We start from the raw sequence: 57671 nt of genomic DNA, 5'->3' as shown, positions 1-57671 counted from the left end.
CCAGTCGTCCTCGTCGATGGCCTCTCGCGTCTTGGCCTCATCACACCAGTAGCCGGTCATCACCGAGTAGCCGCGGGTGCAGAACTCGCCCGGCGCACCGCGGTTGAGCGTTGTTCCGGTGTCAGGATCGACGACCTTGATCTCGACGTGCGGGTGCACACGTCCGACGGTGGCGGTGCGCCGGTCCAGATCGTCATCGATCTGGGTCTGGCAGGACACCGGAGAGGTCTCGGTCATGCCGTAGGCGATCCCCACCTCCGCCAGGTGCAACTCGTTGATGCAGCGCTTCATGAGCTCCGCCGGGCAGGTGGCGCCCGCCATGATTCCCGTTCGCAGCGACGACACATCGCGTCGCGCCAGGTCCGGGTGGGCCAACATCGCCACGAACATGGTCGGTACCCCGTAGACCGCGGTGCAGCGTTCGGCCTCGATGGCCGCCAACGTCGCCGCGGGGTCGAAGCCGGGGGCCGGGATCACCATGGTGGCGCCGTGGGCGGTGACGCCCAGGTTGCCCATCACCATGCCGAAACAGTGGTAGAAGGGTACCGGGATGCACAGCCGATCGTTCTCGCGAAGGTTGATCAGCTCGGTGACGAAGAAGCCGTTGTTCAGGATATTGCGATGTGACAGAACCGCGCCCTTCGGGGAACCTGTTGTGCCCGAAGTGTATTGGATGTTGATGGGCTCCGACGGCGTCAGCGCGTTCATCCGGGCGCACAGTTCGTCGACCGCAACGCTGTCGGCACGCCGTCGCAGCTGTTGCCAGTCCTCGGTGCCGACGAACACCACCTCGGTCAGGTCGGCCGCCTTGGGGCGCACCTCGGCGACCATGGCGCGGTAATCGGAGGACTTGAACTCCGTGACAGCCACCAGCATCCGGATTCCCGAGTGCCGCAGCACATATTCGAGCTCATGGGTGCGGTAGGCCGGGTTGACCGTCACCAGGATCGCACCGATTTTCGCGGTCGCGTACTGCAGGATCACCCACTCCGCACAGTTGGGCGACCAGATGCCGACCCGGTCACCCTTCTCGACACCGCTGGCCATCAGACCTCTTGCGATGACGTCGATTTCGGCATTGAGTTCGGTGTAGGTCCAGCGTCGACCCGAAGTCACGTCGACGAGTGCCTCGACGTCGGGATACACCGAGGCCGTACGCTCGAAATTGGCCCCGATGGTTTCCTCGAGCAGGGGCACGTCGGTCGGTCCCGCGGCGTATGCCAGCGGCGCTGCGTAGGTCTCACGCAGCACGTCCTTGCGGACCGTGCCCGTGTCGTTACGGGGCAACTCGTCGGCCAGCGCGATACGCCGGGGCCGTTTGTATGCGGCCAGGTGCGCCCGGCAATGTGACTCGATGTCGGCTACGGTCGGCGGGTCGTTGGGATCGCGCGGCACGATCACCGCCATCGGCGTCTCACCCCATTCCGGATCCGGTACACCGATCACCGCCACCTCGGCGACCTTAGGTGCGGTCGCCACGACGTTCTCCACCTCGATGCTGGAGATGTTCTGCCCGCCCGAGATGATCATGTCCTTCTTCCGTTCCCCCACATCGACGTATCCATCCTCGTCCCGCCGCGCCAGCTCACCGGAGTGGAACCATCCGCCGCGGAAAGCCCCGGCGGTCTGGGCGGGGTTTGTTCCAGTACTCTCTCACCACCAGGGGGCCCAGGTACACGCTCTCGCCGTCGACGATGGTGCGGATCGTTGCGTTTGCATCGAAACCGCCCGACGGTGGGATCACGACCGGGCCCCCGGTCAGATACGTCGGCGACATCCCCGGGAGGGTCCTCGCCGGCACCTGCGATGACGTCCTCGAAGTCCCCACCGGCGACGAGCCGAAAGTTCACCGGCACCGCGATCGCCCCCAGAGGCAGTGCAGCGAACCAACTTTCGATGATCTCGATGCGGTTGCGCACCGGCACCGCGACCCGGTCGCTGCGGCCGAGGCCACGTGCCTGGTGACGACGTCGCTGAGCGTGACACGCGTGGGCGGCGTGCCGGTCATCGATGCCTCCTGCTGGACGCTCGGCTACAAACCGACACGGTCGGCGAGCAGCGCACGGTGGTAGGTACTGCTGCCGAACATCGCCTGCGTGGTCTTGGCCCGGCGGAAGTACAGGTGGATGTCGTGCTCCCAGGTGAACGCAATTCCGCCGTGCACCTGCATCGCCGCACCGGCACACAGCGCGAAGGTGTCGGCGGCCTGGGCCTTGACCAACGGCGCGGTGATCGCCAACTGCTCGGGGTCGGTGGCGCTCATCGCGGCGAACATGACGGCGACCCGGGTGGCGTCGATCTCGATCATCATCTCGGCGCACGCGTGCTTGACCGCCTGGAACGAACCGATCGGCCGGCCGAATTGCACTCTGTTGCGGGCGTAGTCGACCGACAGTCCCAGGCATGCTTCGGCTCCGCCGAGGCTCTCGGCAGCCAACAGCACGCGTGCCACGTCAAGAACCCGTTCCCAGCCGTCGGACGACGCCAGCGCCTCGGCGCGAACCTGCCTCAGCGTGATCCGGGCGACCGGGCGGGTGGTGTCGAACGACGGCAGGGGCACCACGCAGACCCCGGCGGCCTCTGCCGCCACGACGTACCACCGAAGCGCGCCGTCGGTCTCCGCCGGTATCAAGTACAGGTGGGCGACGTGTCCGTGCAACACCGGCGAGCATTCGCCGGACAACACGGTGCGACCGCCGACGTCGTGGGCGCGCACGCCGGTGTCGGCGCCGCCTGGACCTGTGGTTCCCAGCGCCGCGATCTGTTCCCCGCTCAGCAACCCCGGCAGCAGCCGGCGCCGCTGTTCGTCGTCACCCATCCGCAGCAGGGCTTCGGTGACGAAGACGTTGCCCGCCAACGGAACCGGTGCCAGCGCCCGGCCCAGCTCTTCGAACGCGATGGCGGCATCGCTCAGGGTGCCTGCCGCCCCGCCGTGCTCGGAGCTGACGTGCACTCCGGGCAGCTCCATTTCGCTGCACAGCCGCCGCCACAGGTGCTCGTCGTACCCATCCGCAGCCGATACCTCCCGCGCCCGGCTCAGCGGCGCGGCCTCACACAGCAGGCCACGCAGCGAGTTACGGAAGTCAAGCTGTTCGGTGCTGTAACGGAAATCCATGTCAGCGCGGCTCCTTGGGAAGGCCCAACAGTTGCTCCCCGATCACGTTGCGCTGAATCTGTGAGCTGCCCGCGTATATGGTCGCGGCCCGGGCATACAGCAGCTCGTCCATCCAGCAGCTGGGCGAATTCGGGGTGCCCGCTATCGGAACGATCAGCGCGGCACCGTTTCCCGCTCCCTGCGGGCTGAGCGCATCGAGTCCGAGGATCTCGACGGCGAGTTCGGTGTAACGCTGGAAGTACTCGCTCCAGATGACCTTGTGGATCGCAGCGTCGGCGCCGGGACGCTCACCGCGTAACAGCGCCGTCAGGCCTCGGTACCCTTGATAGCGCAGGATGTGCACGCGTGAGTAGCACCACGCCAGCTCGTTTCGGACAGCCGGATCGGTGTGGCGGCCCCGCTGTCGGGCGAGCGCTGTCAGGCGCTTCAGGTCGCGGCCGAATTCCACTGCGGCGGTGGTGATCTGCGATCCCCGCTCGAAACCGAGCAGCGTCATCGCGGTAGACCACCCGCCGCCGACTCCGCCGAGCACGTCGGCGGCGCGGGCACGGGCATCGGTGAAGAACACCTCGCTGAACGAGGTGTGGCCGGCCGCGTTGACGATCGGGCGCACCACAACGCCGGGTTGGTCGATCGGCACCAGAAGCATCGACAGGCCGCGGTGCCTGGCCGCGGCCGGATCGGTGCGGGCAAGCACGAAGATCCAGTTCGCCGTCGGTCCGGCCGAGGTCCAGATCTTCTGCCCGTTGATCAGCCACCCGTCGTCAGCCAGGACGGCCCTGGTCCGGACCGACGCCAGATCAGAACCGGCGTCGGGTTCGGAGAAGCCCTGGCACCAGCGGTCCTCGCCGGACAGGATGCGGGGCAAGAAATGGCTCTTCTGGCTCTCGGTGCCCACCACGATCAGCGTGTTGCCCAGCAGATCGATGCCGGCCAGATCGTTCTCCGAGCGCGCGGGCGCGCCGGCCGACGCGAACTCCTCTGCCAGCACCAGTTGCTCGATCGCCGAAAGCCCACCACCGCCGTACTCCTTGGGCCAGGACACCGCGACGAGGCCGCGGTCGGCGAGGACCTTGCGCCACCGTATGCCGAGCTGTTCGCGCTCCTCGGGTGGCAGCGCACCGGCACCGTCCCATTGGCTGGGTAGGTGTTCGGCCAGAAACGCCCGAACCTGATCGCGAAAGGCGATCGCCTCGGGTGGATAGTCGACGTCCACTTCTCGTCCCCAGTCAGGGCCGGCGCTTGGCCGCGGGCAGGATCTCCGGTGTCAGCCGCCAATCCTCGAGGCCGTGCTCAACGGTGCCGATGCCCAACGGGTTACCCGTCACGTCGGCCCAATGGGCGTGGTTGAGCTGATGCAGCGAGAAGCAGGCGTCGAGCGCGACGCCGAACCCCATGGCATCGACGGTCTGGTTCACCGACTCCTTGATCAGCAGCGCGGTCAGCGTCGGCAGCTTGGCGATCCGGCGGGCGAATTCCACTGTGGCATTGGGCAGGTCGTCGCCGGCGAACACCTTGCTCACCATGCCGAGGGCATGTGCGTCGTCGGCGCTCAAGGCGTCTCCGGTGAGCAATAGTTCCTTGGCCTTGCGGGGGCCGAACTCCCACGGGTGCCCGAAGTACTCCACGCCGCACATGCCAAGGCGAGTGCCGACGACGTCGGCGAAGATCGTGTCGTCGGCGGCGACGATCAAGTCGCAGCACCATGCGAGCATCAGGCCTGCCGACAGGACCATCCCGCGCACCTCGGCGATCGTGATCTTGCGCAGGTTCCGCCAGCGTTTGGTGTTCTGGAAGAAGTAGTGCCATTCCTGGCGATGGCGAGTCTGCACGCCCCCGAAAGTTCCGCCGTTGCAGTGATACGTCGGATGCTGGCCGGGACCCGACGACCGCTCGCGGATGTCGGCGGCCGAACCCAGGTCGTGGCCCGCCGAGAAGCATGGTCCCGCGCCGCGCAGGACCACGACCCGCACGCCGTCGTCCTCCTCGGCGAGTTCGAAGGCCGCGCCGAGTTCGACAAGTAGCCCGCGGTTCTGGGCGTTGCGTTGTTTTGGGCGATCGAGGGTGATCACGGCGATTCGGCCGTCATCGAGCAGTTCGTAATCGAGGTAGTCGAAATGCTGCACGAAGTGCTCCCTTCGGGTCGTCACAGCTCGGCGCGCGGTGACGCTGCTGAGCTGCAGGTTACGCCGCGCAAAACCAAAATGTCCATAGTCAGTACGGCGATAGTGAAATTTTCGACATCACAAATCACCAAGACAGTCGCCTACTTGCGCTCAATGAAGTATCTTGCTAGTACTGTGATGCACATCGCAGCGAGCCGTCGGGCGGGCGGGGCCACTACCGAGAGGGTTGAAGATGGAACTGGGACTTTTCCTGATGCCGGCGCACCCGCCGGAACGCAGTCTGTATGACGCGACCCAGTGGGATCTCGAACTGATCCAACTCGCCGACGAACTGGGCTACGTCGAGGCGTGGGTGGGCGAGCACTTCACCGTGCCCTGGGAGCCGATCTGCGCACCGGATCTGCTGCTGGCTCAGGCGCTGCTGCGGACGAAGTCGATCAAGCTCGCGCCCGGCGCCCATCTGCTTCCGTACCATCATCCGGTGGAGTTGGCGCACCGCGTGGCCTATTTCGACCACCTGGCCCAAGGACGCTTCATGCTCGGGGTGGGTGCCAGCGGAATCCCCGGTGACTGGGCGCTGTTCGACGTCGACGGGCAGAACGGCGAACACCGCGAGATGACCCGGGAAGCACTCGAGATCATGCTCAAGGTATGGACCGAGGACGAGCCGTGGGAGTTCCGCGGAAAGTACTGGAACGCCAACGGGATTGCGCCGATGTTTGACGGGCTGATGAAACGTCACATCAAACCGTTCCAGTCTCCGCATCCGCCGATCGGGGTGACCGGCTTCAGCGCGGGTTCCGAGACGCTCAAGCTGGCGGGCGAACGGGGTTACCTGCCGATGAGCCTCGACCTCAACACCGACTACGTCGCAACCCATTGGGACGCTGTGCTCGAGGGCGCCGCGCGCAGCGGTCGCACACCCGACCGCAGGGACTGGCGGCTGGTACGCGAGGTCGTCGTCGCCGAAACCGACGAGCAGGCGTTCCGGTACGCCGTCGACGGCATCATCGGCCGGAACATGCGCGAGTATGTGCTGCCGACCTTCCGCATGTTCGGCATGACCAAGTACTACAAACACAATCCGGCGGTGCCCGACGACGACGTGACACCGGAATACCTGGCGGAGAAGACCTTTGTGGTGGGGTCCGTCGAGACGGTGGTCGACAAGCTGGAAGCAACCTATGACCAGGTCGGCGGGTTCGGGCACCTGTTGATCCTGGGCTTCGACTACAGCGACAACCCCGGGCCGTGGAAGGAGTCCATGCGACTGCTTGCCCAAGAGGTCTTGCCCAGGCTCAATGCGCGCCTCGCCGAGAAACCCGCGATCGCATTCGTCTAGCGCTCAATCGAAAGGCATTCCGATGACGGCGCACGAGATCACCGTTCGGTATTCGGACGGTGTGCACAAGACGATGTCCGCGACGCCGGACCAGACGATCCTGGAGTCGGCCGAGGAAAACGGCATCGCGATCGTCAACGAGTGCCAGGCCGGGATCTGTGGCACCTGCGTGGCGACGTGCCGCTCGGGTGAGTACGAGATGGGGCGTACCGAAGGGCTTTCCGACGTCGAGCGGGAGGCGCGAAAGGTTCTGACCTGCCAGACGTTCGTCAACTCCGACTGCCTGATCGAACTGCAGTATCCGATGGACGGCAATGCGGCCAGCCTGGTGACCGGGTATGCGACCGTGAGCCAGGTGCGACTGGTCTCAGCGACCACCGCGCTTCTGCGGCTGGACGTTTCGGGTATGGCTCCACTGACGTTCAAGGCCGGTCAGTTCGCGCAGCTGCAGGTCCCCGGCAGCAGCGCTTGGCGCAACTACTCCTACGCGCATCCGGCCGGCGGGCGCGACGAACTCGAGTTCATCATCCGGTTGCTTCCCAGCGGTGTCATGTCGGACTACCTGCGGGACCGCGCGCAGCCGGGCGATCGAATCGCGTTGCGGGGCAGCAAGGGCACCTTTTATCTGCGGCCGCTGCAGCGGCCGGTGGTGCTGGTCGCCGGTGGCACCGGGTTGTCGGCGATCCTGGCGATGGCGCACAGCCTGCCGCCCGATACCGGACAACCCGTCCACCTGTTGTACGGGGTGACCGACGTCGCCGATCTGTGCAAGCTCGACGAACTCGACTGGCTGCAGCGGCGGATCCCCGCGCTACACGTGCACACCGTCGTGGCGCACCCGGACGCCAGTTGGTCCGGGCCGGTGGGGTTGGTGACGGACCTGCTGGATGAAGCCATCCTCGGCGGCGGTGACGCCGACGTCTACCTGTGCGGGCCCGCGGGAATGGTCGAGGCGGCCCGCAACTGGTTGGATCACCGCAATATTCAGCGGGTCGGCCTGTATTACGAGAAGTTCGTGCCCAGCGGCGCCGCACGGCGGCGCACCCCGCTACGCATGGACCACGCCGACGTCGACGTCGCCGACGTACAGCACCGCGGTCGCGGCACCGCCGTAGTCGTCGGCGGCAGCATCGCAGGCATCACCACTGCCAAGATGCTGACCGAGTTCTTCGAGCGGGTGATCGTGCTGGAAAAAGACGACCCGCACCGCCGCCGCGAGGGGCGCCCGGGCGCTGCGCAGGGTTGGCACCTGCACCATCTGCTCACCGCGGGACGCATCGAGTTGGAGCGCATCTTCCCGGGCATCATCGACGACATGGTGCGCGAAGGCGCATTCGACGTCGACATGGCCGCCGAGTACCGCATCCGCCTGGGCGGCGCATGGAAGAAGCCGGGAACCGGCGACATCCAGATCGTCTGCGCCGGTCGTCCGCTACTGGAGTGGTGCGTGCGCCGCCGGTTGGACGACGAACCGCGCGTCGAGTTCCATTACGAGGCAGAGGTCGCCGACCTGGTCTACGACAGCGACGCCAACACCGTGATCGGCGTCGCGGTGGAGCGCAACGGTGAACTGGACGTCGTACCCGCCGAATTCGTCGTGGACGCCTCGGGTAAGAACACCCGTGTTCCGGAGTTCCTCGACCGGGTGGGGATCGGGGCACCCGAGGTCGAACAAGACATCATCAACTGCTTCTATTCGACCATGCACCACCGGGTTCCCCCGGAGCGCCAGTGGCGCGACAAGGTGATGATGATCTGCTACGCCTACCGGCCTTACGAGGACACCTACGCGGCCCAGTACTACACCGACAGCTCACGCACGATCCTGTCCACCACCCTGGTCGCCTACAACTGCTATTCGCCACCGCGGACCGCCGAGGAGTTCCGCCGCTTCGCTGACCTGATGCCCTCACCGGTGGTCGGGGAGAACATCGACGGGCTCGAGCCGGCGTCCACGATCTACAACTTCCGCTACCCGAACATGATGAGGCTGCGTTACGAGAAGAAACGTAACCTGCCGCGCGGACTGTTGGCGGTGGGAGACGCCTACACCAGCGCCGACCCGGTGTCGGGGCTCGGAATGACCCTGGCGCTCAAAGAAGTCCGGGAAATGCAGACGCTGCTGGGCAAACACGGTCCCGGTGGCCGCGAGCTGCCACAACGGTACTACCGGCGCATCGCGAAGCTGGCCGACACGGCCTGGTTCGTGATCAGGGAACAGAACCTCCGGTTCGACTGGGTCAAGGACGTCGACAAGAAACGCCCGTTCTACTTCCGCGCGCTGACCTGGTACATGGACCGGGTGATGGAGCTGGTCCACGACGACCCCGGCACCTATAGCGAATTCCTGGCGGTCGTCCACCTGGTCAAGCCGCCGGCGGCGCTGATGTCGCCGAGGGTCGCCGCGCGGGTACTGGGCAAGTGGGCGCGCACCAGGCTTTCGGGGCAGCAGACGCTGATCGCCCGCAACTACCAGAACCGCACCGTCCCCCCGCCCGACCACCTGGACCAATCCGAGGAACCGACAGCCGGTTTCGCCGCAAGCCACACCCGCTAACGAAGGGGACCCCATGTCGTCGCAAAAGTCGCAGATGGAGCCCACGCACCGGTTGCTCGACTGCCGCGGAACCCGCATCCACGCCGTGGAACAAGGTGAGGGGCCGCTGGTGATCCTGGTGCACGGCTTCCCCGAGTCCTGGTACTCCTGGCGCCATCAGATTCCGGTCCTGGCCGGCGCGGGCTATCGCGTGGTGGCGATCGACCAGCGCGGCTACGGACGCTCGTCGAAGTACCGGGTGCAAAAGGCCTATCGCATCAAGGAATTGGTCGGCGACATCGTCGGGGTCGTCGACGCCTACGGGGAGAAGCAAGCGGTGGTGATCGGTCACGACTGGGGCGCGCCGGTGGCGTGGACGTCGGCCTGGCTGCACCCGGACCGGTTCCGCGGGGTCGTCGGCATCAGCGTGCCGTTCGCGCGACGCGGGGTGATCGGCCTTCCCGGCAGCCCATTTGGTGAACGCAGGCCCAAGGACTACCACCTCGAGTTGGCCGGCCCCGGCAAGCTCTGGTACCAGGACTACTTCTCCGAACAAGACGCCATCATCGCCGAGATCGAAGAGGATCTCCGTGGCTGGCTGCTCGGGCTGACCTACACCGTGTCGGGTCAGGGCATGATCGCGGCCACCCAGGCGGCGGTGGCCGCCGGCGTCGACCTGGGCTCGATGGACCCCGTCGAGGTGATCCGCTCCGGTCCGCTGTGCCTGCCCAAAGGTGCGCGGCTCAAGGACGCGTTCATCTACCCGGAGGCGATGCCGGACTGGTTCACCGACGCCGATCTCGACTTCTATGCCGCGGAGTTCGAACGCTCCGGGTTCGGCGGGCCGCTGAGCTTCTACCACAACATCGACAACGACTGGTGTGACCTCGCCGAGCAGGACGGTACGCCGCTCACCCCGCCCGCGCTGTTCATCGGCGGCGAGCACGACGTCGGAACGACATGGGGCGCCGAGGCGGTCGAACGCGCGCACGAGGTGATGCCCAACTACTGCGGCACCCACATGATCGCCGATGTCGGGCACTGGATCCAACAGGAGCAGCCCAAGGAGACCAACCGGTTGCTGCTCGACTTCCTGGCGGGACTGGGCTAGTGGAACAGCCGGATTTCACCGGAGGACATGCGCGAAACGGCAGGAGCAGATATGAAGACGACCGACACCAGGGTCCGGCGCGCGATCGCTGCGGTGGGCGCCGGGCGGCCCGTCGTCATCACGACGGGGCCGCAGAACAACCACGAGGGATATCTCGCGTTCGCCGCCGAAGCTGCCACGCCGCAGTTGCTCGCCTTCACGGTTCGGCATACCTCGGGATATGTCAGGGTCGGGCTGAGGAGCGCTGAGTGCGAGCGGCTCGACCTGCCGCCGATCTGTCACCGCGGCGACGCGGGCGGTGATGCGGGTGCTCATCGGGTCGCTGTCGACTGGCGCGGTACCGGCACGGGGATATCGGCCACCGACAGGTCGGCGACCATCGCGGCGTTGGCGACGAAAAGCTCCCAGCCGTCGGACTTTCGCAGACCCGGCCACGTGGTCACGGTCGAGGTCGGCACGGCGGGCGTGTTGGGCCGGCCGGGTCCTGCCGAGGCGGCGCTCGACCTCACCCGTCTCGCAGGTCGGCGCGAGGCCGCGGGGTTCTGCGACATCGTGTCGCACCACCGGCCCAGCGCGATGGCTCGAGGCGGCGAACTGCTCGAATTCGCGTTGGAGCATGCATTGGCCGTGGTTTCCGTCGCGGAGCTGGTCAGCTACCGGCGCCGCATCGAACCCCAGGTCGTGCGAATGGCCGAGACCGTGCTGCCGAACCGGGGCAGTGGGTTTCGGGCCATCGGGTTCCGCGACGCCCACGGCGGCGGTGAGCACCTGGCCCTCGTCATCGGTGACGTCGGGGCCGGCGTTCCGGTGCCGCTGCACGTGCATGTCGAGTGCCTGACGTCGGATGTGTTCGGGTCGACCGCCTGCCGATGCGGTGCTGAGCTGGACAGCGCGCTGAGCGACATGAGGGCGGGGGCCGGCGGGGTCGTGATCTACCTGCGCCCGCCAGGCCCGATGCGTGCCTGCGGCCTGACACAGACCGAAGAAGTTGACTCAGAACAGGTTTCGCAGACAGTCGCATGGATCTTGCGGGATCTCGGCGTCTACACGGTCCGGCTGACCGATGACGCACCGGGCTTCGGCCTGGTGATTTTCGGGGCGATTCGCGAGCGCGGCCTACGGGTCGCGGGGTGAGATGACAGGGTAGCGACACGACCCGAGGGAATTCGATGACACATCCAGACCTTGCAGGCAAAGCCGCGATCGTGACGGGCGCCGGCGCCGGCATCGGCTTGGCCATCGCAGAGCGGCTTGCCGCCGAGGGTTGTCGGGTGCTGTGCGCCGACATCGACGGTGGCGCCGCCGAGGCCGCCGCGACGAAGATCGGCCGCGGCGCCGTCGCGTACCGCGTCGACGTCAGCGACGAGCAGCAGGTGATCGGAATGGTCGACGCCTGTACGGCAGCGTTCGGCGGCATCGACAAGTTGGTCGCCAACGCCGGTGTGGTGCATTTCGCGTCCGTACTCGACACCACGGTCGAGGATTTCGATCGTGTGGTGCGGATCAACTTGCGTGGCGCCTGGTTGTGCACCAAACACGCCGGGCCGAAGATGATCGAGCGAGGTGGCGGCGCCATCGTCAACATGTCGTCGCTGGCGGGGCAGGTGGCCGCCGGCGGCACCGCCGCCTACGGCATGTCGAAAGCGGGAATCATCCATCTGAGTCGCATCACCGCGGCTGAATTACGTTCGGCCGGTGTGCGATCCAACGCGGTGCTGCCGGCGTTCGTCGACACCCCGATGCAGCGCACCGCGATGACGACATTCGACGGGGTGCTCGGTGACGGCGGGGCGGACACCATGATCGGCCGGTTGCAGGGCCGGATGGCCGGACCCGAGGAGATGGCCGGTGTGGTCGCGTTCCTGCTGTCCGACGACGCGTCGATGGTCAACGGCACCGCGCAGTACGCCGACGGCGGCACTGCCGCCGCGTTGTGGTGAGGCTTCAGCGCCTGCTGGTCAGAATGGCCAAGGCAAGGGCGGTGATCTCTTCGGCCACACCGGAATAGCCGGTGAGATGCCAGGTGCGGGCGACGTCGTCGACGAAGCTGTCGGCCGCAGCCACCAGCAGGCGCGCCTGAGCAGTGGTGGTTTCGGGTTCGAGCTTGCCGATGAGTTCGGTCCACACCGCCTCGCGGTCGGCCTGGCTCCTGAGGTAACCGTCGCGCACCTCTTGGGAGGCATGGGCCAGTTCGGTGATCGACACCGACACCAGATCTGGATCATCCAGGCTGATCCGCACCCGCCCGGCGACCAGCCGGCGCAGCATCGCGGCCTCGTCTCCGCCGGCCCGCAAGGCGCGGACGTATTCGAGGGTGGACCAATCGTCCAGCCGGCGGATCAAGGTGTCCAGAATCGCCTGCTTCGACGAGAACGACCGGTACAAACCCGGACCCGCGATGCCGACCGATTTTCCGATCTCGCTGGTGCTGACGGCCGGATAACCCTGTGAGCGGAACAACCGCGCCCCGGCGGCCAGAAGCGTCTCGTGTCTGGAGAACAATGCACGTTCGGACTGGGGCGGCGGCTTGGCCGGGGTCAGCTCGCTCACCGGCGCTGTCCGTGCCGCCGCCATACATGCTTGGTAGAGCAGGTCTTTGAGCTCGTCGCGCGGTAGCGAAAGGGAATGGCGGCCGAGGCTGGTCAAGGTGCTCGACACGGCCCAGGCGCGCAGCTCGGACTGTTGCGGGTTTAGCTCCGGCATCTCCAGCCGCACACCGGCGTGCATGCCCCCGACGATCGCGTTGATCCGGCTGCGCACCTGCGCACGGTCGACATCGTTGAGGTAGCGCGCCTCACGTTGCCACAACACCGTGAGCGCCCTGGTGGCGACGGCGGCGGCGATCAGGTCCGGTAGTTCGTCGCGAAGCGGTTGATCCGTCGACTCCGAATCCCTGCCGAGGACGCTCTGGTACTCCTCCTGCGCGGTGATGATCGCCGCGGCGAGCAGCGCCTGTTTGTTCTCGTAGTGCCGGTATAAAGCGCGGGCCGTGACGCCGGCCGCTTCGGCGATCTCCTCCAACCGGACGGAGTGAAAGCCCCGTTCGGTGAAGAGTCGGACCGCCTGGTGCAGGATCTGCTTTTTGCGATCCTTCGGCCGGCGTTTGACGGTGCCGACGACGGGTCCCATATCCGTGCGGCTCCTTCCTCGCTTACCAGCCGACCCCGCAGGCCGAGCCCGAGACCATAGTACTATCAAGTGACTTATAGGGTGACAATTGGCTTTGTTGCACGGAATTCAATTTCCCGGCCAATGACAGACGAGTATCGATAGTAGACATAATGCGTAGATGCCCAGCGCGTGAAATCGATTCGGTGACGCCTGTTGCACCGGCTTGGGGAAAGTGGGCCGGGTCAGCCGACTTCGGGGACGCTGGCCAGACGCACGTACGCCGACGCGGCCTCGGCGCGGTTGGTCGCGTGTAGTTTCCGCAGCACCCGCTTGACGTGGGATTTGACCGTGCCCGCCGAGATCACGAGTTCATCGGCGATCTGCTGGTTGGTGCGACCGGCCGCCATCAGCCGGAGCACCTCGATCTCCCGGCGGGTGAGCATCGTCATCACCCTGGTCTGCACCTCGGCCAACGACTCCGCGGCGGGGCTGCGTTCCAGCGGCTCGATCTTGCGCAGGTCCAGGTCGGCGTCCTGCAGCGCCCGGGCCGCCTGGTCCGCCGAGGCCAGCGCGTTGCGCACCTCGGCGTGCTGACGGCGCATTCGTTCCATCAGCACCGTGCGCTCGTAGGCATACCCGAACCCCTCCGCGAATGCCCAGACCGTGTCGCGGTCGATCTCGTCGACACGGCGGCCCGAGTACAACCGGTCGGCATGTAGGAAGCCGATCACCTTGCCCGTCGGCATCACCGGCGCCGCGACATAGGAATGCGTCATCGAGAAGTCGACGATCGGCCTGTTGACGCGGGGGTCGTTGCGGGCGTCGCGCACAATCGCCGGTGCGTGACGGCGGATCATCTCTGTCTCCAACAGCATGTGGTCCAGCGGCGGCGCCACGGACTGGGCGAAGGCGACCATTTTCTCGGCGCCATCGCGATCGTCGCCGAAGTACGCCGATTCCATGAACATTCGGCCCTCGTGTACGCGGAAGAGCACGGCGCGATCGAATCCGCACGACTCCACCAGCTCACGAGGTGCGCGGTCCACGATCGTCGCGACGTCATCGACAACCCGCAGCTTGCTCAGGGCCTCCTGGACCTGTAACAGCGCGAAAGTGCGCCGCCGTGCGCCGTCCTCGATCAACTCCCGTTCGAGTGAACAGAAGTCGAGCACTGACTCCAGCGCGCTGATCGCCTCTTCGTCGCCGGCCGCCTCCAACGCGTTCCGCACCTCGGTGGCCTTGGTGTCGATCGCTTCGGACACCACAGACATCGGATCGTCGGTGGGGTCGACACCCCAGTCCCGGAAAACCTCTCGGTAGCGGCGGGCAGCCTCGCTTTCCCCGGCCGGACGCGACGCCCAGCCGGGATGGCCCGCCAATGTCTCGCCCGACTCGGGGTCGGGTGCATCGCCGGCGATGATCATGATGTCTACTGTGCTCCGACCGCGTGTCCATTGCGGTCAGATCCGCGAATTGCCCTCGTACGGGGGTAGGAGTGCTCCCCAACGGGGGATCGCTTTGCTGTCGTGGTTGTCACAGGCTGATGGCCATGTCATCGACCACCGTTTCAGCGCTCGAAATGCTCACCACACCGCAGGGCATCGCCAACCCGTATCCGCTGTACGACCAGCTGCGCGCCTCATCGCCGGTGGCGGGCTACCGTGACTGGCCCCCGGGAACCGTGCCGGGAGCCGACGAACCCGTCATCGCGTGGGCGTTGTTCCGGTACGACCAGGTACTCGCGGCTGCGCGCGACAGTGCCACGTTCTCGTCGCGCGACCCGCTGCAAGAGGCTTCTTCTGCGCCCAGCCTGATGCTGGTCAACACGGACCCACCCAAACACGAGGTGGAACGAAAGTTGGTCTCACAAGCGTTCTCTCCGCGTCGGGTGAGGCGGCTGGAACCCTGGCTGGGCGAGTTGGTTCCCCGACTGCTCGATGATCTCGGCGACGGCGAAGTGGATGTGATGACATTCGCTGCCGAGATTCCCACCAGGGCCATGGTGCGGCTGTTGGGCCTACCCGAAGGCGACCACGTCCGCTTCAAGAAATGGGCCAACGCGTTCATGCTGAGCTCGTCGCTGACGCCGCAGGAGCGCATGGCCAGCAACGAGGAAATGGTTGCGACCTTCGCCGCTCGACTTGCCGAGCACACCTCCCGGGTCGCGCAACAGACGACGAGCGAGGATATCGAGGACGCCGAAGACCTGATATCGGCGTTGTTGCGGGCCGAGGTCGACGGCCAACGGCTCACCCCTGAAGAGATCGTCCGCTTTTGTGTGACCCTGGTGGTCGCGGGCAGTGAGACTACGACGTTCTTGATCGGCAACCTGTTGCACGCGCTGGCGCGCGAACCCGAGATCGCCGCGCGAATCCGAGCCGATCGGGCGCTGCTGACGGTGTTCATCGAAGAGACGATGCGGCTCGACGGACCCCCGCAGCGTCTGTTCCGGATCGCCACCCGCGATGTGGAGGTGGGGGGCAAGCTGATCCGTGCCGGTGAGTGGGTGGCGCTGTTCTTCGGCTCGGCCAACCGCGATCCCGCGGTGTTCCCCCACCCGGCACGGCTCGACATCGATCGGCCGAACCTGAGCAAGCAACTCTCCCTTGGTTCTGGGTTGCATTTCTGTCTGGGGTCATCACTGGCCCGACTGGAGGTGAGCGCGATGCTCAACGCGGTACTTGACCGTTATCAGCACATCTCGTTGAGCGACGACCCCGGCACCAAGCAGACCGCCAGCCTGCTCACGCACGCGTATGTCCGGCTACCCCTGCAGCTGTCATGACCACCGTCGGCGCAGAAGCACGCAACATCGAAGCGACGAAGGCGATCTATGCCGCCGTGCCCGCGGGTGACCTGAACACCGCACTGCAGTACATGGATCCGGATGTGCGGATCACGTATTACGGCACCGAGGTGATCCCATACGCCGGTGACTACCACGGCATCGCCGAGGCCGTGACGTTCTTCACCACGGTTGGCCAAAACATCGAAATCACCGAGATGGAACCGTGGAAGTTCATCGCACAGGGAGACGACCTCGCGGTGTGGGGCCGGCAACGGTTCCGCAGGCTTGACACCGGCTACCAGTGGCAGTCGGAATTCGCGCACATCATCACGCTCCGTGACGGGCGGTGGCTGCATTTCCGCGACTTCATGAACTCCGCCCTGACCCAGGAGGCGTTCAGCCGATGAGGGTCGTCGCCGACCGTGACGTCTGCATGTCCGCGGGAATGTGTGTGATGACCGCCGACGGATTCTTCGATCAGGACGACAGCGGGGTGGTCCTGATCGCGTCGGAGGAGGTGCCCGACGAGATGCGGGCGCGGGTGCGGCTTGCCGTCGGGCTGTGCCCGTCGGGCGCACTCCAGACACTGCCATAATCCCGGGATGCACGATATCAACAAGATACTTGAGCAGAGAAAAACACTGCTGAAGAGAATATTAGCGATGGGTTGTAGCGCATAAAAGCGTATTGACTATGGACATAATCCTGACAGGACGCGTACTCTCGCCAGTGTCACCCGTCCACATCGACCTGTCCGGAGGGAGGTGCGAGACGCCATGTTGACGGCCGCGCAGACGGCAACTAAGCCGGTACGTGCGATCGGCAGCGTGTTCGCGATGTCTCTGGACACCTTCGTCCTGATGTTCAAGCGGCCGTTCGCCTGGCGCGAGTACGTCATCCAAACCTGGTTCGTCGCACGGGTTTCGGTGCTACCGGCGCTGATGTTGACGATGCCGTACTCGGTGCTGCTCGTGTTCACCTTCAATATCCTGCTCAATGAGTTTGGCGCAACGGACTTCTCGGGGACCGGCGCGGCCATCGGCACGGTGAACCAGATCGGGCCGATCGTGACGGTGCTGGTGGTCTCAGGAGCCGGCGCGACCGCGATGTGCGCCGATCTGGGCGCCCGCACGATTCGCGACGAACTCGATGCGCTTCGCGTCATGGGGATCAACCCGATTCAGGCCTTGGTGGTGCCCCGTGTGCTCGCCGCGACAACGGTGGCCCTGGCGTTGGCGGCGTCGGTGATCATCGTCGGTCTCGCCGGCGCGTTCGTCTTCTGCGTCTACATCCAGCACGTGTCGGCTGGCGCGTTCATCTCCGGCCTGACCCTGCTGACCGGGGCCGGCGATGTCATCGTGTCGCTGGCCAAGGCAACGCTTTTCGGCCTGGCTGCGGGGCTGATCGCCTGCTACAAAGGCATCTACGTCGACGGCGGTCCTGCCGGAGTGGGCAACGCGGTCAACGAGACAGTGGTCTTCACCTTCATGGTGTTGTTCGCGATCAACGTCATCGTCACCGCGGTCGGAATCCAGTTCACGGTGTCGTGAGGTGACACCATGAGCGTCGGAGTACCCAGCAGGCCCTTCGGACGGCTGGTGCACCTGGCCGACGGATTCGTCGCCGGTTGGAACCGCATCGGTGGCCAGGCCCGGTTCTACGCCAACACGTTGGCCGCCATCCCCGACGCTGTCGCCCATTACCGCACCGAGTTGCTGCGGTTGATCGCGCAGATGGGGCTGGGCAGCGGCGCGCTGGCGGTCGTCGGCGGCACCGTCGCGATCGTCGGCTTTCTGACGATGACGACGGGTGCCCTCGTTGCGGTGCAGGGCTACAACCAGTTGGCATCGGTGGGTTTCGAGGCGCTGACCGGGTTCGCCTCGGCGTTCTTCAACGTCCGGCTGATCGTGCCGGGCACGACGTCCGTGGCGTTGTCGGCCACCATCGGCGCGGGCGCCACCGCCCAATTGGGCGCCATGCGGATCAACGAGGAGATCGACGCGCTCGAAGTCATCGGGATCCGCAGCGTCACCTACCTTGCCGCCACGCGTGTGCTGGCCGGGGTGGTGGTGGTGATCCCGCTGTACTGCGTGGCGGTCATGATGGCATTTCTTGCCGCCCGGTTCGGCACCACCGTGATCTACGGCCAGGGCTCAGGCGTGTACGACCACTACTTCGGCACGTTCCTCAACCCGACGGATCTCATCTGGTCCTTCTTCCAATGCGTGGCAATGACAGTCGTCATCATGCTCGTGCACACCTACTACGGCTTCACCGCGTCGGGTGGACCTGCAGGCGTCGGTGAGGCGGTGGGCCGCGCGGTGCGCACCTCGATGGTCGTCGCCGCCGTCGAAATCGTGATGATCTCACTGGCCGTCTACGGCCAGTCGGGCAATTTTAACCTGGCGGGTTGACATGGGGCCGCGCAAAGGCGAAGCCCGCCTGCACAACGGATGGTGGACCGCGATCCTGCTCGCGGTGATTGCCGGTTTTATTCTGCTCACCGCCAGCGTCTACAATGGCACGTTCCACTCCTATGTGCCAGTCACTTTGACCTCGGACCGGTCCGGGCTGGTGATGGAGACCGGGGCCAAGGTGAAGCTGCGGGGCGTCGAGGTCGGCCGGGTCCGCAACATCAGCGGCGGGAACGGCCGCGCCACCCTGGAGCTGGCCATCGAGCCCAACCAAATCGAGTTCATCCCGGCCAACGTGCAGGCGCAGATCCAGGCCACCACCGCGTTCGGTGCGAAGTTCGTCGACCTGGTGTACCCACCGGATCCCAGCCCGACGCCGCTGGCCGCCGGCGCGACGCTGCAGTCGGCGAACGTCAGCGCCGAGGTCAACACCATCTTCGAGAACCTGTCCGACCTTTTGCAGATGATCGACCCGTCGAAGCTCAACGCGGTGCTCACCGCCGTCGCCGACGGTGTGCGCGGTCAGGGTGAACGGATGGGGCAGGCCACCACGGACCTGAACGTCGTGCTCACCGCGCTCAACGAGCGCAACGAAACGATCCGTCAGGACTGGCGCTCCTTCAGGGACTTCAACGACACGTACGCCGCGGCCGCCTCTGACATTCTGACCATCCTCGACGGGGCCAGTACCACCAGCAAGACAGTGGTCGATCAAGCGTCAGATCTGGATGCCCTGCTGCTGAACACCATTGGGTTGGCGACGGCTGGAACCGAGCTGCTGGCCTCCAGCAAGGACAGCCTGGTGGGTCTGGTCAGCACCCTCGCGCCCACCACCGGGCTGCTGAACAAGTACAGCCCGGTGTACACCTGCTGGTTACAGGGCGCGACGTGGTTCCTCGACAACGGCGGGTACGACGTGTGGGGCGGGGCCAACGGTCGCTCGATCCAACTCGATGTCGGCCTCTTGTTCGGAAACGACCCCTACATGTACCCGGACAACCTGCCCGTCATCGCCGCAAAAGGCGGCCCGGGTGGGAAGCCCGGCTGTGGGTCGCTGCCGGACGCCACCAAGAACTTCCCGGTGCGCCAGCTCATCACCAACACCGGATGGGGGACGGGCGTGGACATCCGACCGAATCCCGGCATCGGCCATCCGTGTTGGGCCAACTACTTTCCGGTGACCCGCGCGAACCCCGAGCCGCCAAGCATCAGACAGTGCCTGCCCGGACCCGCGCCGGGCCCCATCCCGTACCCGGGGGCGCCGCCCTACGGGGCAGCTCTGTACGGACCCGGCGGGGTGCCGCTGTGGCCAGGAATACCACCGGGCCGCTGACCCGATACACGAGATCAGGAGACCAGCCGTGAAGGACGACTTCAAAGGTGCCGCGTGGCGCCTGACGATCTTCCTGACGGTGTGCGCGTTCGGAACCTTCGCGTTGCTCACGGTGTTCGCGGAGTTGCGGTTCGGCGACGGCAAAAGCTACTTCGCCGAGTTCACCAACGTGTCCGGTCTGAAGGACGACGACATGGTGCGCATCGCCGGGGTGGAAGTCGGCACGATCAAAAGCATTTCGTTCAACCGCGACTCGACCGTGCGCGTGGAGTTCGGCATCGACGACACGGTGGTCCTCACCGAGGGTACCCGTGCGGCCGTGCGCTACGACAACGTGATCGGCGGCCGCTATCTGGCCATCGAGGAGGGTGCCGGGGGACTTCGCACCCTGCAACCCGGCGGGACGATCCCGGCCGCGCGCACCCAACCCGCCCTCGATCTGGACTCCGTCATCGGTGGCTTCCGCCCGCTGTTCCGGGCCCTTGATCCCGGCCAGGTGAATACGCTGAGCGAACAGCTGATCTCGGCACTGCAGGGCCAGGGCGCCACCATCGGGTCGTTCCTGCAACAGGCGGCGGTGGTGACCAACACCCTGGCCGACCGTGACGCGCTGATCGGTCAGGTCATCGACAACCTCAACGTCGTGCTCGGATCCCTTGGCAGCCAGACCGAACGCCTCGACACGGCGGTGACGTCGTTGTCAGATTTGGTGACCGGCCTCGCCGAACGCCGTGAAGACATCTCAACGGCGCTGGCGTACACCGACGCCGCTGCCGGCTCGGTCGCCGACCTACTGGCGCGGTCACGACAACCGTTCTCGAAGGTGGTCCGGGAAACCGACCGCGCCGCCGCTATCGCGGCCGCCGATCACGACTATCTGGACACGTTGTTCGACACCCTGCCGGAACGGTATCGGGCGCTGGGTCGACAGGGCATCAGCGGCGATTTCTTCAGCTTCTATCTGTGCGAGATCGTGCTGAAACTCAACGGAAAAGGCGGTCAGCCGGTGTACGTGAAGATTGCCGATCAGGTCTCGGGGCGGTGCGCACCGAAATGAGGTCTTTCACCGAGCGCAGCTCGCTGGCGATCGGAGCCGTCGGCGTCGTCGTCGTGTCCACAGTCGTCATCGGCGCGCTGCAGTACCAGAACCTTCCGGTGGTCAACCAGGCCAAGACCTACTCCGCCCAGTTCGCCGATGCGGGCGGGTTGCTCACCGGTGCCACGGTGGAGGTTTCCGGATACCCGGCCGGCCGGGTGTCGTCCATCGAACTCGACGGAGCCACCGTGCTGGTGCGCTTCAGCGTCGACAAGAACATCCGGATGGGGGAGGCCTCCGAGGCGGCTATCAAGACGAAAAGCCTGCTGGGCACGAAAATGCTTGCGGTGCTCCCCCAGGGCGAAGGCGAGCTGGACGCGCCCATCCCGATGAACCGGACCACGTCGCCCTACCAACTGCCCGACGCGCTCGGCGACCTCGCCGACACGATCAGCGGGCTGGACACCGACCAACTGTCGGAATCGTTGTCGACGCTGTCAGACACCTTCGCCGACACCCCCGATGAGCTTCGCGACGCCGTGCACGGTGTGGCGCGGTTCGCCCAGACCCTCAACACGCGTGACGCGCAGCTACGCGACCTGCTCGACAACGCCGCCAAGGCGACGGGCGTGCTGGCCCACCGCAGCGATCAGATCGCCGGCCTGGTATCGGCCACCAACGCGCTGCTGGCGCAGCTGCGCACCCAGAGCGATGCGGTCAACCAGATCTGGACCAGCATCTCTTCGGCGGCAAGGCAATTGAAGGGGTTCATTGCCGAGAACCGCCAGCAACTGCGGCCGGCACTGGACAAGCTCAACGGCGTCATGACGATCATCGACGACCGCAAGGAGCGGCTGCAGGAAGCGGTCAAACTTCTCAACAAATACGCGATGTCGCTGGGCGAGTCCCTGTCGTCCGGGCCGTTCTTCAAAGCCTATGTGGTCAACTTGTTGCCCGGGCAGTTCGTGCAACCGTTTGTCGACGCCGCGTTCTCCGACCTCGGCCTGGACCCCAACGTGCTGGCACCGTCACAGCTGACAGATCCGCAGACCGGCCAGCCCGGCACACCGGCACTGCCGGTGCCCTATCCGCGGACCGGCCAGGGCGGCGCACCCCATCTGACGCTGCCCGACGCGATTACCGGCAACCCTGCAGACCCCCGTTACCCGTACCGCGAACCCCCGCCCGCGCCGGCCCCCGGCGGCTCTCCGCCCGGCCCGCCCGCGCTGTCGGGCACCGCCACACCGGGACCGGGGCAGCCGTGACGGGCCCGCGGTGGATGCGCATCGTGCTGGCCGGTGTGCTGGCGGTGACGCTCGCGGCCGGGGTCGTCGTGGTGGTGCGGCACGCCGAGCGTGTCGGCAAAGTCTGGGTGACAGCGTATTTCGAGAACACCACCGGGCTGTTCGCCGGTGACGACGTGCGTATCCTCGGCGTGCCGGTCGGACGGGTCGACCGCATCGAACCCCAACCCACCCGCGCGAAGGTCACCTTCTGGGTGGACCGCAAATACCCCGTACCCGCCGACGCCAAGGCGGTGATCCTCTCACCGCAACTGGTGACCGGCAGGACGATACAGCTGACGCCCGCCTACACCGGCGGGCCGACCATGCCCACTGGCACGATCATCCCGCAGGAGCGCACCGCCGTCCCGGTGGAGTGGGACGACGTCCGAATTCAACTGCAGCGCTTGACCACACTGCTGCAACCGACCGAGCCGGGCGGGGTCAGCACGCTGGGTGCGGTGATCAACACCGCTGCCGACAACCTGCGCGGGCAGGGCGCCGACATCCGCGAAACCGTAGTCAGGCTTTCTGCGACGCTGGCGACGCTGGGGGACCACAGCTCCGACATCTTCACCACGTTCACCAACCTGTCGACGCTGGTGTCGGCCCTGCACGACAGCGCCGACCTGCTCGAGCAACTCAACGGCAACATGGCCGCGGTGAGCGCGCTGGTCGTCGACGACCCGCAGAAGGTCGCGCGCACGCTCGAAGATCTCGGGGATGTTATCGGCGACGTCAAAGATTTCGCCGACGACAACCGGGAAGCGATCGGCACCGCCACCGACAAGCTGGCGTCGATCAGCGACGTATTGGTCGCCAGCCTCGATGATCTGGAACAGACCCTGCACATCGCCCCCGGCACGGTGGCCAACTTCTACAACATCTTCGAACCGGCCAATGGGGCGCTGACCGGGGCGCTGGCCGTCAACAACTTCGCCAACCCGATCAGCTTCATCTGCGGGGCGATCCAGGCGGCGTCGCGGCGCGGCGCCGAACAGTCGGCGAAGCTGTGCGCGCAATACCTCGCCCCGATCGTCAAGAACCGGCAGTACAACTTTCCGCCGATCGGAGAGAACCTGTTGGTCGGAGCGCAGGCCCGACCCAACGAGGTCACCTACAGCGAGGACCGCATGCGCCCTGATTACATCCCGCCCGCTGCGGGCCTGCCCGCAATGATGGTCCCCGCCAACGGAGGTCACCCATGACGTGGATGTGGTGGCGCCGCATCGTGGCAACCTGTGCGGCGGCGGCCATGGCGGCTGGGGCGGCCGGCTGCAGCGACTGGCACGGGCTGAATTCGATGTCGATGCCGGGCACCGCCGGCGGTGGTCCGGAATCGTTCGTGATCCAGGCGCAGCTGCCCGACGTCAACAACATCCAGCCGAACTCACGTGTGCGCGTCGGTGATGTCAACGTCGGCACCGTCACCAAGATCGAGCGGCAAGGCTGGCACGCGTTGCTGACGATGCGGCTCGACGGCGACGTCGATCTGCCGGAAAACTCCACCGTCACAATAGGTCTGACCAGCCTGCTGGGTTCGTTGCACATCGAGCTGGCGCCGCCGACGGATGCGGCACCCACAGGCAGGCTGCGCGACGGCTCGCTGATACCGCTGTCCCGCGGTGGCGCGTTCCCGAGCACCGAACAGACCCTGGCGGCGCTGTCGGTGGTGCTCAACGGAGGCGGGCTCGGCCAGGTGCAGGACATCACCACGGCGCTGGCCACCGCGTTCCGCGGCCGCGAACAGGACCTGCGCAGCATGATCGGTGCGCTGGAAACGTTCACCCGCAACGTCAACGACCAGACGGGCGACATCATCGCCGCCACCGAGAGCCTCAACGACCTGGTCGGCCAGTTCGCCGCCCAACGTCCGGTGCTCGACCACGCGCTGCAGACCATTCCCGACGCGCTGGCCGTGCTCAGCGGTCAGCGCAACAACCTCATCGAAACCGCCGACCGGTTCGGTACGTTCAGCGCGTTGACGGTGGACTCCGTCAACAAGATCAGGGACAACCTGGTCACAGAACTCAACGACGTCGGCCCGGTGCTGGAATCGCTCGCCAACGCCGGACCGAGCATGACGCGGGCACTGTCGCTCATCCTGACGTTCCCGTTTCCCAACGAGACGATCGAGAAATGGCAGCGCGGTGACTACGCCAACCTGACCGCGATCGCCGATCTCACCCTCAGCCGCATCGACGCGGGCATGTTCACCGGAACCCGCTGGGAAGGCGATCTCACCGAGTTGGAACTGCAGTGGGGTCGCACCATCGGGCAGTTCCCCAGCCCCTACACCCGGGCCAACCCGCTGACTGTGGCGTATCGAACCGATCAGGGGCCGTAGTGCGACTGGACAGACGGATACAGATCCAACTCGCGGTCTTCACCGTGATCGCGGTGGTGGCAATGGGCCTGATGGGCCTGCACTTCATGAAGCTGCCCGCCAAGCTGTTCGGTGTCGGCCGGTACACGGTCGTCATGGAGTTGTCCCAGACCGGCGGACTGTACAGCGGAGGCAACGTCACCTACCGCGGCACCGAGGTCGGCCGGGTCGAGGACGTGCGGCTCACCCGAACCGGGGTGCAGGCCGTCTTATCGCTCAAGCGCGGCATCGACATTCCGTCCGACCTGCGCGCGGAAGTGCACAGCCAGTCGGCGATCGGCGAACAGTACGTCGCGCTGTTGCCGCGTACGGGCGACGCACCGCCGCTGCGCGACGGTGACGTCATCGCGCTCGCCGACACGTCGGTGCCCCCCGATGTCAACACGCTGCTGGCCGACGCCAACGCCGGCTTGCGGGCCATCCCACGTGACAACCTCAAGACCGTCATCGACGAGTCCTACACGGCCGTCGGCGGGCTCGGCCCCGAGCTGTCTCGGATCGTTTCGGGTTCAACGGATCTCGCGATCGAAGCACGCGAACACCTGGACCCGCTCATCGCGCTGATCGACCGGTCCGGCCCGGTGCTGGATTCGCAAACCCAGACCTCCGGCGCCATCAACGCGTGGGCGGCACAGCTCGCCACCGTCACCACTCAACTTCAGACGCACGACCGCACGGTCGCCCGCGTGATCGGCGACGGGCCTGCGGCGGCCGAAGCCGTGCGTTCGCTCGTCGACCGGGTCAAGCCGACGCTGCCGGTCCTGTTGGCCAACCTGGTCAGCGTCGGGCAGGTGGCCGTGGCCTACCACGACAACATCGAACAGCTGCTGGTGCTGTTTCCTCAGGTGGTGTCGGCGGGCCAGGCCGGGCTGGTGGCCAACCACAACACCAAACAGGACTACAAGGGGCAGTATCTGAGCTTCAACCTCAACATCAACCTGCCGCCGCCATGCACAACGGGTTTTTTGCCTGCACAGCAGCAACGCTCCGCAGTGTTCGAAGACGCTCCCGACCGTCCCGAGGGTGACCTCTATTGCCGGGTGCCACAGGAATCCCCATTCAACGTGCGCGGTGCGCGCAACACCCCGTGTGCCACCGTGCCGGGCAAACGGGCGCCCACCGTCGCGCTGTGCGAGAGCGACCAGCAGTACGTACCGCTCAACGACGGTTTCAACTGGAAGGGCGACCCGAACGCCACGCTGTCAGGTCAGGCCGTCCCGCACGTCTCACCGCCGCCCAGCAGAACACCGGCACTGCCTGTCGCCGAATACGATCCCGCCACAGGCGGTTTCACCGGTCCTGACGGTCGACGCTATACGCAGTCCGACCTGGCGGCGGCGGACCCGGCGGACAAGTCCTGGCAGCGCATGCTGTTGCCGCCCTGACGTCGCGACTGCGCAACCGGTCAGTGGCTGCGTAGATCTTCGACGAACGCCTCAGCCTCAGCCCAGGTGGGCAGCAGCCCGGCGGCCTGGGCCTCGGCGAGGGTGGGCGCTTCGCGGTCACGCTCGGACAAGATCGGCTCGCCGTCGATGGCGGGCCACACGATGCCCAGTGCGGGGTCCAGCGGGTTGACGGTGTGCTCGCGCTGCGGATCGTATTGCGCCGAGCACAGGTACATCACCGTCGAATCGGCTTCGAGGGCAAGGAAGGCATGGCCCAGTCCCTCGGACAGATAGATCGTGCGGCGGGTGCGGTCGTCGAGCTGTACCGCATCCCAGCGCCCGAATGTCGGTGAGCCGATGCGGATGTCGACCGCGACGTCGAAGACCGCGCCGCGCACACAGGTGACGTACTTGGCCTGGCTCGGCGGCACCTGGGCGAAATGCAGCCCGCGCAACACCCCCGCCGCCGACACCGAACAGTTGGCCTGGCGCAGGTCGAACCGATGCCCGCTGAAACCCCGGAACCCCGAATCGGTGAACCATTCGAGGAACGCGCCCCGGTCGTCGGCATGTACCTGGGGTGTGATCTCCCAGGCGCCGGGAACGTCGAGTTCGCGCGCCTTCACTGGCCGCGCCCCTCATAGGTGGCTTCCGTCGCGTCTTTCAATGGACCCCACCATGTCTCGTTATTGCGGTACCAGTCGATGGTGGCGCGCAGACCGTCTTCGAAATCGGTGTGCTTGGGTGCCCAGTCGAGTTCGTCGCACAGCACCGACGGGTCGATCGCATAGCGCAGGTCGTGCCCGGCGCGGTCGGTGACGTGGTCGAAATCATCGGGGTCTCGCCCCATCAGCCGCAGAATGGCCCGCATCACCGAGAGGTTGTTTCTTTCCTCCTCGGCGCCGATGAGATACGTCCGTCCGATCTGCCCGTCGGCCAGGATGCGCCGCACTGCGCTGTTGTGGTCGTCGACGTGGATCCAGTCCCGCACGTTGGCGCCGGTGCCGTACAGCTTGGGCCGACGCCCGGTCAGCACATTGGTGATCTGACGCGGGATGAACTTCTCCACGTGCTGGTAGGGCCCGTAGTTGTTGGAGCAGTTCGAGATCGTGGCGCGTACGCCGTAGGAACGCACCCAGGCGCGCACCAGCATGTCAGCGGCCGCCTTGGTCGACGAGTACGGGCTGGACGGGTTGTACGGCGTCGACGCGGTGAACCGCCGGGTGCTGTCTAGCTCCAGGTCGCCGTACACCTCGTCGGTCGACACATGATGCAGCCGCACGCCGTGGGCGCGCACCGCCTCCAGCACCGCGAACGTGCCGATGACGTTGGCGCGCAGGAACGGCGCCGGGTCGGCCAACGCGTTGTCGACGTGGGTCTCGGCGGCGAAGTGCACGACCGCGTCGCTCTCGGCGACGAGCTTGCCGACCAGTTCTGCATCGGTGATGTCGCCCTGCACCAGCCGGACGTCGTCCTGCACGGCGGCCAGCGACTCACGGCTGCCCGCATAGGTCATCGCGTCCAGCACGGTCACCGAATCCTCGGGATGCGCGCGCACGCTGCTGTGCACGAAGTTGGCGCCGATGAACCCCGCGCCGCCGGTGATCAGCAACCGCATGGGCAAAACCCTAGCCGAGTGCCCAGGTTGGCCCGATGTGGACCGGTTCAGCCCTTCAGACCGAGCGGGCCTGCGAGTTCGGTGAGCGTCGGCAACAACTTGTCCCAACCGCCCAGCACCTGGATCGTGACGTGGTCTGCGCCGGCATCCAGATGCTCGGTCAGCCGGCCGGCGATGTCGTCGGGCGTGCCGTGGGCGACGACTGAGTCGATGAACCGGTCGCTGCCCGGTTTGGCGAGGTCGTCCTCGGTGAACCCGAGCCGCTTCCAGTTGTTCAGGTAGTTGGACAGGTTCAGATAGAAATCGACGGCCTCGCGACCGATCTCGCGCGACGCCTCAGCGTCTCTGGCCAGCACCACTTTGTGTTCGGGCGCCAGAAACACCGTCGGCCCCAGGAGGTTTCGGGCCTCCCCGGTGTGCTGCGGCGTCGTCAGATAGGGATGGGCGCCCGCGCTGCGCTGTGCCGACAGCTTCAGCACCTTCGGACCCAGCGCGGCGATCACGCGCCGGCTCGTGGGCACCTTGGCCGCGTCGAGCACGTCGAGGTACTCCACCAATACGTCGTAGGGCTTGCGGTACTCCTCGGTGTGCTCGGGATGGCCGACGCCGATGCCGAGTAGGAACCGTCCCGGGTAGGCGTCCTCGACGCGGTGATAGGCCTCGGCGACCTCCTCGGCCGACGCCGTCCAGACGTTGATGATGCCGGTGGCCACCGTGAGGTTCTCGGTGCGCTCCAGGATCGGCTCGACGTACTCGAGATCGCCGGACGGGGAGCCGCCGATCCACACCGCGCCGTACCCGAGCTTCTCGATCTCGACGGCCTGTTCGGGTTTGACCGTCCCGAAGGTCCACACGCCGAACCGGCCGAGTTCGGGTTTGAGCTCAGTCATCGTTGATTCCCCTCGAGGTCACCGCAGACCCAGCGGGCCTGCGAGTTCGGTGAGCGCGCCGACCAGCTTGTCCGGTCCGGTCAGCACCTGCACGGGTACGTGGTCCGCGCCGGCGTCGAGATGCTCTTTCAACCGTGACGCTACGGCCTCGACGGCGCCGTGGGCGACGACGGCGTCGACGAGGCGGTCGCTTCCGGGCCGCGCGACGTCCTCGTCGGTGAAGCCCAGCCGTTTCCAGCTGTTGAGATAGTTCGTCAGGTTGAGGTAGATGTCGAGTGCCTTGCGTCCCACGGCGCGCGCCTTCTCCGCGTCGGTGGTCAGCACCACCTTGTGCTCGGGGGCCAGGAACGCCTCGGGGCCGATCAACTCGCGCGCCCGCGCGGTGTGCTCGGGCGTCGTCAGATACGGATGAGCGCCCGCCGAGCGTTCCGCGGAAAGCCGCAACACCCGCGGTCCCAGCGCGGCGACCACTCGACGGTCCTTGGGCACGCCGTACTCGTCGAGTTTGTCGAGGTAGTCCGACAGCGCCTGGTACGGCTTTTTGTACGTGGTGTGCGCTTCGGGATGGCCGACGCCGATGCCCAGCAGAAACCGGCCCGGATAGGCCTTTTCGATGCGATGAAACGACTCGGCGACCGGGCCTGGCTCCGCGGTCCAGATGTTGACGATGCCGGTGGCCACCTTCACCTCGGTCGTCGGTTCCAGAAGCGGCTCCACCCACGACAGCTCGGCGGCCGGTGAACCACCCGCCCAGATCGCCCCGTAGCCGAGGTTCTCGATCTCCCGCAGTTGCTGCGGGCTCAGTTGTTGCCACATCGCGTGGTGACCGAACGCGCCGTACGTGCCGAGATTCGGTTTCGTCATGGCTGCTCCAACTCTGGGAAGTGGGTGAGCTATTCCTCGGGTGCCGGAGCCACCAGCGGCAGCAGCACGATGATCCGGGTGTCGCCGGGTGTGGACTCCACCCGGATGTCGCCGTGGTGCTTTTCGACCACGATGCGCCGGGCCAGGTCCAGGCCGAGCCCGGTGCCCTCGCCGAACGGTTTCGTGGTGAAGAACGGGGTGAAGATCCGCTCGATGTGGTCTTCGGGAATGCCGGGGCCGTTGTCACAGATCTCCACGCGCACCATGTCGCCGTCGTGGCGTTCGGTGCGTATCGTCAGCGTGCCATGACCGCCCATCGCCTGGATCGCGTTGTCGATGAGGTTCGCCCATACCTCATTCAAATCGCCTGGATAACAATGCAGTTCGGGCAGTGACGTGTCCTTCTCCCACACCATCTCGATCGGCTTGTCCTTGCCGACCTTGTCGCCGAAGAGGGTCTTGATCGTGCTGTGAATCAGCTCGTGGACATTGGCGGTCTGATATTCGTCCCGGTCCATCTGCGAGTACTGCTTGGCGCCGGCCAGCAACGCCGAGATCCGCTTGCTGGCATCGGCGATCTCGTTCATGCGCAGCTCGGTGTCGATTGTGTACTTGAGCCAGCCGAGGGCGCTCTGCAAGGTCGCCGAGCAGCCCACGTCGTCGATGGAGGCTTGGACCCGCTGCAGCCAGTCAAGGTCGAGGCCGGCCTCGACGAAGGTCGGTGCCCAGTCCCAGGCGCCGCTGATGCCGCGCTGTTCCAGCCAGTCGCCGATCTGCTCTTCGCGATCGGATGATTCCAGCGCGGACAGTTCCACCGCCTTGGACTTCGCGACGTGTTCGGTGACCTCGTCCTGGATGCTGATCAGTACCCGCAGCGCCTCGGGGCTGAACTTGCCGTCGGCCAGCATCGCCAGCTTGTGGCGCATCTTGCCGACGCCCTCGCGCAGGTCGGCGACCGCGCGCGCGGCCGCCGCCGCCGGGTTGTTGAGCTGATGGGTCAGGCCCGCGGTGATCGTGCCCAACGCCAGCAGCTTCTCGCGCTGGCCGACGATCTCCCGCTGTCGCCGGCCGCCGACGCGGTGGCCTTCGAGCAGGTGCACGGCCATCGGGAATTCGGTCTGCATGAACGTGGCGAACGCGTCGGCGTCGAGCACGAAGAACCGCGACGGCCTGGTGACCCGCACCGAGGCCTCGTAGACGTGCTCCTCGCCGGGCACGTAGGCCGACCATGCCCCGCAGTACACCCCGCGCTGCGAGGTGCGGCCGGTCTGGATGTCGACGCCGCTTGAGCGTTTGGACATCACCAGTTCACCGTCGAGCAGCACGTAAAAGCAGGTCGCCGGGTCCCCTTCGGCGCAGATCAGTCCGGGTTCGAACGCGGCGATGTGGCCGTTGTCGCACAGCACCTGCAACTGCCGGTCGTCGAGCGCCTCGAACAGGAACAACGTCCGCAGTTCGTCGGGTAGGCAGGTGTTCGCCGCGTCGCCCATGTCCATCTCCCTACGCCTCGGCGAGATACCGGTGCACCAACATCACTGCCATCGAACCTTCACCGACGGCCGCGGCCACCCGTTTGGCTGATGCAGACCGCACGTCTCCTGCAACAAATACCCCCGGCACGCTTGTTTCCAGCTGGTGCGGCGGCCGGTCCAGCGTCCAGCCCGCCACGTCCCGCAGATCGGGGCCGGCGAGGATGAACCCGTGGTCGTCGCGGGCGATGCCGGCCTGTTCCAGCCAGTCGGTGCACGGTTCGGCGCCGATGAGCACGAACATGCGCCCGCAACAGTGTTCTTCACGCTCACCGGAGCGGATGTTCTCCAGGCAGACGCGTTCCAGATGGTCGCTGCCGGTGACCTGGTGCACCCGGGTGTAGGGCAGTTCCCTGATGTTGTGCTGGGCGCGGATCTGCTGGATGAGGTAGTAGGACATGGAGTCCTCGAGGGTGCGACGGCACACGATGGTCACCGACTTGGCGCTGCGCGACAGGTGCATGGCGGCCTGGCCCGCGGAGTTCGCGCCGCCGATCACGAGGACCTCCTCGTCGTCGCAGTCGGCGGCCACCGACGTGGCGGCTCCGTAGTAGACGCCGGCGCCCGTCAGCCCGGCGCAGCCGTCGGCGTCCAGCTGGCGGTACTCGACGCCCATCGCCAGGATCACGGCCCTGGTCCCGACCGCCCGCCCGTCTGAGAGGTGAATCGTGCGGGCGGCGCCGTCGACCTCGAGGCGGGTGACCTCGGCGGCGGTGATCAACTCGGCCTCGAACTTCTCGGCCTGCCTGCGCGCCCGGTCGGCGAGCTGAGCGCCCGACAACCCGTCCGGGAAGCCGAGGTAGTTCTCGATGCGTGAGCTTTGGCCAGCCTGGCCACCGGTGGCGGTGCGCTCGATGAGCACCGTCTTGAGCCCCTCAGAGGCGCCGTAGACCGCCGCGGCCAGGCCGGCCGGGCCGCCGCCGATGACGACGAGGTCGTAGAAATCCTCGGCCGGCGTGGTGGACAAGCCGAGCGTGGCGGCGAGTTCGGCGTCGGACGGGGCGACGAGCGTCTCGCCCTGTTCGGTGATCACCACCGGCAGGGTCAGGTCGTCGAGGCCGGCGGCGTCGAGCAGCTGTCTGCCCTTGCGCTCGTCAGCGCGAAACCACGTGTAGTACAGCCGGTTGCGGGCGAGGAACTCACGCACCTCCGAGGACCGGGCGCTGTAGGGATGGCCGATGATCTTGGTGTGCGGGATCGCCCGATCGCCGGTTTCGCGCCAGGCCTCGATGAGCGCGTCGATCACCGGGTAGAGCTTCTCGCCGGGCGGATCCCACGGCTTGAGCAGATAGTGGTCCAGGTCGACGACGTTGATCGCGTCGATCGCGGCGTTGGTGTCGGCGTATGCCGTGAGCAGCACACGGCGCGCCATCGGGAAGATGTCCATCGCCTCTTCGAGAAACTGGATGCCGCTCATCTGCGGCATCCGGTAGTCGGCGACGAACACCGCGACGGTCTCGCCGCGCAACTTGAGTTCGTTGAGCGTCTCGAGGGCATCTTGTGCTGATTCGGCGCGCACGATGCGGAACGCCTCGCCGTATTGGCGACGCAGGTCGCGAGCCACGGCTCGGGACACGGCTGGATCGTCGTCGACGGACAGAATTACGGGCTTGCGGGGAGTTGGGCCGGTCATCGTGGTCAAGTATGCGCTGCTCGGCCAGCGAATATAGTGGTGACGTACGTCGCGCAGGAATCGTCGTGCAGCGATTTTGGGCCGGGCGCTCGAGCAGGTAAGATGGGTCGGCGGTGCGGCTTCCGCGCCGACTCTTGCGTGCCCCTGTTCTGGAATTTCTGGCTGCTGGCTCACGTTTTGTAGTCGGAAGCGTTAGCTGCGCCGTGCAGGATGTCGCCGCTCGCGGTGACATAGGCGCCGCAGTACTAGAAGGACACGGAGGATCTCCGAAACATAATGGCCAAAAAGGACGGTGCCATCGAGGTCGAGGGTCGCGTGGTCGAGCCCCTGCCCAATGCGATGTTTCGTATTGAGCTGGAGAACGGACACAAGGTCCTTGCCCACATCAGCGGCAAGATGCGGCAGCACTACATCCGCATCCTGCCCGAGGACCGCGTTGTGGTGGAGTTGTCTCCCTACGACCTGTCCCGGGGCCGCATCGTTTACCGGTACAAGTAGTTTTCGAACGAGAAGAACAGGATCGAACACAGCCGTGAAGGTGAACCCGAGCGTCAAGCCCATCTGCGATAAGTGCAGGGTGATCCGCCGGCATGGGCGGGTCATGGTGATCTGCTCCGATCCGCGCCACAAGCAGCGGCAAGGATGAGCGCTTGCACGAAGTGGGGGCACTCCCCTCGCAAGCGGTGGGCCCACCCACGCGAAGCGTAGGGGGACAGGCGACAGCGCTGAGCTTCCGCATTTACAACTCAATGATGAAATCCCAGCACCACTGAGCGATCCGCGCTCATCACGTCCGGCACGGAGGCCGGACCCCATCGGGGAACGGGCTGGGACCAGACCTCCGCATAGAAGAAGGAACACTGCCTGATGGCACGTCTCGTGGGCGTAGACCTCCCGCGCGATAAGCGCATGGAGGTCGCCCTGACCTACATTTACGGCATCGGCCGTACCCGTTCCAACGAGATCCTCGCGGCGACGGGCATCTCCAAGGACCTACGAACCAAAGATCTGACCGACGATCAGCTGACCCAGCTGCGCGACTACATCGAGGGCAACCTCAAGGTGGAGGGTGATCTGCGCCGCGAGGTGCAGGCCGATATCCGCCGCAAGATCGAAATCGGCTGCTACCAGGGTCTGCGGCACCGTCGTGGCCTGCCTGTGCGCGGCCAGCGGACCAAGACCAACGCGCGCACCCGCAAGGGTCCCAAGCGCACCATCGCCGGCAAGAAGAAGGCCAGGTAAGTAGATGCCAACACCGAAAAAGGGTGGCGCGAAGGGTAAGACCACCCGTCGCCGGGAAAAGAAGAACGTCCCCCACGGCGCCGCGCACATCAAGAGCACGTTCAACAACACGATCGTGACGATCACCGACCCGCAGGGCAACGTCATCGCGTGGGCCTCCTCGGGCCACGTCGGCTTCAAGGGTTCGCGTAAGTCGACACCGTTCGCCGCCCAGCTGGCCGCCGAGAACGCCGCCCGCAAGGCGCAGGAGCACGGCGTGCGCAAGGTCGACGTGTTCGTGAAGGGCCCGGGTTCGGGCCGGGAGACCGCCATCCGGTCGCTGCAGGCCGCCGGCCTCGAGGTCGGCGCGATCGCCGATGTCACGCCGCAGCCGCACAACGGCTGCCGTCCGCCGAAGCGGCGCCGGGTCTAGGAGGAGATTAGAGATGGCTCGTTACACCGGACCCGCAACCCGCAAGTCGCGCCGCCTGGGCGTCGACCTGGTCGGCGGCGATCAGTCCTTCGAAAAGCGTCCCTACCCGCCCGGCCAGCATGGCCGCTCGCGGGTCAAGGAAAGTGAATACCGCCTGCAGCTGCAGGAGAAGCAGAAGGCCCGCTTCACCTACGGCGTGATGGAAAAGCAGTTCCGCCGCTACTACGAGGAGGCGGTGCGACGCTCGGCCGTCACCGGCGAGGAGTTGCTGCGCATCCTGGAGAGCCGGCTCGACAACGTGGTCTACCGCGCCGGCCTGGCCCGCACCCGCCGCATGGCGCGTCAGCTGGTCAGCCACGGTCACTTCACCGTCAACGGTGTCAAGGTCGACATCCCGAGCTACCGGGTGTCGCAGTACGACATCATCGACGTGCGGGAAAAGTCACTGAACACGCTGCCGTTCCAGATCGCGCGGGAGACGGCGGGCGACCGCCCGATCCCCAGCTGGCTGCAGGTGGTCGGCGAACGCCAGCGCATCCTGGTGCACCAGCTGCCCACCCGCGAGCAGATCGACGTGCCGCTCTCCGAGCAGCTCATCGTCGAGTTCTACTCGAAGTAACGACTTCTGCGGCGCACTGACCGCAGAACCCCAACCGGCATCAAATAGCGGGTGCCGAGAAGGAGATAGAGAAACACCATGCTGATCTCTCAGCGACCCACACTGTCCGAAGAGGTTATTGCCGAGGACCGCTCCCAGTTCGTCATCGAACCGTTGGAGCCCGGATTCGGCTACACCCTTGGCAATTCGCTTCGGCGAACCCTGCTGTCGTCGATCCCCGGCGCGGCAGTCACCAGCATCCGCATCGACGGTGTGCTGCACGAGTTCACCACGGTCCCCGGGGTGAAGGAAGACGTCACCGACATCATCCTCAACCTCAAGGGTCTGGTCGTGTCGTCCGAAGAGGACGAGCCGGTCACCATGTACCTGCGCAAGCAGGGCCCCGGTGAGGTCACTGCGGGCGACATCGTGCCGCCCGCCGGTGTGACGGTGCACAACCCCGACATGCATATCGCCACCCTCAACGACAAGGGCAAGCTCGAGGTGGAGCTCGTCGTCGAGCGCGGCCGCGGCTACGTTCCGGCCGTGCAGAACAAGGCGTCGGGTGCCGAGATCGGCCGTATCCCTGTCGATTCCATTTACAGCCCGGTGCTCAAGGTCACCTACAAGGTGGAGGCCACCCGCGTCGAGCAGCGCACCGACTTCGACAAGCTGATCCTGGATGTCGAGACCAAGAACTCGATCAGCCCGCGTGACGCGCTGGCGTCGGCCGGTAAGACCCTGGTCGAACTGTTCGGTCTGGCTAGGGAACTCAACGTCGAGGCCGAGGGCATCGAGATCGGGCCCTCGCCCGCCGAGGCCGATCACATCGCCAGCTTCGCGCTGCCGATCGACGACTTGGACCTCACGGTGCGGTCGTACAACTGCCTCAAGCGCGAGGGTGTGCACACGGTCGGCGAGTTGGTCGCCCGCACGGAGTCCGACCTGCTGGACATCCGCAACTTCGGCCAGAAGTCCATCGATGAGGTGAAGATCAAGCTGCATCAGCTGGGTCTGTCGCTCAAGGACAGCCCGGCCACGTTTGATCCGTCCGAGGTGGCCGGATACGACGCCGCCACCGGTACCTGGAACAGCGACGCCGGCTACGACCTGGAGGACAACCAGGACTACGCCGAAACCGAACAGTTGTAATCGCCACCTCGCCTTAATTCTCAGTAGGGAGTTCTTCATGCCCAAGCCCACCAAGGGCCCTCGCCTCGGCGGGTCGTCCTCGCACCAGAAGGCGATCCTGGCCAACCTGGCCACTTCGCTGTTCGAGCACGGCCGGATCAAGACGACCGAGCCCAAGGCGCGGGCGTTGCGGCCCTATGCGGAGAAGCTCATCACCCACGCCAAGAAGGGCACGCTGCACAACCGGCGTGAGGTGATGAAGAAGATCCGCGACAAGGACGTGGTGCACACGTTGTTCGCTGAGATCGGCCCGTTCTACGCCGACCGCAACGGCGGCTACACCCGCATCATCAAGGTCGAGGCACGCAAGGGCGACAACGCGCCCATGGCGGTCATCGAGCTGGTGCGGGAGAAGACGGTGACCTCCGAGGCCGAGCGGGCCCGCCGGAGCCGCGCCGGCGGCGACGTCGAGTCCCGTGCGGCGGCCTCGCAGGCGACGCGGGCAGACGAGGTCGAGCCCGAGGCGACCGAGGCCGCCGCCGACGAGGCCGAGGCGCAGGCCGACGAGGCTGAAGCCGAAAAGGATGACGACAAGTCCTAGTGACGTGAGCGACGGGCCCGCCATCGGTAACGGTGGCGGGCCTGTTCGTCTTCGCGCCGACATCGCCTACGACGGCACCGATTTCGCTGGCTGGGCGGCCCAGGCCGGGCAGCGCACCGTGGCAGGCGTCCTCGATGAGGCGTTGTCGACGGTGTTCCGCACCCCGGTACGGCTACGCGCGGCCGGGCGCACCGACGCCGGTGTGCACGCCACCGGGCAGGTCGCACACGTCGACGTGCCCGCCGACGCACTCTCGCACGCCTATCCGCGCGCCCCGCGCCAGGGCGACAGCGAGTTCCTTCCGTTGGTGCGACGGCTGGGCCGGTTCCTGCCGCCGGATGTGCGCGTGCTCGACATTTTCCGTGCTCCAGCGGGTTTCGATGCGCGGTTCTCGGCGTTGCGCCGGCATTACACCTATCGGCTCTCCACGGCGCCGTACGGCGTGGAACCCCAGGACGCGCGCTACGTGACGGCGTGGCCGCGTCCGCTGGACGTCGACGCCATGGCCGTCGCGTCCCGACACCTGCTGGGGCTGCGCGACTTCGCCGCCTTCTGCCGTCATCGCGAGGGAGCCACCACAATCCGCGACCTGCAGCGGCTGAACTGGTCACGCGAGGGCGACCGCATCACCGCGCACGTCACCGCCGACGCGTTTTGCTGGTCGATGGTCCGGTCACTGGTGGGTGCGTTGCTTGCGGTGGGCGAGCATCGCCGCGAACCTGACTGGTGCGCAACGCTGTTGCAGGCCGAGCGACGTTCCAGCGAGTTCGCGGCAGCACCGCCGCAGGGGCTGACACTCGTCGGCATCGACTACCCGCCGAAGGACCAACTCGAGGCCCGCACCCGGGTGACCCGCGACCTGCGGGTCGTCGACTAGATCCGCGCCGCGATGAAGTCGGCGGCCTGGTTGACCATGCCCGCGTTGATGTAGGCCCGCGCGGCGTGGTCGGGCCAGTTGCCCTCCCAGGTGTTGGGGTCGGCGGGGTTGCAGATCGGATCGGCGCCATGGCACAACTCGATCGTGCGTTCGCTGTAGAGCGGGCTGAAGGTCGTGATCGGTCCGGCCCAGGCCGAGCCGTTGCCGAACAGTGCGACCGCCGCGATGTGGGTGTCCATGCCCGCCGGCAGCGGCTTCTTGAAACCGAACGCCGCGATCGGTGCGGCCAGCACGACGTCGGTGACCGCCGCGCCGAGTGAGTACCCGCCCAGCACCAGCCTGGTGTCGGGGCACCGGCCCGCCATGTCCTGGATGCGTGAGCTCATGTCGTTGGCGCCGATGTCGATCTCGTAGTCCGCGGGATAGTTGACGGCGTAGAGGTTGATGTTCTTGTCGGTCTTGCTGCGCACAGCGCTGATGAGTGCGTTGCCGATCACACCCGCGCCGGGGGACTCGGTGCGCCCGCGCGCGAAGATCAGTTCGGCCTGCGGGCAGGACTGCGCGGCGGCGACGGGCGCCAAGCCTCGGTAGCCAGGCGTTGGCGGTGCGATCAGCCCGGCCACCGCGAGCACTGCCGCCCCGACGAGCAGCAACCCCCGACTTCCCCAACGACGAACTAGATCACGATTCACTCGGCCGATGATAACGGAACATATCGACGCCGACGTCGATCAATTCGCGGACCGGTGGCCTACACCAGGCCTGCCACGAAATTCGCCGCATGGTGTGCCATCCCGGCGCCCACGTAATCGCTGTGGGCGAACGGGTTGCGACCGCGCGAGCAGATCGGGTCGCCGTCGGTGCAGAGATCGATTGCGCGCCCGCCGAAGACCGAGGTGGTGATCGGGTTGCCGAATTTGGTCGCCGGGTTGCCGAACACGGCGACCGCGGCGACCTTCGACACCGCGGTCCCGGGCAGCATCGGGCCCACCGCGCCGAGGCGGTTACCCAGCGGTGGCACCCCGGCCAGCATGTCGACCACGGCCGCGCCCTGAGAGAACCCGCCGAGCACGATCCGCGTCGCCGGACAGGACTGCACGATGTTCGTGACGTAGGCCGCCGCGTCGGCCGCGCCGTCCGCCGCGAGGATGAAGTCGTAGCTGGCCGGGTAGTTCACCCCGTAGGCCGACAGCGTTCGGCTGCCGAGTTGGGTGCGCAGCGCGTCGACGAAGGCTTGGCCGACGCGACCGATGCCGGGTGGCTCCGCGGTGCCCCGCGCAAACACCACGGTCACATCCGAGCAGGGTTGGGCCACCGCAACCGGCGGGGCGACGAGCGGGGCCGCCGCCGTCAGCGCGCCAAGGACGGCGCCGACGAACCGTCGGCGAAGACGCTGGAAGTTCACGGGGTCAGATGATATCGGCGGGACCCGCCAACAAGATCACACCAGGCCGGCGACGAAGTTCGCGGCCTGTTGGACCTGCCCTCCACTCACATAGTCGTTGTGCGCGAACGGGTTGCGGCCACCAGAGCAGATGGGGTCGCCGTCCTTGCACAGGTCGAGCGCGCGGCCTGCGAAAACCGAACTGGTGATCGGGTTGTCGAACTTGGCCGCCGGGTTGCCGAACACCACGACCGCGGCGATGTTGGGCTGCAGGCTGCCCGGCAGCGGCGGCGCCGACCCGATGGAGCCGATCTTGTTGCCCAACGGCGGCACACCGGCCAGCATGTCGATCACCGCGGCGCCCTGCGAGTAGCCGCCGAGCACGATGCGCGTGGACGGGCACTGTTGCGCCATGACCGCGACCCGGTTGGTGGCGTCAGCCGCGCCGTCCGCGGCGGCCAGGAAGTCGTAGGAGGCGGGGTAGTCGACCGCGTACCCGGTGACGCTGCGCCCGCCGGTCTGCTGTCGCAGCGCGTTGACGAACGCCGTGCCGGGGGTGCCCAGACCAGGGGTGTCGTCGGTGCCGCGGGCGAAGATGACCTCGATGTCGGCGCACTGCGAGGTCGGATATCCGGGCCCCGGCAGCGGGCCGGGCTGCGCCATGGCCGAAGGGATGGCCAACGGCAACGGAGCGATGATGAGCGCGGCGACGGCGGCCACCACAGCCGCCGGCCGGCACGAGGCGCGCAGCAAAGTCACGTCGACATACTCACATATCGCGCTGCCGATGGCCTAACGGTTGCTTCTGCTCGACCGGCCCGTCCGGCCAGGTCGCCTCGGCCACCACCGCTGATCGGTCCCCGGCACGCGCCAGCGCCAGCCCGCACAGGACGATCGCGCCGCCGACGGCCTGATTGACCGTGATCGACTGTCCCACCAGCACCCACGCGGCGAGCACCGCGAACATCACCTCGGAGAGCCCGACCAGCGAGGCGAACCGGGGCCGCAGCAGCGCGATGCCCATGATGCCCAGCAGGTAGGCGACCGCGGTGGCCAGCACGCCAAGGGCCAGCACCGGCACCAGCCAGGAGGTCGTCCACCCGGCGACGACGGCATCGTTGGCCGTGAAGGTCAGCGGCATCAGGCCCGTCACGCCGAGCAGCACCACCGTGGCGGTGCCGACGACCAGCCCGCCCGCTGCCAACGTGACCGGGTGCACGGCCGCATCACCGTCGCTGTCGACGTTGGCGGACATCACGAAGTAGCAGGCCGCGCATACGGCGGCCGCCAACCCCCAGCCGACGCCGACGAGGTTGACGTGTGCCCCCGCAAAGACGTTGAGCACCAGCATCATTCCGATGAATGCCAGTACGACGCCGGCCAGCGTGCGGTTGGTCGGCCTGCGCCGGGTCCTGGCCCAGACCCACGCGACGACGAGGATGGGGGCGGTGTACTCGAGCAGCAGCGCGACGCCGACGGACAGGTGCGCGACCGCGTTGTAGTAGAACAGCTGCGCCCCGGCTATCGGGATGACGCCGTAGGCCAGCACCGCCCTGTGGTGCGTCGCCGCCTCTCGGATCCAGCCCGGCCGAACCACGGTGGCGAAGATGGCCAGAACCAGCGCGCCGCCGGCCAGTCGGGCCACCACCGCGGCCGTCGGCGTCCAGCCGGCGTCCATCAGCGATCGGGCGAACGGCCCCGACGAGCCGAACGCGAACGCGGAGGTCAGCGCGAAGAACAGGCCGAGGCGAAAGTGGTCGCCGGCCGGACGTGCGCGGACGTCGTCCACGGCCATGAACACCCCCACCGAAGTAACGAGTAAAATCGTCTTTGGTCATGACGCTAGCGACGAAGGGGATCATGAGTCAAATGCTTTTCAGTCATGACACCGACCTCACGCTGCGGGCCATCTGTGTGCTGGTCAACAGCGACCGGGTGGCAGGCGACCAGCTTGCGGATATGGCCGCGCTGAACGGCTATCTGGACAGGTTCGGCTGGACTGGTCGGCGCGATCATGACGAGGCCGAACTGCGCGCCGTGCAGCGGCTACGGGAGCGGCTCGGCAGGGTCTGGACGGCCGCCGAGGACGAGGAACGCGTCGTCGGCGAGGTGAACGCGTTGCTGAACGACACCCGGGCCGCCCCGTGGCTGACGCGGCATCCGGAGATGCCGGAGTGGCACTTGCATCTGGCGTCCGTTTCCGACCCGCTGTGGCAGCGGATGGGTGCCGAGATGGCGATGGCCCTTGCCGACTTGATCCGGATCGGCGAGTTGCGCCGGCTCAAGACCTGCGCGGCACCTGACTGCGAGGCCGTGCTGGTGGACCTGTCGCGCAACCGGTCGGGCAAGTTCTGCGACACGGGTAACTGCGGCAACCGCCAGCATGTGGCGGCCTACCGACAACGCCGCGCCCGCGGTTCCGACGACGTATCGTGAGATCGCACGATGTGAGGGGGTCGGCATGGGTCTCGAGTTGAAACGGGAATTCGCCTTCTGGGCCTCGCTCAAACCGCCGGTCGACTTCGGTGCCGGACCGCTGGGCCAGAGAATCTACGCCGAAGTCATCGAGGGCGCCGCGACCGGTGAGAGGTTCAACGCCCGCGCCGTCGGTGGCGGTGGCGACTGGATGCTCATCGCGCCGGATGGCTACGGGCGCATCGACGTTCGCGTGCAGTTCGCCACCGACGACGGCGCGCACGTCTACATGCAGTACCTGGGACTCCTCGAGATGAACGAGGTCGTCGCGCAGGCGATCGCGACGGGCAGCGCAACATCGTTTGACGACCAGTACTTTCGGACGACACCGCGGGTCGAGACGGGTGATCCGCGGTACGCGTGGATGGGCCAGAGCGTGTTTGTCGCGCGCGGCAGGCTGCGTGAGGGCTTCGGCGTGGAGTACGAGGTCTTTCGAGCGGTCTAGGGGTCGGCGAGCAGCGCGCGGGCCCGGCCCAGGTCAGGCCACGAACTGTCGGCGGCGAACATCGCCACCGCCTCGGCCACCTTTCGCCGCGCCGCCCCATCACCGCGTTCGGCGTAATCGTCAAGGGCGGCACGCAATGCGAACACCGGCGCACCCTGGTTGCGGGCCAGGTCGAACGCCGCCTGCAGATCCTCGCGGCGGGCGTCGGGATCGACATGCGTGGCGGCCCGCACACGTAGCAGCTCCGCGTCGTAGTAGTGCATCGACGTGTCGTCGGCCAACTGCAGACCGGCGTTTGCCCGTGCGCGCGCCTCGAGGGGCTGGCCGGCCGCGACCAGCAGTCGTGCCGTATGTCCATCGAACGACGGCACGAAAACCGTCGCCCCTAGGGACCGGCCCGCCTGCACCCAGCCGGTCAGCGCCGTTGTCGCCTGCGGTATCTCGGGTGCGTCGAGGCGGCCCGCGGCCAGTGCGGCCGCGGCGGGCACCAGAACGGCGAACGTCGCCCCCAGAGCAGTCCACTGATCGAAGCCGTAATGGTCGGCGCGCTGGAGCATATCGGCGGCCAACTCGCCGGCGCGGTCCAGCCGGCCAGACTCCACGCAGATCCAGATCTGGATGTAGCGCAGGTTGCACATGCTGAACGGGCCCTGCGGAAACTTCAGGTCGCCGGCCCGAATTTCGCTGCGGGCCAACGCATCTTCGGCGCCGTCGAGGTCACCGTGGACCCAACGGGCCAGCGCGAGGCTGCACAGTCCCAACACCACGGGGTCGTGCGGCATGAACCACTCGGCTTCGAGGTCTCGGCTGCCGCGCGCGGTCATCAGGCGATCGGCCTGCTCTTGGCTGGCCAGGGCTGCACCGAAGTCGCCGCGGAACCAGGCCACCGTCGCCGCCCCGCCGAGGTTCTCCGCGCGCCACCACTCGCGACCTCCGTCGACTCCGACGCGCAGCGAATCGACGATCTGTTGTGCGCGTGCGAAATCGGCTCGCGTCACGTAGTAGCTGAACAACGCCATCAACGTGGCGAACAAACCGTCGGCGTGCGGGTCGGTGCCGCACAACGCAAGGCAACGTTCGAAATCCACCACGGCCTGCGTACTGCCCGGTCCCTCGGCGGCGGCGGCGAGAAACCCGCGTCGCAGCCGCAGGTTCATCTCGGTGTGGTCGCGTTCGGCGTCTTGCGGAAGCACCCCGAGCAGGTCCAGAGCGCGCGCGAGGTACCGGCGGGCCTCGTCGAGGGCGCCGCGCTGACGTGCCATGGCGGAGGCCTGCTCGTATGCCGCGATGGCTTCGCGGTCGCGGTGCGCCTCTTCGAATTGCGCTGCGATGACCGGCCAATCCTGTGAGGACGCGGCGATCAGCGCGTCGGCGACCCGGCCATGGAGCCGCTGGCGGATGCTGGGTGGCGGCAGTTCCGCCGCGACTTCGCGCAACAGCTCGTGACGAAACCGCCAGACGTTGTCCCCAGCGGGCTCGAGCACAGTGGCATCGCGCAGGTCGGTAAGCACCCGGTCGAGGTCATCGTCTGCCAACGCGACCACCGAGCGCAGCAGGGCGCGGTCGAACAGCGTGCCGATCGTGGCGGCCGCCTCCACCACCCGGATGGCCGTGTCGCTGGACCGCAGCCGCGCGAACAGCGCCTCGTACAACGTGTCGGGAACCTGTTGTGATTCCACGGTATCGGCCGGCTGCTCTTTGAGCTTGGCCACCACCTCCTCGATGTAGAGCGGCACCCCGTCGCAGCGGCGCCGGACCGTCTTTCGGGCCGCGGCCGGCAGCGCAGGATGCAGCGTCGAGATGAGCGCATCGGTCTCGTCGTCGCTGAGCGGGTTGACCTCGAGCACGCGGTATTCGGCGCGGTCAGGCAGCGACGACCGGTCTCGTGAGGTCATCACCACCAGGACGCGGCCCGGCCCGGCGTCCAGCAGCCTGCGGACCACCTCGGTGGTCGAGGGGTCGAACCAGTGCATGTCTTCGGCGACGACGAGACCGCGCCCGGCGCGCATGCAGGCCATCAGGTAGGTGCCGACGGCGGCGGTGATCTGCTCGTGCAGTTTGCGGCCCTCCGCGGGGGCCGGGTCGTATCCGGTGGCCGGTGATATCCCCAGCACCGGTGCGAGGTTGGGCACCATGACGTCGGGGTTCAAGCCCTGCGCATCGAGCTCGGATCGCAAGACGGCCAGCCGCTCTTCGGGTTTGGAACTGCGGGTGATCCCGCATCGGCGCTCCAGCAGCTTTCGCACGGGGTGCAGGCCGACGTCGGTGTGAAACGGTGACCCGAACAGGTGAAGCACGACATCGTCGGGGCGGTTTGCTCTTTCGACGGCGGCGGCGACAAGCCGGCTCTTGCCGATACCGGGCTCACCGACGAAGGCAATCCCCGTGGGGTTCACGGTGCCTGCCGCGGCCGCATCCAAAGCCGTTTGCAGGCAACCTGTCTCGTACACACGGCCCACCAACGGGCCGGGTGCAACCCCGGTGACTTCACGTTCGCCGATCGGCCGGTAGGGAATGACCTGCGTGTCGATGCCCTTGACGTTGTGCGGTGCGCCCGCCTCGAATTCGAACGTGTCGCGGACCAACCGTTCGACGGCGCCGGAGACCGCGACCGTTCCGGGTTCGGCGATGCTACACATCCGTGCGGCGAGGTTGGCGGCCAGGCCGTACACGTCGTCCTGGGCGATGTCGAGATAGACCAGGCCGCGGTGGATGCCGACCCGGGCGTCGATGCCGAAACCGAACCGCCGCCGTACCCGGTCGGACAGGTGCGCGATGGCCTTGGTGAGGTCCAGGCCCGCCTGTACCGCGCGGCGGACGTCGTCCTCGTGGGCGACGGGATGGCCGAACACGGCGAGCAACCCGTCGCCCTTGGTGTTGCCGATGTGGCCCTCGTAGTGGTTGACGATGCGCAGCACCTCGTCGCGGTAGCTGCCCACCACGGTGCGGTAGGTCTCCGGTTCGGTGCGGGTCGACAGCGCGGTGGAGTCGACCAGGTCGGCGAACATGATCGTGAGGCGGCGCAGCTCACCGTGTTCGACGGGTGCCGCGAGCAGTTCCTCGGCGTCGACGTTGGCCGAATCGACGGCCAGCACCTGCCCGGCAAGGGCGTCGGCGGTTGCCCTGTCACCTCTGTTGATGGCGCTCACCGCGCGATCGAGAAGCTCATCGATCGTCGACCGGCGGCGGACAGGGTCGGTCACCTTCTAATTGTGACTGCCCTACGGCAGGTACAGACCCCGAATGCGGTGGAACCTGCCATGGCCCAGGACCGTGTTGGCTGCCTGCAGGCCCGAGAGCACCGCGGACTCGATACACCCGGAGTTCAGGCCCGAGTCGGTCCAGTCGCCCGCCAGGACGAGGTTGTCGTAGCCGGCCTCATCGGGGCGCAGGCGGTAGTCGTCGGTACCGGGAAGCGACAGCACGTAGCGGTCGGACGGGTCGATGTTCACGCTGACGTGCTGGGTGGCCAGCGCCTCCGCGCCGCGGCGACCTTGTGTGCCGGCCACCAGATGCCAGGCGAAGCCGTCGTCGCGGACCGCGCCGGGCAGGTGCACGCCGACCAGGTTGTCCAGAAAGTTCAGCGTTTCGGCTTCGGCGATCTGCCTGCAGCGCCGGGCGTAGGCGTCCTGATCGATGGTGGGTGACCAGTCGACATCGAGCGCACCGCAGAAGTACGCGACGGTCTGCGGCTGGTCGTCTGCTGGCCACTCCTCGGCCCACAAGGTCTGCGGCATCGACGAAAACGTGTCGATCGGCGGAATGTAGCCGCTGGTCGTGATCGCCGGTGCCGCCAACCCGAGTTCGGCGTGATCGGGCCGCAGCCAGATCTGCAGGCCCTGGGTGGCGATCGTGCGCAGATGCGTGGTCATCTCCTGCCACTCGGGCCGGTCGGCGATCAGCTCCTGCGCCACGACCTCGACCATGCCCAGCGACACGGCGAGCACCACCCGGTCGAAATCGACGCCGCGGCGAAGGACCCGGGTCTCGGCGTCGTCGCGCGAGCCGAAATGTGATTCCAGGTCGCCCAGTCCGTCGCGGGTCTCGAGCTGTTCGGTGAGCGGCCAGTTCGGGAAGACGGGTAGTCCGCGCACCCGGGTCAGCGGCTCGTAGTGCGCCGACTCGTCGGCGAGCCAGACCTGGCGGCCCATGGTGATTGCGTCGACGTACTGGCGGCCACGGTCGAGGTGCAGCGCATCGACACGGTGAAAGAACTCGAATTCGACGCCTCGCCTGCGCAATACCTCGTAGAGCGGGGCCATCACGATGTCCCCCATACCTGCGGTCATCTTCCAGAAGATCGCGCCCTTGTAGGTGAAGAACATCAGCCCGACGAGCAGCATCCCGACCCCGGCCGACACAGTCGGTCGTTCCAGATGGCCCTTCTCGTATCCGAACACCATGTTGTACATGGCGCGCAGCACCGGGAACTCCAGCACCTCCGGATGCGCGCCGTGCCGAAGCACCCAGGCGCCGTAGTCCTCGTCGTTGACGGATCGCAAACCGCGCGGGTCGGTGACCAGACCGTCGGCCAGGACGCCGCGTACGGTCGCGGTCAGCAGCGACAGCAGCGTCCAGGACAACCGATGGTCCGCGCGACGCTCGACGTCGAGGGTGTCGCGGATCGCGTCGAGCGCATGGGCGAGCACGCCCGCCGCGGCACCGTTGACGGGCTGAGGGTCGGCCAGCGCGATCAACGCGGCCAGCACGGCGCGCTGCACAGCGTCCAAAGTCCGCTCGGGCGCGGGTATTTCGGCAGTCACCGACATGGTCAGGCCGGCCTCGCCCATCGTCCGCAGGGAGTCGGCGAAGTCGAGTATCAGTTGCAGGGCACGTTCGACGAACTGCGTCACGGTCATCTCAGCAGCCGCGGCTCCGGTTTCGCTGGGTTCGCCGGGCAACTCCTCGTTACCGGTGAACCGGCCCAGCCACAACCGCCATTCGCCCTGCCACCGGTCGGTCGCCCCGACATCGTTGGCCGGGATGAAGGCCTGATCCCAGGTCTGGATGGGCGCCGACGGGTCGGTGCCGGCACGGTCCAGTTCGACGTAGCACTGGCGGATCAGCGTGAACGCGTTCTCGTAGGAGCCGATCCACACGTGCAACCCGTGTTCTTCGATGCGACCGTGCTCGCCGCGGCTGGACGCGCCCTTGCCGCCGAGACGCCAGCCTCGTTGGTAGACGGTGATCGACTCGAAGCGATCGCGCCACCCCGGCTCGCTCAAACGCCACGCGGCGGTCAGGCCCGCCATACCCCCGCCGAGGATGGCGATGCGTTCCTTCGTACGGGTCACCCGAACGGGTTTGTCACAGTGGAATTTCGACGTCGACCGTCTGGACGACGACGTCTTTGGCGTTGACCACCTCGACCGCCCCGACGTACAGCCCGCTGATCAACCCGGCCGGATGCGCGCTGAGGTAGAACTCGGTCTGTCCATCCTCGAGCAGGCCGCCCGGTGCCTCTTGGCCGGTCTTGTCGTCGATACGGACAAAGAATTTCAAATGGCTGTCCGGAATGGGATCGACCGTTCCCGGCCGCATGAGGCCCGGTGCCTTGACTTTGAGTGTGCGCTTGCCAATTCCGCCGGCCAGGTAAGTGTCGGAGCTGACCGCGGTCTTCTCGAACGGCGCCGGGCCGATCAAGGCGGTCTCGGCCAATTCGGTCCCGCCCAGCAGTGCGACGTCGGCCAGCTTGACCATCGCCCTGGCCCAGGCGGTCGGACTGTTCGGGTTCTTGTCCAACAGGTCGGCCGTCTCCTGGGCCACTGCGCTTGTCTGCCGCAGCATCCGGCGGCTGATCGACTCCATCGCGTCGGCGACAAGCCTGCGCCCTTCCGCGGCGTCCTGGTCCTGCGGTGTGCTCGGGGCGTCCACGCCCAACACGTCCTTGGTGACCTGTAGGCCGCCGGTCAACGTGAGATCGACCATCTTCATGTAGGAGTCGATCAGCTTGGCCGCGGTGAAGTTGTCGACGTCGGCGGCGTCTGCGATCGCCCCCTTGGCGATCACCCTGGCCTGGTCGACGACGTCTTTGGCGGTTTCGGTCAGCCGTTGGGCGATGACGCTGGGTTCGTCCATCGTCTTCTCCTTCTCACCTCAGGGGGTGGGTGCCTTGGGGCGGAAGTTGTCTGTCGCCGTGTCGAAGGCTTCCTTGGGTGCGGTCTTGATTTCGCTGACCGCCATGTCGTTCAGCTCGTTGAACTCGGTGAGATCGATACCGTCTTGCCACCGGTCGGCGAACTCCTCGGCGAAGTCGCCTGCAAACGTCAAGCGCCGCTTGATCAATTCAGTTGTGTCACGGCAATATTCGTCGCGCAGATCGGCGGGAATCGCGGGGACGATGACGGGCCACGTGGTCGAGGTGTCCGGCGGCGGCGGATTGGGTCCGGGCTTGGAGCTGCTGAACGGCGTCGCCGGGTTGGTGTACTTGGCGGCGTGATGGAACATGTCGGAGGCGTTGGTGGCCCAGCCGAACGATTCGGCGAGCTTGGTCATCGCGGTCGCGCTCATGCCGCTGATCAGCAACTGTTTGCTGGTGCGCACTTTGACGCCCTTGTCCGGTTGCCCGGCGACGGCGGGTTTTATCCAGATGTAGCCGTTGTCGACAAGCACCAACTTGTCGGTGTTGGTCCGGTCGGCGTCCAAGTCGTAGTTGAGGATCAACCCGCCCTGGTGTTCGGCCTTCCAGAACTTCAGCCCGGTGTTGAGGGCATACCGGTCGCAATCGCCGCTGACGGACTCGCGGATCCGTGACCAACCGTAGGGGTCGGGTGGATTTACCGGTTGCATTTCGCAGAAGAACTCTTTGTAGAACAAACTCCAGTTGACCGGCTCGATAACGGATTTCAACTTGTCATAGCTGATGTCCGGCCATTCGGCCGTCGTGGTGACGACGCTGCAGTACTCGCGCTTGACCTTCCGCAGCATCGAGGTGCTCTGCATGGACGCCACGGAGGTGGCAAGCGTTCCCGACATCATCTGCAGCTGGTCCCAGAAGTCCTCGAGTTCGTTCACTCGGGTCTCCAGTACTGAGCCGGCGAGTTCGGCGGCGACCTCCCGGCCGACCCTTCGGGCTCCGCGCCCATCGGGATCCTCGGCCGGCGAGGCGGCGATCATCGCCGCGAGCAGGCCCGGTTCCTCCATGGGCCCGACGCCGGCCAGCGCCAGGCGATCCAACACGTACCCGGCCACGATGGCCCGGTATGCCCACGTGGGCTGCAGCGGGTCGTTGTCTTCTGCGGTGAGGTCTGCGACCGCGTCGCGGAGATTGTCGGCGGTGACCCGCTGCTCGCCGGTGCGGTGGTCATCGAAATAGCGAAGAAGTTCCCCGTACCAACCGCGTTCGCCGGCGCTGCCGGTGAGCCCGGCGAACTGGGTCGTCATGGCGCGCAGGCTTTCGCGGTCCTCGGTGCTGCTGGTCGTGGCGTCGTTTAAGGCGGTGAGTCCCTGGGTGATCGCGCCGTACAGGGCCAAGACGGACTGTCGTATAGCCATTGCCCCGCCTCTCGCTATCAGACGATTTAGCATACCGTTGTGCGGCCCCGTCGCCGGGCCGATTTCGGGGAGGATTTCGGGTGGTCAGCGACCAGATTCGAGACGACGGGAGCATCGCCGACCTGCCGTGGGCCGCAGCGTTCGACCCGGCCGCCAACGCCCGGGTGCTGAGCTCGGTGCAGGCCCGCGGGTTTCGAGCCGCCACCGAGGTCGTCAACCGGTTCGTCCGCATCGCCGAGGAGGGGTTGGAAGGCGGTGGCGGCGCATCGGACGGGCCGGCCGCGACGCCGCCGGGCCATGACGTGGATCGGGTGCTGTCGGCGTGGCAGAAGCTCGCCGATCAGCTCACCCGGTCGCTGACCGGGGCGGGAGCAACCACGCAGACCGACGAGGCCACGCTCGATCTGGCGAACGCCACCTCGGCCGGGCAGCTTTGCCTCGACGCCGAGCAACCCGGTGCGGTCTCGTCGGAGGTGTGGCTGCACAACGGCGGCGCGGTCGACATGGGCAAGGTGCGGCTGCGGTGCAGTGATCTGCTGTCGCACGACGGCGGCGTCATCGCATCGGACATGGTGCGCTTCGAGCCCGACGCGGTGCCGATGTTCGCCCGGTCCAGTCGCGGGGTGACGGTGGAGATCGACGTCGGCGACGACGTCGCACCGGGCTGCTACCGCGGCACGCTTCTGGCCGACGGGCACGCCGACGTCTGGCTGCCGATCGCACTGATCGTGCGTGCCCCCAGCGCATGACGGACGCCGCGCAACGGCAAGACCTGATCACCGAGGTCGAGAGCCGGCTTCGCCGGGTGGCCCGCACCGTGCGACGCTCGATGCTGGACGCGATGCCCGACGGCGAACCCGTCCAATGGTTGTACGGGCCGATGCGTGAATATCCGTCGCGGCCCGGCAAGGCCCTTCGGCCCGCGTTGTGTCTTTCGGCAGGCCGGGCGTTCGGCGGTGATCCGAACGATCTGCTGGGTATCGCGGTGGCAATCGAGCTGTTGCACAACGCTTTTCTCGTACATGACGACATCGCGGACGGCAGCGAGATGCGCCGAGGCCGGCCGACGCTGGCGGCGGCCCACGGCATGGCGGCCGCGCTGAACGCCGGTGACGGGCTGGCGATCGTGGCGAGCCAGGTGCTGCGGCGCGCGACCCGGCGGCTGGACCGTGATCTCGCCGACCTGGTGTGGGGTGAGTTCGACACCATGGCGTTGCGCACGCTGGAAGGCCAGGCGACAGAGGTGGGTTGGCAGCTCGACAACGTCGAGAACGTCACCCCAGAGGACTACCTCAACCTCATCATGCATAAAACCTGTTGGTACACCACCATTCACCCGTTGCGGGTGGGTGCCATCGTCGGCTCTCGGGGGACCGCGGAGCTCACCGGGCTGGTCCGGTTCGGCTTCCATTTCGGTGCGGCGTTTCAGATCCGCGACGATCTGCTGAACCTGCTGGGCGACGAGCACACGTACGGCAAGGAGATCCTCGGTGACCTCTTCGAGGGCAAGCGCACCCTGCCGCTCGTGCATCTGCTGTCCGCCGCTGCCGACGCCGATCGCGAGCTCGTGCGCGATCATCTTCGCCGGACCAGGGCGCAACGTTCCGTCGAGACCGTCCGCACCATCCGGGCGCTGATGGACGACTACGGCAGCATCACGTTCACGAGCGAATACGCCGAGGGGATCCTGCTGGTCGCCGAGGAGTACTTCGAGCAGGCGTTCGCCGACGCCCGCCCGGGATCTGATCTCGACTTCTTGCGTGCCCTGGTGCCCTACGTGTGGGCCCGCTGGCGTTAACTTGGTGCGACTCGCACGTCCGCCCGGCCGATAGGCTGATCGCGGGGGAGGCATGGTTGGCGAGCCGACGAGCAGACTGCAGATCAGCGGATACCGTTTCCTGGTGCGCCGGATGTCGCACGCCCTGGTCCGCGGTGACGTTCGGATGCTCGACGATCCGCTGCGTGCACAAGCGCTTTCGCTGACGGCGGGCTGCGTGCTGGCGGTCATCGCCATCGCCGCCTGCGCGGTCCTGGCGGTCCTGGCGCCCAAGGGCGCGTTGGGCAGCGCACCGATCGTCATGGTGCGTGACTCCGGCGCGTTGTACGTGCGGATCGGTGACACCATGCACCCGGCGCTCAACCTCGCCTCGGCCCGGCTGATCGCGGGCACGGCGGCCACTCCGGAACTGGTCAGCGCATCGGCCGTCGACCGTGCGAAAAGGGGTGCGCTGGTGGGTATTCCCGGCGCCCCGAACACCTTGTCGTCGCCGCTGGATGCGCAGGAGTCCAACTGGACGGTGTGCCAGGACGCCGCATCGACGACCACGCTGCTCGTCGGCGCGGCTACCGAAGGCATGGATGTGGGCCGCAACGCTCTGGTCGTCGCGGGGGGAGAAGGCGCCGCGGCGACCTACCTGCTCTACGACGGGGTGCGGGCACGGGTGGACCTGCGTAACCCCGCCGTGGTTCGTGCGCTGCAACTCGACGGTGTCGAGCCCCGCATCCTCTCCCGGGCATTGCTCGACGCGGTCCCGGAGGTCCCCGCACTCACCGTGCCCGCCATCGCGCACGCCGGCGCAGCGGGGCCGGCCAGGCTGCACGGGATCGCCGTGGGCACGGTCGTCCGTCTGCCGCAGGCGGATTCGACCGAGTACTACGTCGTGCTCAGCGACGGTGTGCAGCGCATCGGTGCGGTCGCCGCCGATCTCATCCGGTTCACGTACGCTGCGGGCCGGCCCGACATCACCACCGTCGAGCCGGGAGTGATCGGAACCGTGCCCGTCGTCGACGACCTTCCCGTCGGCCGATTCCCCCAACGCGGTGGTGTGGCCGACGACCCTGTGTTGTGTACGCTGTGGAGCTGGTCGGCGTCGGCGGAACATGCAGTTGTGGTAGGCAATTCGCTGCCGAGGCACGACGCCGATGCGGCCACGACGCTGGCGCAGGCCGACGGTGCCGGGGCTGGCATCGACCGTATCTACCTGCCGCGCGGGCGCGCAGCCTACGTGCGCGCATCCGGTGTGACGGGGGCGGGCGCCGACACCGGTGCGCTGTACTACGTCGACCCCTCCGGGGTGGCGTTCGGCGTGCACGACGAGGACGCCGCCAAACGGCTCGGGCTGTCCGGTCCGCCGGTGCCTGCGCCGTGGCCGGTGCTGGCCAGGCTCCCACGGGGACCGGAGCTCAGCGTCGGGGCGGCGTCAATCGTGCGCGACACCCTCGGGTCGCCGTCGTAACCACGCCACCGCGACCACAACCGCCGACACCACAACACAGATCACCGCACCGCGCACGGCGATGTGTGCGGGCCGTTCGTCCGGTGGGTTCACGGCGGGGACCGACACCCGGCGTGGCGACGGCGCGTCGGCAGCGTACGGCTGGGCGGGACCGCCGGTGACCGCGGCAACGGGATCGACAACCCCATGTCCGACCACCGGATCCCATCCGGCGGCGGGATGACGCGCGGTGCCCTCGATGCGTGCCATCACCTGTCGCGCCGTCAACTCCGGTGAACGTGACCGCAGCAACGCGGCGATCCCGGCCACGACCGGGGCGGCGTAACTCGTGCCTGCGATCGGCGTCGCGCCGCCGGGCGCGGGCAGCTCGGCGACGACACCCTCGCCGTCGGGATCCAACGACACCACCCCTTCGCCGGGTGCGGCGACGTCGACCCACGGGCCCGCCAGGCTGAAGTCCGACGGCGCACCGTTGGGACCCACCGAGCCGACCGTCAGCACGTAGTCGTCGTACCAGGCGGGGCTGACCACCACCTGCACACCCGCCCAGTCGGGTCGGCCGGTCCGCGCGGAATCCACCGGGTTCTGCTGGGGGCATTGTCCGGTGCCACCGACGTTTCCGGCAGCGGCCACCACGACGGCGTTCTTCACGTCGACGGCGTACGCCAGCGCCGCACCGAGAGCGCGGTCGTCCAGCACGTCCTCGGCGGGCAGGCAGGCCACCGTGGACACGTTGATCACGGTGGCGCCCATATCGGCGGCGGTGCGGACCGCCGTGGCCAGGGTGTCGACGTCGCCGAACCCGGAACCGGTCGGCTCGTCGACGGCACGGAACTTGCTGCTGGACTGGCGGATACCCAGGATCGTCGCGTCGGGCGCGACGCCCCGAAAGGTGTTGCCGTCACCGGGTTCTGCGGCCGCTCCGACGATACCGGCCACGATCGTGCCGTGACCGTCGCAATCCTCGGTGCCGTCACCGGTCGAGACGTAGTCGCCGCCCGGGATGAGGTGGGGCAGCAGGCGGTGCCGCGTCACCCCGGTGTCGATGACCGCGACGGTCTGACCGGCGCCGCGGGTCAGCGTCCAGACCGACGGCAGGTCAAGGGCGTCGAGTTGGGCCGACCCGGTGTCCTCGGTGGACTGCGCGGTGGACACACACGGCTCTTGTTGCCGGGTGGGCTGCGGTGGTGCGGGTGACGTCGCCCTGGGCAGCAGCGAGTCATCCACCGGCGGTGGGTTCACCGCTGCTGCAGGCGATGCCACGCACACCGGTGAAACGGCCAAGAGCACCGCCAACAGCATCCTTGCCTGCGTCATAGCAGACCCGTCGCCCGCACCGCCCCGTACACTCCGGCGACCCAGCAGGCCAACGGCACCACCGCTGCGACAGCGACATATTCGATGACGTCGACGATGCGCTGCACCACGGGACCGGCCGTCAGGCCCAACAGTCGGCTCAGCCCCGCGACGCCCGCCAACCCCACCAACGGGCTGAGCCAGTAGACTTGGCCGGGTACCGCGACCGTAGCCATCGCGAAAAACAGTGCTGCCGTGGCGATCCCACCGAGTCCCAGAGCGGTGCGCCGAGCCGAAACCGCATGGGTGCGGGTCCGCAGCAGCAGCACGACGGCGACCGCGGCGACGAACGCCACGCTCGGCGGTGCGGCGTCGAAGGTGAGTACCGCGCAACCCACCGTTGCAGATGTCGTGGCGCCGACAACCAGTCCGGTAAGCACGTGCTGGGTCGACATCACCCGGAAGGCGTCGGGCACCGGCTCGGCCAGGTCCGGCGGCGAGGGTCCGATGCCGGTGACGATCATCGACATACGCGGCGCCACCGTCAAAGCAAGCAGCGACCCGCACGCGAGCAGGGCGCCGACGGCAGCCGGTTGAAGACGCCACGCGACAGCGACGCCAGTCGCCGTGGCGAGCAACGCCGCGGCGGCGGCGATCGCCGTCAACCACATGACGGCGCAGCGCGTCAGGCGCAGCAGCACCATGGACATCGACATCGCCGCCGCAGATGCCAGCAGCAGATGCGCTGCGGCCGGACCGGCAGGAACTGCGACGAAACCCGCTGCGGTCGAGTACATCACCGCCGACACGCTCAACGTCGCACCCACCGGCCCATCGGTATGTGTCCGGTCCACCATGGCCGCCGTCAGCGCGGCAGCGGCGGCCATGCCCACCGCCGTGGCAAGGCGGGCAGTCATCGGGGCGGCCGCCCAGCACAGCGCCGCGGCGGCAACGGCTGCCGCGACCACAGCGCCCGCGACGGGGAGCAGCGCGGTGGGCTCGGCGGCGTTGGTGAGCCGCGCGGCGACGTGGCTGACGTCGCAGGGTACCCACACCGGCTCGGGTGGGGCGACGGTGGTGAGCAGCAACGTCGCCCCGTCGTCGACGTCGTTCTGGTCCAGCGTCATCGATTCCTCGAGCGGGTGGCCGTCGATGCGGAACAGCCGCCAGCGAGAGCCTGCCGTCGCTGCGTCCTCGCCGCGTGCCAGCTCCACAATCGACGGCATCAGCTGACACAGGTGCGTGTTGCGCGGCAGTGCGAGGTCCACCTCTGTGAAGGCATCGTCATCGCCGTCGTGCTGAACCGTTAGCCGGCATAGCGCATTTCGCACCGCATACCCCCGAAATCCCACCGTGCACAGTCACCGTAACCCCGCTCGCGGATGTGGGTGCGCGGCAAATTCCGGGGTTGTGGATGGAACCGGGACGCCACCCGCGACGTCCAACGTTCGATGGAGTTTGTCCGAGGGACGCGACTTCCGGTGCCACCGATGGCATCCGGAGATCTGGCCGTTGAGGCGCCGCCGCAGGCGCCCAAGGCGGTGCCGGTGAACCCGGTTGCCCGCCTGATGCCGCTTGCCATGCTGGTGGCCGCGGTCGGGATGATGGCCTTCTACTTCACGTCGGGCGCAGGGTCGGCACGCAACCCGATGTTCCTGTTCTTCCCGGTGATGATGCTGGTGTCGGTGCTCGGCAGCGTCGCCTACGGTGCACGCGGCGCGAACCACTGCGCCGAACTCAACCGGGACCGGCAGAGCTATCTGCGCTATCTCGACGCGCTTGACGTTGCGACCAGCCAAGTCGCCCACGACCAGCATCGGGCGCTGTGGTGGAGCCATCCGGATCCGGATGCGCTGTGGACCCTCGTCGGCGGCCCGCGGATGTGGGAGCGCAGACCCGGGGATGCCGATTTCGGTCGTGTCCGGGTCGGGACCGGCCACCAACCGCTGTGCACCGCGTTGGTGCCGCCCACCCTGGGAGCCGCAGAAGAGCACGATCCGCTCACCGTGGCCGCGATGCGCCGGTTGATCCGGCAGCGGTCCACCATCACCGACGTACCCGTCGTCGTCGCCCTGCGCGAACATTCCGTGCTCAGCGTAGAGGGCGATGTCAGCGCCGCCCGCGCGCTGATGCGGGCGATGGTCTGCCAGCTTGCGGTGAGCCACGGTCCGGACCACCTTGCGATCGCCGCGGCGGTCAGCCCCGAGACGTGTGACGAGTGGGACTGGCTCAAATGGCTGCCGCACCACCAGCATCGCCGCGAGGTTGACGCCGTCGGACCGTTGCGGCTGGTGTACGGCAGCCTCAGCGAAGCCGTTGATGCCGCGCCGGATTGGACCCTGGTGATCGCCGACGGCGGCGCCATAACGGGTTTCGACCCGACCCGGTGCGACGGCCGGATCACCGTCGTCGATGTCGGTGCCACGCTGGCCGCAGCCGCGAACGGGTTGCGCGTGGATATCGACGCACTCGCGTATCCCGATGCGCTGACGTGCACCCAGGCGCTCACGTGTGCGCGACGGTTGGCGCCCTACCGCCTGGGCGTGCCGTCCGACGGGGCGCACCAATCGAACCCGGGCCGCGGCTGGCTGGACCTGATGGGGATCGACGATCCGACCCGCATGGACATCGACCGGCAGTGGGCTTCGAGCGGTGGCAGGGTCATCGAGGCGGTCCCCATCGGAGTCGCACAGGACGGCGCGCCGGTGCGTCTGGACATCAATGAGGCCGCGCAGAACGGCATGGGTCCGCACGGGCTGTGCGTCGGGGCGACGGGTTCCGGCAAATCGGAGTTCCTGCGGTCGCTGGTGCTTGGCATGGTCGCGGCGCATCCGCCCGAGGCGCTGAACCTGGTGTTGATCGACTTCAAGGGCGGCGCAACGTTTCTGGGATTGGACCGGCTCCGGCACGTCGCCGCGATCATCACCAACCTCGCCGACGAGGCGCACCTGGTCACCCGGATGAGCGACGCGCTGGTAGGCGAGATGCACCGCAGGCAGGAATTGTTGCGGTCGGCCGGGGGATTCGCCAACGTGGCCGACTACGACCGCGCCCGCGCGCAGGGGAGACCGCTTGGGTCGTTGCCCGTCTTGTTCATCGTGGTCGACGAGTTCTCCGAACTGCTGAGCCACCATCCCGACTTCGCCGAGTTGTTCGTGGCGATCGGACGGCTGGGCCGCTCGCTGGGCATGCACTTGTTGCTGGCCAGCCAGCGGCTCGACGAAGGCCGGTTGCGCGGCCTGGAAACCCATCTCTCCTACCGGATCTGCCTGAAGACGTTCTCGGCAGGCGAATCCCGCGCCGTACTCGGAGTCCCCGACGCCTACCACCTGCCGAGCAGCCCTGGTGCGGCCTACCTCAAGACTGCGGCCGGTGACCTGACCCGGTTTCAGACGGCGTTTGTGTCCGGCGTCGTCGACACGGCGGCCGTCGCACCCCGGTCAGTGTCGCCGCGACGGTTCACCGCCGCGCCGGTGTCCGCCCCCGAAGCCACCGCGGCCGACGTCGCACGCCGCCGTCGGCGCACGGTGCTCGATACGGTGGTGGATCGGCTGGCCGGGCACGGTACCCCCGCACACCAGGTCTGGTTGCCGCCGCTGACCACCTCACCCACGCTGGACATGCTGGTGACTGGCGATCTGCGCGGATTGCGGGTGCCGATCGGATTGGTGGACCGCCCGTTCGAGCAACGCCACGACGTGCTGACCGTCGAGTTGTCCGGTGCGGCTGGAAATGTGGCGATCGTCGGGGCGCCGCGGTCCGGGAAGTCGACGGCGCTGCGCACGATGATGCTGGCGCTGGCCGAGGCGAACGATCCCGCAGAGGTCGGCTTCTACTGCCTGGATTTCGGCGGCGGCGGCCTGTCGTCGCTGCGTGACCTGCCACATGTGGGTGCGGTGGCAGGTCGGCGCGACCTCGATCTGTGTCGTCGCACGGTCGCGGTGATGCAGTCGGTGATCCGGGCCAGGGAAGAACGGTTC

At 67.1% G+C, this 57671-nt stretch carries 52 protein-coding genes (2 of these 52 cut by a window edge); 30 read left to right on the top strand and 22 right to left on the bottom strand.

Annotation, left to right across the window (positions count from 1 at the left end):
* The 4 genes from K3U96_RS20840 to K3U96_RS20825 form a co-directional block, all read right to left on the bottom strand.
* Positions 1–1551: the 5' portion of an AMP-binding protein gene (locus tag K3U96_RS20840; protein ID WP_230982225.1), read on the bottom strand. The gene continues 387 nt to the left of window position 1, outside the view; only the first 1551 of its 1938 coding nucleotides appear in the window; it begins with the start codon at positions 1549–1551; its stop codon lies beyond the left edge, outside the window.
* Positions 1552–2032: 481 nt separating this feature from the next.
* Positions 2033–3115, bottom strand: coding sequence for an acyl-CoA dehydrogenase family protein (locus K3U96_RS20835; protein ID WP_069406852.1), 1083 nt, complete (start codon positions 3113–3115; stop codon positions 2033–2035).
* Position 3116: 1 nt separating this feature from the next.
* On the bottom strand, positions 3117–4331 hold the full coding sequence (locus K3U96_RS20830; protein WP_220690953.1) for an acyl-CoA dehydrogenase: 1215 nt from the start codon (positions 4329–4331) through the stop codon (positions 3117–3119).
* Positions 4332–4344: 13 nt separating this feature from the next.
* Positions 4345–5265, bottom strand: a complete 921-nt coding sequence (locus tag K3U96_RS20825; RefSeq protein ID WP_372515009.1) for an enoyl-CoA hydratase — start codon at positions 5263–5265, stop codon at positions 4345–4347.
* 208 nt (positions 5266–5473) lie between these two features.
* Between K3U96_RS20825 and K3U96_RS20820 the strand changes: the two genes are divergently transcribed.
* The 5 genes from K3U96_RS20820 to K3U96_RS20800 are packed head-to-tail and all read left to right on the top strand — an operon-like array spanning position 5474 to position 12170.
* Positions 5474–6583, top strand: coding sequence for an LLM class flavin-dependent oxidoreductase (locus K3U96_RS20820; protein WP_069406855.1), 1110 nt, complete (start codon positions 5474–5476; stop codon positions 6581–6583).
* Positions 6584–6605: 22 nt separating this feature from the next.
* Entirely contained in the window at positions 6606–9140 is a 2535-nt protein-coding gene (locus tag K3U96_RS20815; RefSeq protein WP_069406856.1) for a 2Fe-2S iron-sulfur cluster-binding protein, read from the top strand.
* A 34-nt stretch (positions 9141–9174) separates the two neighbouring features.
* Positions 9175–10230, top strand: coding sequence for an alpha/beta fold hydrolase (locus K3U96_RS20810; protein WP_069406863.1), 1056 nt, complete (start codon positions 9175–9177; stop codon positions 10228–10230).
* Between the two features lie 51 nt (positions 10231–10281).
* Positions 10282–11364, top strand: a complete 1083-nt coding sequence (locus tag K3U96_RS20805) for a 3,4-dihydroxy-2-butanone-4-phosphate synthase (RefSeq protein WP_220690952.1) — start codon at positions 10282–10284, stop codon at positions 11362–11364.
* A gap of 35 nt (positions 11365–11399) precedes the next feature.
* Positions 11400–12170, top strand: coding sequence for an SDR family oxidoreductase (locus K3U96_RS20800; RefSeq protein ID WP_069406858.1), 771 nt, complete (start codon positions 11400–11402; stop codon positions 12168–12170).
* Positions 12171–12174: 4 nt separating this feature from the next.
* Here the strand turns inward: K3U96_RS20800 and K3U96_RS20795 are convergent, their stop codons facing one another.
* Both K3U96_RS20795 and K3U96_RS20790 read right to left on the bottom strand, forming a co-directional pair.
* Positions 12175–13359: a TetR/AcrR family transcriptional regulator gene (locus tag K3U96_RS20795; RefSeq protein WP_069406859.1), complete on the bottom strand. Its 1185-nt coding sequence runs from the start codon at positions 13357–13359 to the stop codon at positions 12175–12177.
* 224 nt (positions 13360–13583) lie between these two features.
* On the bottom strand, positions 13584–14765 hold the full coding sequence (locus tag K3U96_RS20790) for a LuxR C-terminal-related transcriptional regulator (RefSeq protein ID WP_069406860.1): 1182 nt from the start codon (positions 14763–14765) through the stop codon (positions 13584–13586).
* A 125-nt stretch (positions 14766–14890) separates the two neighbouring features.
* Here K3U96_RS20790 and K3U96_RS20785 point away from each other — a divergent pair, with 125 nt between their 5' ends.
* From K3U96_RS20785 to K3U96_RS20735, 11 genes are all read left to right on the top strand, one after another.
* Complete coding sequence (locus K3U96_RS20785) at positions 14891–16126, top strand: cytochrome P450 (protein WP_069406864.1); 1236 nt, start codon at positions 14891–14893, stop codon at positions 16124–16126.
* Positions 16123–16536, top strand: coding sequence for a nuclear transport factor 2 family protein (locus K3U96_RS20780; protein WP_205871091.1), 414 nt, complete (start codon positions 16123–16125; stop codon positions 16534–16536). Before K3U96_RS20785 ends, K3U96_RS20780 begins: the two co-directional genes overlap by 4 nt.
* Positions 16533–16724, top strand: a complete 192-nt coding sequence (locus K3U96_RS20775) for a ferredoxin (RefSeq protein WP_069406861.1) — start codon at positions 16533–16535, stop codon at positions 16722–16724. The genes K3U96_RS20780 and K3U96_RS20775 overlap by 4 nt, the downstream gene beginning before the upstream one ends.
* 181 nt (positions 16725–16905) lie before the next feature.
* Complete coding sequence (locus K3U96_RS20770; protein ID WP_069406862.1) at positions 16906–17679, top strand: MlaE family ABC transporter permease; 774 nt, start codon at positions 16906–16908, stop codon at positions 17677–17679.
* A 9-nt stretch (positions 17680–17688) separates the two neighbouring features.
* Positions 17689–18543 (top strand): ABC transporter permease, encoded by an 855-nt coding sequence (locus K3U96_RS20765; RefSeq protein ID WP_220690951.1) that lies wholly within the window; start codon positions 17689–17691, stop codon positions 18541–18543.
* Position 18544: 1 nt separating this feature from the next.
* Positions 18545–19876 carry an MCE family protein gene (locus K3U96_RS20760; protein ID WP_069405925.1) on the top strand — a complete coding sequence of 444 codons (1332 nt, stop codon included), beginning with the start codon at positions 18545–18547 and terminating at the stop codon, positions 19874–19876.
* A gap of 28 nt (positions 19877–19904) precedes the next feature.
* The gene (locus K3U96_RS20755) at positions 19905–20933 is read left to right on the top strand and encodes an MCE family protein (protein ID WP_069405924.1); all 1029 of its coding nucleotides are present in this window, start codon (positions 19905–19907) and stop codon (positions 20931–20933) included.
* Positions 20930–22177: an MCE family protein gene (locus K3U96_RS20750; RefSeq protein WP_069405930.1), complete on the top strand. Its 1248-nt coding sequence runs from the start codon at positions 20930–20932 to the stop codon at positions 22175–22177. Before K3U96_RS20755 ends, K3U96_RS20750 begins: the two co-directional genes overlap by 4 nt.
* Before the next feature lie 14 nt (positions 22178–22191).
* Positions 22192–23403, top strand: coding sequence for an MCE family protein (locus K3U96_RS20745; RefSeq protein WP_069405929.1), 1212 nt, complete (start codon positions 22192–22194; stop codon positions 23401–23403).
* Positions 23400–24542: an MCE family protein gene (locus K3U96_RS20740; RefSeq protein WP_069405923.1), complete on the top strand. Its 1143-nt coding sequence runs from the start codon at positions 23400–23402 to the stop codon at positions 24540–24542. Before K3U96_RS20745 ends, K3U96_RS20740 begins: the two co-directional genes overlap by 4 nt.
* Positions 24542–25966 (top strand): MCE family protein, encoded by a 1425-nt coding sequence (locus K3U96_RS20735; RefSeq protein ID WP_069405922.1) that lies wholly within the window; start codon positions 24542–24544, stop codon positions 25964–25966. Before K3U96_RS20740 ends, K3U96_RS20735 begins: the two co-directional genes overlap by 1 nt.
* Before the next feature lie 20 nt (positions 25967–25986).
* Here K3U96_RS20735 and rfbC read toward each other — a convergent pair whose 3' ends face one another.
* Genes rfbC through K3U96_RS20705 form a run of 6 tightly spaced genes read right to left on the bottom strand, consistent with a single transcriptional unit; the run spans position 25987 to position 32500 of the window.
* Positions 25987–26592, bottom strand: coding sequence for a dTDP-4-dehydrorhamnose 3,5-epimerase (rfbC, locus tag K3U96_RS20730; RefSeq protein ID WP_069405921.1), 606 nt, complete (start codon positions 26590–26592; stop codon positions 25987–25989).
* A complete protein-coding gene (gene rfbB / locus K3U96_RS20725; protein WP_069405920.1) occupies positions 26589–27584 on the bottom strand; it encodes a dTDP-glucose 4,6-dehydratase in 996 nt (331 codons plus the stop codon). Before rfbB ends, rfbC begins: the two co-directional genes overlap by 4 nt.
* A 47-nt stretch (positions 27585–27631) precedes the next feature.
* Positions 27632–28474, bottom strand: a complete 843-nt coding sequence (locus tag K3U96_RS20720) for an LLM class F420-dependent oxidoreductase (protein WP_069405919.1) — start codon at positions 28472–28474, stop codon at positions 27632–27634.
* An 18-nt stretch (positions 28475–28492) separates the two neighbouring features.
* Positions 28493–29338 (bottom strand): LLM class F420-dependent oxidoreductase, encoded by an 846-nt coding sequence (locus K3U96_RS20715; RefSeq protein ID WP_069405918.1) that lies wholly within the window; start codon positions 29336–29338, stop codon positions 28493–28495.
* Between the two features lie 29 nt (positions 29339–29367).
* Positions 29368–30828 carry an ATP-binding protein gene (locus K3U96_RS20710; protein WP_069405928.1) on the bottom strand — a complete coding sequence of 487 codons (1461 nt, stop codon included), beginning with the start codon at positions 30826–30828 and terminating at the stop codon, positions 29368–29370.
* 10 nt (positions 30829–30838) lie between these two features.
* Positions 30839–32500, bottom strand: coding sequence for an NAD(P)/FAD-dependent oxidoreductase (locus K3U96_RS20705; protein WP_069405917.1), 1662 nt, complete (start codon positions 32498–32500; stop codon positions 30839–30841).
* Between the two features lie 276 nt (positions 32501–32776).
* Here K3U96_RS20705 and infA point away from each other — a divergent pair, with 276 nt between their 5' ends.
* From infA to truA, 8 genes are all read left to right on the top strand, one after another.
* Complete coding sequence (gene infA / locus K3U96_RS20700; protein WP_003418601.1) at positions 32777–32998, top strand: translation initiation factor IF-1; 222 nt, start codon at positions 32777–32779, stop codon at positions 32996–32998.
* Between the two features lie 34 nt (positions 32999–33032).
* Positions 33033–33146 (top strand): 50S ribosomal protein L36, encoded by a 114-nt coding sequence (gene rpmJ / locus K3U96_RS20695; RefSeq protein ID WP_003879483.1) that lies wholly within the window; start codon positions 33033–33035, stop codon positions 33144–33146.
* A 221-nt stretch (positions 33147–33367) separates the two neighbouring features.
* Complete coding sequence (rpsM, locus tag K3U96_RS20690) at positions 33368–33742, top strand: 30S ribosomal protein S13 (RefSeq protein WP_046751017.1); 375 nt, start codon at positions 33368–33370, stop codon at positions 33740–33742.
* Between the two features lie 4 nt (positions 33743–33746).
* Entirely contained in the window at positions 33747–34154 is a 408-nt protein-coding gene (gene rpsK / locus K3U96_RS20685) for a 30S ribosomal protein S11 (protein ID WP_069405915.1), read from the top strand.
* A 13-nt stretch (positions 34155–34167) separates the two neighbouring features.
* A complete protein-coding gene (rpsD, locus tag K3U96_RS20680; protein ID WP_069405914.1) occupies positions 34168–34773 on the top strand; it encodes a 30S ribosomal protein S4 in 606 nt (201 codons plus the stop codon).
* Positions 34774–34851: 78 nt separating this feature from the next.
* Positions 34852–35904, top strand: coding sequence for a DNA-directed RNA polymerase subunit alpha (locus K3U96_RS20675; protein ID WP_069405913.1), 1053 nt, complete (start codon positions 34852–34854; stop codon positions 35902–35904).
* 37 nt (positions 35905–35941) lie between these two features.
* The gene (gene rplQ, locus K3U96_RS20670; RefSeq protein WP_069405912.1) at positions 35942–36484 is read left to right on the top strand and encodes a 50S ribosomal protein L17; all 543 of its coding nucleotides are present in this window, start codon (positions 35942–35944) and stop codon (positions 36482–36484) included.
* Positions 36468–37361, top strand: a complete 894-nt coding sequence (gene truA, locus K3U96_RS20665) for a tRNA pseudouridine(38-40) synthase TruA (protein ID WP_069405911.1) — start codon at positions 36468–36470, stop codon at positions 37359–37361. Before rplQ ends, truA begins: the two co-directional genes overlap by 17 nt.
* Here truA and K3U96_RS20660 read toward each other — a convergent pair.
* The 4 genes from K3U96_RS20660 to K3U96_RS20645 are packed head-to-tail and all read right to left on the bottom strand — an operon-like array spanning position 37358 to position 40540.
* Positions 37358–38053 (bottom strand): cutinase family protein, encoded by a 696-nt coding sequence (locus K3U96_RS20660; protein ID WP_165614139.1) that lies wholly within the window; start codon positions 38051–38053, stop codon positions 37358–37360. The two genes, truA and K3U96_RS20660, sit on opposite strands and share 4 nt — an antisense overlap.
* Positions 38054–38112: 59 nt before the next feature.
* A complete protein-coding gene (locus K3U96_RS20655) occupies positions 38113–38766 on the bottom strand; it encodes a cutinase family protein (protein ID WP_084223306.1) in 654 nt (217 codons plus the stop codon).
* Between the two features lie 36 nt (positions 38767–38802).
* Positions 38803–39504: a cutinase family protein gene (locus K3U96_RS20650; protein WP_372515006.1), complete on the bottom strand. Its 702-nt coding sequence runs from the start codon at positions 39502–39504 to the stop codon at positions 38803–38805.
* 10 nt (positions 39505–39514) lie between these two features.
* Entirely contained in the window at positions 39515–40540 is a 1026-nt protein-coding gene (locus tag K3U96_RS20645; RefSeq protein WP_220690950.1) for an EamA family transporter, read from the bottom strand.
* A 74-nt stretch (positions 40541–40614) separates the two neighbouring features.
* Here K3U96_RS20645 and K3U96_RS20640 point away from each other — a divergent pair, with 74 nt between their 5' ends.
* Positions 40615–41181, top strand: coding sequence for a CGNR zinc finger domain-containing protein (locus tag K3U96_RS20640; protein WP_069408179.1), 567 nt, complete (start codon positions 40615–40617; stop codon positions 41179–41181).
* A gap of 25 nt (positions 41182–41206) precedes the next feature.
* A complete protein-coding gene (locus K3U96_RS20635) occupies positions 41207–41665 on the top strand; it encodes a DUF3237 domain-containing protein (RefSeq protein WP_220690949.1) in 459 nt (152 codons plus the stop codon).
* Here K3U96_RS20635 and K3U96_RS20630 read toward each other — a convergent pair.
* The 4 genes from K3U96_RS20630 to K3U96_RS20615 are packed head-to-tail and all read right to left on the bottom strand — an operon-like array spanning position 41662 to position 49159.
* A complete protein-coding gene (locus K3U96_RS20630; RefSeq protein ID WP_220690948.1) occupies positions 41662–44868 on the bottom strand; it encodes an ATP-binding protein in 3207 nt (1068 codons plus the stop codon). The genes K3U96_RS20635 and K3U96_RS20630 overlap by 4 nt on opposite strands.
* A gap of 18 nt (positions 44869–44886) precedes the next feature.
* On the bottom strand, positions 44887–46959 hold the full coding sequence (locus tag K3U96_RS20625; RefSeq protein ID WP_268928454.1) for an FAD-dependent oxidoreductase: 2073 nt from the start codon (positions 46957–46959) through the stop codon (positions 44887–44889).
* A gap of 13 nt (positions 46960–46972) precedes the next feature.
* Complete coding sequence (locus K3U96_RS20620; protein WP_220690947.1) at positions 46973–47743, bottom strand: hypothetical protein; 771 nt, start codon at positions 47741–47743, stop codon at positions 46973–46975.
* Between the two features lie 18 nt (positions 47744–47761).
* Positions 47762–49159 (bottom strand): hypothetical protein, encoded by a 1398-nt coding sequence (locus K3U96_RS20615; RefSeq protein ID WP_220690946.1) that lies wholly within the window; start codon positions 49157–49159, stop codon positions 47762–47764.
* 80 nt (positions 49160–49239) lie between these two features.
* Between K3U96_RS20615 and K3U96_RS20610 the strand changes: the two genes are divergently transcribed.
* Genes K3U96_RS20610 through eccB form a run of 3 tightly spaced genes read left to right on the top strand, consistent with a single transcriptional unit; the run spans position 49240 to position 52395 of the window.
* Entirely contained in the window at positions 49240–49908 is a 669-nt protein-coding gene (locus K3U96_RS20610; RefSeq protein ID WP_230982224.1) for a hypothetical protein, read from the top strand.
* Positions 49905–50957, top strand: coding sequence for a polyprenyl synthetase family protein (locus tag K3U96_RS20605; RefSeq protein WP_220690945.1), 1053 nt, complete (start codon positions 49905–49907; stop codon positions 50955–50957). Before K3U96_RS20610 ends, K3U96_RS20605 begins: the two co-directional genes overlap by 4 nt.
* 52 nt (positions 50958–51009) lie before the next feature.
* Entirely contained in the window at positions 51010–52395 is a 1386-nt protein-coding gene (gene eccB, locus K3U96_RS20600; protein ID WP_220690944.1) for a type VII secretion protein EccB, read from the top strand.
* On the opposite strand, the gene mycP is transcribed toward eccB, so the two are convergent.
* A complete protein-coding gene (mycP, locus tag K3U96_RS20595; RefSeq protein WP_220690943.1) occupies positions 52360–53712 on the bottom strand; it encodes a type VII secretion-associated serine protease mycosin in 1353 nt (450 codons plus the stop codon). The genes eccB and mycP overlap by 36 nt on opposite strands.
* Positions 53709–55022, bottom strand: a complete 1314-nt coding sequence (gene eccD, locus K3U96_RS20590; protein WP_268928487.1) for a type VII secretion integral membrane protein EccD — start codon at positions 55020–55022, stop codon at positions 53709–53711. The genes mycP and eccD overlap by 4 nt, the downstream gene beginning before the upstream one ends.
* Positions 55023–55142: 120 nt before the next feature.
* On the opposite strand from eccD, the gene eccCa reads away from it, so the two are divergent.
* On the top strand, positions 55143–57671 hold the 5' portion of the coding sequence (gene eccCa, locus K3U96_RS20585) for a type VII secretion protein EccCa (RefSeq protein WP_069406874.1). It continues 1239 nt past the right edge of the window; the window shows 2529 of its 3768 coding nt (coding positions 1–2529); it begins with the start codon at positions 55143–55145; its stop codon lies off the right edge, out of view.

This window comes from Mycolicibacterium holsaticum DSM 44478 = JCM 12374 (assembly GCF_019645835.1).
GTDB classification, from domain to species: domain Bacteria; phylum Actinomycetota; class Actinomycetes; order Mycobacteriales; family Mycobacteriaceae; genus Mycobacterium; species Mycobacterium holsaticum.
Note: the sequence above shows the minus strand (reverse complement) of the source record. Positions and strands in the feature narration are given on the sequence as shown.

Bases quoted from the DNA above. Each gene is read 5' to 3' on its own strand.
- K3U96_RS20705 (WP_069405917.1), bottom strand. From the start codon at position 32,500: ATGACCGGCCCAACTCCCCGCAAGCCCGTAATTCTGTCCGTCGACGAC.
- rpsM (WP_046751017.1), top strand. From the start codon at position 33,368: ATGGCACGTCTCGTGGGCGTAGACCTCCCGCGCGATAAGCGCATGGAG.
- K3U96_RS20750 (WP_069405930.1), top strand. From the start codon at position 20,930: ATGAGGTCTTTCACCGAGCGCAGCTCGCTGGCGATCGGAGCCGTCGGC.
- K3U96_RS20775 (WP_069406861.1), top strand. From the start codon at position 16,533: ATGAGGGTCGTCGCCGACCGTGACGTCTGCATGTCCGCGGGAATGTGT.
- K3U96_RS20790 (WP_069406860.1), bottom strand. From the start codon at position 14,765: ATGATCATCGCCGGCGATGCACCCGACCCCGAGTCGGGCGAGACATTG.
- mycP (WP_220690943.1), bottom strand. From the start codon at position 53,712: ATGACGCAGGCAAGGATGCTGTTGGCGGTGCTCTTGGCCGTTTCACCG.
- K3U96_RS20780 (WP_205871091.1), top strand. From the start codon at position 16,123: ATGACCACCGTCGGCGCAGAAGCACGCAACATCGAAGCGACGAAGGCG.
- K3U96_RS20745 (WP_069405929.1), top strand. From the start codon at position 22,192: ATGCGCATCGTGCTGGCCGGTGTGCTGGCGGTGACGCTCGCGGCCGGG.
- K3U96_RS20810 (WP_069406863.1), top strand. From the start codon at position 9,175: ATGGAGCCCACGCACCGGTTGCTCGACTGCCGCGGAACCCGCATCCAC.
- K3U96_RS20740 (WP_069405923.1), top strand. From the start codon at position 23,400: ATGACGTGGATGTGGTGGCGCCGCATCGTGGCAACCTGTGCGGCGGCG.
- rplQ (WP_069405912.1), top strand. From the start codon at position 35,942: ATGCCCAAGCCCACCAAGGGCCCTCGCCTCGGCGGGTCGTCCTCGCAC.
- infA (WP_003418601.1), top strand. From the start codon at position 32,777: ATGGCCAAAAAGGACGGTGCCATCGAGGTCGAGGGTCGCGTGGTCGAG.
- K3U96_RS20620 (WP_220690947.1), bottom strand. From the start codon at position 47,743: ATGGACGAACCCAGCGTCATCGCCCAACGGCTGACCGAAACCGCCAAA.
- K3U96_RS20645 (WP_220690950.1), bottom strand. From the start codon at position 40,540: ATGGCCGTGGACGACGTCCGCGCACGTCCGGCCGGCGACCACTTTCGC.
- K3U96_RS20770 (WP_069406862.1), top strand. From the start codon at position 16,906: ATGTTGACGGCCGCGCAGACGGCAACTAAGCCGGTACGTGCGATCGGC.
- rpsK (WP_069405915.1), top strand. From the start codon at position 33,747: ATGCCAACACCGAAAAAGGGTGGCGCGAAGGGTAAGACCACCCGTCGC.
- K3U96_RS20760 (WP_069405925.1), top strand. From the start codon at position 18,545: ATGGGGCCGCGCAAAGGCGAAGCCCGCCTGCACAACGGATGGTGGACC.
- K3U96_RS20635 (WP_220690949.1), top strand. From the start codon at position 41,207: ATGGGTCTCGAGTTGAAACGGGAATTCGCCTTCTGGGCCTCGCTCAAA.
- K3U96_RS20675 (WP_069405913.1), top strand. From the start codon at position 34,852: ATGCTGATCTCTCAGCGACCCACACTGTCCGAAGAGGTTATTGCCGAG.
- K3U96_RS20805 (WP_220690952.1), top strand. From the start codon at position 10,282: ATGAAGACGACCGACACCAGGGTCCGGCGCGCGATCGCTGCGGTGGGC.
- K3U96_RS20710 (WP_069405928.1), bottom strand. From the start codon at position 30,828: ATGGGCGACGCGGCGAACACCTGCCTACCCGACGAACTGCGGACGTTG.
- K3U96_RS20720 (WP_069405919.1), bottom strand. From the start codon at position 28,474: ATGACTGAGCTCAAACCCGAACTCGGCCGGTTCGGCGTGTGGACCTTC.
- rpsD (WP_069405914.1), top strand. From the start codon at position 34,168: ATGGCTCGTTACACCGGACCCGCAACCCGCAAGTCGCGCCGCCTGGGC.
- K3U96_RS20765 (WP_220690951.1), top strand. From the start codon at position 17,689: ATGAGCGTCGGAGTACCCAGCAGGCCCTTCGGACGGCTGGTGCACCTG.
- K3U96_RS20785 (WP_069406864.1), top strand. From the start codon at position 14,891: ATGTCATCGACCACCGTTTCAGCGCTCGAAATGCTCACCACACCGCAG.
- K3U96_RS20615 (WP_220690946.1), bottom strand. From the start codon at position 49,159: ATGGCTATACGACAGTCCGTCTTGGCCCTGTACGGCGCGATCACCCAG.
- rfbB (WP_069405920.1), bottom strand. From the start codon at position 27,584: ATGCGGTTGCTGATCACCGGCGGCGCGGGGTTCATCGGCGCCAACTTC.
- K3U96_RS20800 (WP_069406858.1), top strand. From the start codon at position 11,400: ATGACACATCCAGACCTTGCAGGCAAAGCCGCGATCGTGACGGGCGCC.
- eccB (WP_220690944.1), top strand. From the start codon at position 51,010: ATGGTTGGCGAGCCGACGAGCAGACTGCAGATCAGCGGATACCGTTTC.
- K3U96_RS20605 (WP_220690945.1), top strand. From the start codon at position 49,905: ATGACGGACGCCGCGCAACGGCAAGACCTGATCACCGAGGTCGAGAGC.
- K3U96_RS20815 (WP_069406856.1), top strand. From the start codon at position 6,606: ATGACGGCGCACGAGATCACCGTTCGGTATTCGGACGGTGTGCACAAG.
- K3U96_RS20835 (WP_069406852.1), bottom strand. From the start codon at position 3,115: ATGGATTTCCGTTACAGCACCGAACAGCTTGACTTCCGTAACTCGCTG.
- K3U96_RS20640 (WP_069408179.1), top strand. From the start codon at position 40,615: ATGCTTTTCAGTCATGACACCGACCTCACGCTGCGGGCCATCTGTGTG.
- K3U96_RS20820 (WP_069406855.1), top strand. From the start codon at position 5,474: ATGGAACTGGGACTTTTCCTGATGCCGGCGCACCCGCCGGAACGCAGT.
- K3U96_RS20715 (WP_069405918.1), bottom strand. From the start codon at position 29,338: ATGACGAAACCGAATCTCGGCACGTACGGCGCGTTCGGTCACCACGCG.
- truA (WP_069405911.1), top strand. From the start codon at position 36,468: ATGACGACAAGTCCTAGTGACGTGAGCGACGGGCCCGCCATCGGTAAC.
- K3U96_RS20795 (WP_069406859.1), bottom strand. From the start codon at position 13,359: ATGGGACCCGTCGTCGGCACCGTCAAACGCCGGCCGAAGGATCGCAAA.